This window comes from Marinomonas vaga, from assembly GCF_055388305.1.
Genome location: NZ_AP043903.1, coordinates 2,824,557 through 2,882,227, shown reverse-complemented (window position 1 = coordinate 2,882,227; position 57,671 = coordinate 2,824,557). Strand labels below are relative to the sequence as shown.

At 46.4% G+C, this 57,671-nt stretch carries 54 protein-coding genes (2 of these 54 cut by a window edge); 21 read left to right on the top strand and 33 right to left on the bottom strand.

Annotation, left to right across the window (positions count from 1 at the left end):
• Positions 1-243, bottom strand: the 5' portion of a protein-coding gene (locus tag ACZ5DR_RS13525; protein ID WP_377367069.1) for a YajG family lipoprotein. Its footprint begins 189 nt before the window's first position; 243 of the gene's 432 nt are visible here — the first part of the coding sequence; it begins with the start codon at positions 241-243; its stop codon lies beyond the left edge, outside the window.
• 226 nt (positions 244-469) lie between these two features.
• Here ACZ5DR_RS13525 and ACZ5DR_RS13520 point away from each other — a divergent pair, with 226 nt between their 5' ends.
• Both ACZ5DR_RS13520 and trbK read left to right on the top strand, forming a co-directional pair.
• Complete coding sequence (locus ACZ5DR_RS13520; protein WP_377367067.1) at positions 470-1,204, top strand: dienelactone hydrolase family protein; 735 nt, start codon at positions 470-472, stop codon at positions 1,202-1,204.
• Between the two features lie 342 nt (positions 1,205-1,546).
• Positions 1,547-1,930: an entry exclusion lipoprotein TrbK gene (gene trbK, locus ACZ5DR_RS13515; protein WP_377367065.1), complete on the top strand. Its 384-nt coding sequence runs from the start codon at positions 1,547-1,549 to the stop codon at positions 1,928-1,930.
• 99 nt (positions 1,931-2,029) lie between these two features.
• On the opposite strand, the gene ACZ5DR_RS13510 is transcribed toward trbK, so the two are convergent.
• Positions 2,030-2,893, bottom strand: a complete 864-nt coding sequence (locus ACZ5DR_RS13510) for an isocitrate lyase/PEP mutase family protein (protein ID WP_377367063.1) — start codon at positions 2,891-2,893, stop codon at positions 2,030-2,032.
• Between the two features lie 326 nt (positions 2,894-3,219).
• On the opposite strand from ACZ5DR_RS13510, the gene ACZ5DR_RS13505 reads away from it, so the two are divergent.
• A complete protein-coding gene (locus ACZ5DR_RS13505) occupies positions 3,220-3,468 on the top strand; it encodes a hypothetical protein (RefSeq protein WP_377367061.1) in 249 nt (82 codons plus the stop codon).
• 59 nt (positions 3,469-3,527) lie between these two features.
• Here the strand turns inward: ACZ5DR_RS13505 and ACZ5DR_RS13500 are convergent, their stop codons facing one another.
• Positions 3,528-3,821 carry an STAS domain-containing protein gene (locus tag ACZ5DR_RS13500; protein WP_377367059.1) on the bottom strand — a complete coding sequence of 98 codons (294 nt, stop codon included), beginning with the start codon at positions 3,819-3,821 and terminating at the stop codon, positions 3,528-3,530.
• A gap of 386 nt (positions 3,822-4,207) precedes the next feature.
• Here ACZ5DR_RS13500 and ACZ5DR_RS13495 point away from each other — a divergent pair, with 386 nt between their 5' ends.
• The 6 genes from ACZ5DR_RS13495 to ACZ5DR_RS13470 all read left to right on the top strand — a co-directional run bounded on the left by ACZ5DR_RS13495 (position 4,208) and on the right by ACZ5DR_RS13470 (position 11,768).
• A complete protein-coding gene (locus ACZ5DR_RS13495) occupies positions 4,208-6,022 on the top strand; it encodes a CHASE domain-containing protein (RefSeq protein ID WP_377367057.1) in 1,815 nt (604 codons plus the stop codon).
• 26 nt (positions 6,023-6,048) lie between these two features.
• Complete coding sequence (locus ACZ5DR_RS13490) at positions 6,049-7,749, top strand: two-component system response regulator (protein ID WP_377367055.1); 1,701 nt, start codon at positions 6,049-6,051, stop codon at positions 7,747-7,749.
• A 125-nt stretch (positions 7,750-7,874) separates the two neighbouring features.
• Positions 7,875-8,210, top strand: a complete 336-nt coding sequence (locus tag ACZ5DR_RS13485) for a hypothetical protein (protein WP_377367053.1) — start codon at positions 7,875-7,877, stop codon at positions 8,208-8,210.
• Positions 8,211-8,466: 256 nt separating this feature from the next.
• Positions 8,467-9,525 carry a tRNA dihydrouridine(20/20a) synthase DusA gene (dusA, locus tag ACZ5DR_RS13480; RefSeq protein ID WP_377367051.1) on the top strand — a complete coding sequence of 353 codons (1,059 nt, stop codon included), beginning with the start codon at positions 8,467-8,469 and terminating at the stop codon, positions 9,523-9,525.
• Positions 9,515-10,465 (top strand): transaldolase, encoded by a 951-nt coding sequence (gene tal / locus ACZ5DR_RS13475; RefSeq protein ID WP_377367049.1) that lies wholly within the window; start codon positions 9,515-9,517, stop codon positions 10,463-10,465. The genes dusA and tal overlap by 11 nt, the downstream gene beginning before the upstream one ends.
• Before the next feature lie 202 nt (positions 10,466-10,667).
• The gene (locus ACZ5DR_RS13470; protein ID WP_377367047.1) at positions 10,668-11,768 is read left to right on the top strand and encodes a PQQ-dependent sugar dehydrogenase; all 1,101 of its coding nucleotides are present in this window, start codon (positions 10,668-10,670) and stop codon (positions 11,766-11,768) included.
• A 42-nt stretch (positions 11,769-11,810) separates the two neighbouring features.
• Here ACZ5DR_RS13470 and ACZ5DR_RS13465 read toward each other — a convergent pair whose 3' ends face one another.
• Genes ACZ5DR_RS13465 through hrpA form a run of 4 tightly spaced genes read right to left on the bottom strand, consistent with a single transcriptional unit; the run spans position 11,811 to position 19,979 of the window.
• On the bottom strand, positions 11,811-14,135 hold the full coding sequence (locus tag ACZ5DR_RS13465; RefSeq protein WP_377367046.1) for a putative bifunctional diguanylate cyclase/phosphodiesterase: 2,325 nt from the start codon (positions 14,133-14,135) through the stop codon (positions 11,811-11,813).
• Positions 14,122-15,168, bottom strand: a complete 1,047-nt coding sequence (locus tag ACZ5DR_RS13460; RefSeq protein WP_377367043.1) for an ABC transporter substrate-binding protein — start codon at positions 15,166-15,168, stop codon at positions 14,122-14,124. The genes ACZ5DR_RS13465 and ACZ5DR_RS13460 overlap by 14 nt, the downstream gene beginning before the upstream one ends.
• Before the next feature lie 43 nt (positions 15,169-15,211).
• Positions 15,212-16,060 (bottom strand): MlaA family lipoprotein, encoded by an 849-nt coding sequence (locus tag ACZ5DR_RS13455; protein ID WP_377367041.1) that lies wholly within the window; start codon positions 16,058-16,060, stop codon positions 15,212-15,214.
• Between the two features lie 10 nt (positions 16,061-16,070).
• The gene (hrpA, locus tag ACZ5DR_RS13450) at positions 16,071-19,979 is read right to left on the bottom strand and encodes an ATP-dependent RNA helicase HrpA (protein WP_377367040.1); all 3,909 of its coding nucleotides are present in this window, start codon (positions 19,977-19,979) and stop codon (positions 16,071-16,073) included.
• 245 nt (positions 19,980-20,224) lie between these two features.
• On the opposite strand from hrpA, the gene cysK reads away from it, so the two are divergent.
• Entirely contained in the window at positions 20,225-21,190 is a 966-nt protein-coding gene (cysK, locus tag ACZ5DR_RS13445) for a cysteine synthase A (RefSeq protein WP_377367038.1), read from the top strand.
• Positions 21,191-21,276: 86 nt separating this feature from the next.
• Here cysK and ACZ5DR_RS13440 read toward each other — a convergent pair whose 3' ends face one another.
• The 10 genes from ACZ5DR_RS13440 to ACZ5DR_RS13395 all read right to left on the bottom strand — a co-directional run bounded on the left by ACZ5DR_RS13440 (position 21,277) and on the right by ACZ5DR_RS13395 (position 31,034).
• Positions 21,277-22,068 (bottom strand): class II glutamine amidotransferase, encoded by a 792-nt coding sequence (locus tag ACZ5DR_RS13440; RefSeq protein ID WP_377367036.1) that lies wholly within the window; start codon positions 22,066-22,068, stop codon positions 21,277-21,279.
• Positions 22,061-23,935, bottom strand: a complete 1,875-nt coding sequence (locus ACZ5DR_RS13435; RefSeq protein WP_377367034.1) for a vWA domain-containing protein — start codon at positions 23,933-23,935, stop codon at positions 22,061-22,063. Before ACZ5DR_RS13435 ends, ACZ5DR_RS13440 begins: the two co-directional genes overlap by 8 nt.
• Positions 23,936-23,992: 57 nt before the next feature.
• Positions 23,993-24,430 (bottom strand): YcgN family cysteine cluster protein, encoded by a 438-nt coding sequence (locus tag ACZ5DR_RS13430; protein WP_464543668.1) that lies wholly within the window; start codon positions 24,428-24,430, stop codon positions 23,993-23,995.
• A 43-nt stretch (positions 24,431-24,473) separates the two neighbouring features.
• Positions 24,474-24,764 carry a YcgL domain-containing protein gene (locus ACZ5DR_RS13425; RefSeq protein ID WP_377367030.1) on the bottom strand — a complete coding sequence of 97 codons (291 nt, stop codon included), beginning with the start codon at positions 24,762-24,764 and terminating at the stop codon, positions 24,474-24,476.
• A 26-nt stretch (positions 24,765-24,790) separates the two neighbouring features.
• A complete protein-coding gene (gene rnd, locus ACZ5DR_RS13420; protein WP_377367028.1) occupies positions 24,791-25,930 on the bottom strand; it encodes a ribonuclease D in 1,140 nt (379 codons plus the stop codon).
• Between the two features lies 1 nt (position 25,931).
• Entirely contained in the window at positions 25,932-26,525 is a 594-nt protein-coding gene (gene recR, locus ACZ5DR_RS13415) for a recombination mediator RecR (protein ID WP_377367026.1), read from the bottom strand.
• Positions 26,526-26,535: 10 nt separating this feature from the next.
• Entirely contained in the window at positions 26,536-26,862 is a 327-nt protein-coding gene (locus tag ACZ5DR_RS13410; RefSeq protein ID WP_377367024.1) for a YbaB/EbfC family nucleoid-associated protein, read from the bottom strand.
• A 19-nt stretch (positions 26,863-26,881) separates the two neighbouring features.
• On the bottom strand, positions 26,882-29,071 hold the full coding sequence (gene dnaX, locus ACZ5DR_RS13405) for a DNA polymerase III subunit gamma/tau (protein WP_377367022.1): 2,190 nt from the start codon (positions 29,069-29,071) through the stop codon (positions 26,882-26,884).
• A gap of 229 nt (positions 29,072-29,300) precedes the next feature.
• Complete coding sequence (gene trhO / locus ACZ5DR_RS13400) at positions 29,301-30,290, bottom strand: oxygen-dependent tRNA uridine(34) hydroxylase TrhO (RefSeq protein ID WP_377367020.1); 990 nt, start codon at positions 30,288-30,290, stop codon at positions 29,301-29,303.
• A gap of 90 nt (positions 30,291-30,380) precedes the next feature.
• A complete protein-coding gene (locus ACZ5DR_RS13395; RefSeq protein WP_377367018.1) occupies positions 30,381-31,034 on the bottom strand; it encodes a 2OG-Fe(II) oxygenase in 654 nt (217 codons plus the stop codon).
• Between the two features lie 89 nt (positions 31,035-31,123).
• On the opposite strand from ACZ5DR_RS13395, the gene ACZ5DR_RS13390 reads away from it, so the two are divergent.
• Positions 31,124-32,866, top strand: coding sequence for a DNA repair helicase RadD (locus ACZ5DR_RS13390; protein ID WP_377367016.1), 1,743 nt, complete (start codon positions 31,124-31,126; stop codon positions 32,864-32,866).
• Positions 32,867-32,872: 6 nt separating this feature from the next.
• Here the strand turns inward: ACZ5DR_RS13390 and ACZ5DR_RS13385 are convergent, their stop codons facing one another.
• Both ACZ5DR_RS13385 and ACZ5DR_RS13380 read right to left on the bottom strand, forming a co-directional pair.
• Positions 32,873-33,457, bottom strand: coding sequence for a TetR/AcrR family transcriptional regulator (locus tag ACZ5DR_RS13385; protein ID WP_377367014.1), 585 nt, complete (start codon positions 33,455-33,457; stop codon positions 32,873-32,875).
• 74 nt (positions 33,458-33,531) lie between these two features.
• Complete coding sequence (locus ACZ5DR_RS13380; protein ID WP_377367012.1) at positions 33,532-34,290, bottom strand: DUF1499 domain-containing protein; 759 nt, start codon at positions 34,288-34,290, stop codon at positions 33,532-33,534.
• Between the two features lie 197 nt (positions 34,291-34,487).
• Between ACZ5DR_RS13380 and ACZ5DR_RS13375 the strand changes: the two genes are divergently transcribed.
• Together ACZ5DR_RS13375 and ACZ5DR_RS13370 are read left to right on the top strand one after the other, a co-directional pair.
• Positions 34,488-35,195, top strand: a complete 708-nt coding sequence (locus ACZ5DR_RS13375) for a tRNA-uridine aminocarboxypropyltransferase (RefSeq protein WP_377367010.1) — start codon at positions 34,488-34,490, stop codon at positions 35,193-35,195.
• 131 nt (positions 35,196-35,326) lie between these two features.
• Positions 35,327-35,602: a hypothetical protein gene (locus tag ACZ5DR_RS13370; protein ID WP_377367008.1), complete on the top strand. Its 276-nt coding sequence runs from the start codon at positions 35,327-35,329 to the stop codon at positions 35,600-35,602.
• Positions 35,603-35,609: 7 nt separating this feature from the next.
• Here the strand turns inward: ACZ5DR_RS13370 and ACZ5DR_RS13365 are convergent, their stop codons facing one another.
• Entirely contained in the window at positions 35,610-36,080 is a 471-nt protein-coding gene (locus ACZ5DR_RS13365; protein WP_377367006.1) for a DUF2947 family protein, read from the bottom strand.
• Between the two features lie 139 nt (positions 36,081-36,219).
• Here ACZ5DR_RS13365 and ACZ5DR_RS13360 point away from each other — a divergent pair, with 139 nt between their 5' ends.
• Positions 36,220-36,468, top strand: a complete 249-nt coding sequence (locus ACZ5DR_RS13360; protein WP_377367004.1) for a hypothetical protein — start codon at positions 36,220-36,222, stop codon at positions 36,466-36,468.
• Between the two features lie 154 nt (positions 36,469-36,622).
• The gene (locus tag ACZ5DR_RS13355; RefSeq protein WP_377367002.1) at positions 36,623-37,270 is read left to right on the top strand and encodes an HAD family hydrolase; all 648 of its coding nucleotides are present in this window, start codon (positions 36,623-36,625) and stop codon (positions 37,268-37,270) included.
• Here ACZ5DR_RS13355 and ACZ5DR_RS13350 read toward each other — a convergent pair.
• Positions 37,253-38,284 (bottom strand): nucleoid-associated protein, encoded by a 1,032-nt coding sequence (locus ACZ5DR_RS13350; protein WP_377367000.1) that lies wholly within the window; start codon positions 38,282-38,284, stop codon positions 37,253-37,255. The genes ACZ5DR_RS13355 and ACZ5DR_RS13350 overlap by 18 nt on opposite strands.
• Before the next feature lie 78 nt (positions 38,285-38,362).
• Here ACZ5DR_RS13350 and ACZ5DR_RS13345 point away from each other — a divergent pair, with 78 nt between their 5' ends.
• The 3 genes from ACZ5DR_RS13345 to ACZ5DR_RS13335 all read left to right on the top strand — a co-directional run bounded on the left by ACZ5DR_RS13345 (position 38,363) and on the right by ACZ5DR_RS13335 (position 39,944).
• A complete protein-coding gene (locus ACZ5DR_RS13345; RefSeq protein ID WP_377366999.1) occupies positions 38,363-38,686 on the top strand; it encodes a hypothetical protein in 324 nt (107 codons plus the stop codon).
• Between the two features lie 87 nt (positions 38,687-38,773).
• Positions 38,774-39,196, top strand: coding sequence for a VOC family protein (locus ACZ5DR_RS13340; protein WP_464543661.1), 423 nt, complete (start codon positions 38,774-38,776; stop codon positions 39,194-39,196).
• 154 nt (positions 39,197-39,350) lie between these two features.
• Positions 39,351-39,944, top strand: coding sequence for an OmpA family protein (locus tag ACZ5DR_RS13335; RefSeq protein ID WP_377366997.1), 594 nt, complete (start codon positions 39,351-39,353; stop codon positions 39,942-39,944).
• 77 nt (positions 39,945-40,021) lie between these two features.
• On the opposite strand, the gene ACZ5DR_RS13330 is transcribed toward ACZ5DR_RS13335, so the two are convergent.
• From ACZ5DR_RS13330 to ACZ5DR_RS13320, 3 genes are all read right to left on the bottom strand, one after another.
• Positions 40,022-41,329, bottom strand: coding sequence for a uracil-xanthine permease family protein (locus ACZ5DR_RS13330; RefSeq protein ID WP_377366995.1), 1,308 nt, complete (start codon positions 41,327-41,329; stop codon positions 40,022-40,024).
• 20 nt (positions 41,330-41,349) lie between these two features.
• Positions 41,350-41,976, bottom strand: a complete 627-nt coding sequence (gene upp, locus ACZ5DR_RS13325) for a uracil phosphoribosyltransferase (protein ID WP_377366993.1) — start codon at positions 41,974-41,976, stop codon at positions 41,350-41,352.
• Between the two features lie 106 nt (positions 41,977-42,082).
• The gene (locus ACZ5DR_RS13320; RefSeq protein WP_377366991.1) at positions 42,083-42,817 is read right to left on the bottom strand and encodes a GntR family transcriptional regulator; all 735 of its coding nucleotides are present in this window, start codon (positions 42,815-42,817) and stop codon (positions 42,083-42,085) included.
• Positions 42,818-42,987: 170 nt separating this feature from the next.
• On the opposite strand from ACZ5DR_RS13320, the gene ACZ5DR_RS13315 reads away from it, so the two are divergent.
• Together ACZ5DR_RS13315 and ACZ5DR_RS13310 are read left to right on the top strand one after the other, a co-directional pair.
• The gene (locus ACZ5DR_RS13315; protein ID WP_377366989.1) at positions 42,988-43,809 is read left to right on the top strand and encodes an amidohydrolase family protein; all 822 of its coding nucleotides are present in this window, start codon (positions 42,988-42,990) and stop codon (positions 43,807-43,809) included.
• 33 nt (positions 43,810-43,842) lie between these two features.
• Positions 43,843-45,144, top strand: coding sequence for an SLC13 family permease (locus ACZ5DR_RS13310; RefSeq protein ID WP_377366987.1), 1,302 nt, complete (start codon positions 43,843-43,845; stop codon positions 45,142-45,144).
• 130 nt (positions 45,145-45,274) lie between these two features.
• Here ACZ5DR_RS13310 and ACZ5DR_RS13305 read toward each other — a convergent pair whose 3' ends face one another.
• A complete protein-coding gene (locus tag ACZ5DR_RS13305) occupies positions 45,275-46,792 on the bottom strand; it encodes a BCCT family transporter (protein WP_377366985.1) in 1,518 nt (505 codons plus the stop codon).
• Between the two features lie 28 nt (positions 46,793-46,820).
• Entirely contained in the window at positions 46,821-48,815 is a 1,995-nt protein-coding gene (locus ACZ5DR_RS13300; RefSeq protein WP_377366983.1) for a CocE/NonD family hydrolase, read from the bottom strand.
• A 112-nt stretch (positions 48,816-48,927) separates the two neighbouring features.
• On the opposite strand from ACZ5DR_RS13300, the gene ACZ5DR_RS13295 reads away from it, so the two are divergent.
• Positions 48,928-49,857 (top strand): LysR substrate-binding domain-containing protein, encoded by a 930-nt coding sequence (locus tag ACZ5DR_RS13295; protein WP_377366982.1) that lies wholly within the window; start codon positions 48,928-48,930, stop codon positions 49,855-49,857.
• Here the strand turns inward: ACZ5DR_RS13295 and ACZ5DR_RS13290 are convergent.
• The 7 genes from ACZ5DR_RS13290 to ACZ5DR_RS13260 all read right to left on the bottom strand — a co-directional run.
• Complete coding sequence (locus ACZ5DR_RS13290; RefSeq protein ID WP_377366980.1) at positions 49,854-51,464, bottom strand: FGGY-family carbohydrate kinase; 1,611 nt, start codon at positions 51,462-51,464, stop codon at positions 49,854-49,856. The two genes, ACZ5DR_RS13295 and ACZ5DR_RS13290, sit on opposite strands and share 4 nt — an antisense overlap.
• 13 nt (positions 51,465-51,477) lie before the next feature.
• Positions 51,478-52,212, bottom strand: coding sequence for an SDR family oxidoreductase (locus ACZ5DR_RS13285; protein WP_377366978.1), 735 nt, complete (start codon positions 52,210-52,212; stop codon positions 51,478-51,480).
• A gap of 21 nt (positions 52,213-52,233) precedes the next feature.
• Entirely contained in the window at positions 52,234-53,496 is a 1,263-nt protein-coding gene (locus ACZ5DR_RS13280) for a sugar ABC transporter permease (RefSeq protein WP_377366976.1), read from the bottom strand.
• 3 nt (positions 53,497-53,499) lie between these two features.
• Entirely contained in the window at positions 53,500-54,312 is an 813-nt protein-coding gene (locus ACZ5DR_RS13275) for an ATP-binding cassette domain-containing protein (protein ID WP_377366974.1), read from the bottom strand.
• 92 nt (positions 54,313-54,404) lie between these two features.
• Positions 54,405-55,454: an ABC transporter substrate-binding protein gene (locus ACZ5DR_RS13270; RefSeq protein WP_377366973.1), complete on the bottom strand. Its 1,050-nt coding sequence runs from the start codon at positions 55,452-55,454 to the stop codon at positions 54,405-54,407.
• 195 nt (positions 55,455-55,649) lie between these two features.
• Positions 55,650-56,666 carry a LacI family DNA-binding transcriptional regulator gene (locus ACZ5DR_RS13265; protein WP_377366971.1) on the bottom strand — a complete coding sequence of 339 codons (1,017 nt, stop codon included), beginning with the start codon at positions 56,664-56,666 and terminating at the stop codon, positions 55,650-55,652.
• Between the two features lie 217 nt (positions 56,667-56,883).
• On the bottom strand, positions 56,884-57,671 hold the end of the coding sequence (locus ACZ5DR_RS13260; RefSeq protein ID WP_377366969.1) for an EAL domain-containing protein. It continues 1,240 nt past the right edge of the window; the window shows 788 of its 2,028 coding nt (coding positions 1,241-2,028); its start codon lies off the right edge, out of view; it ends in the stop codon at positions 56,884-56,886.

Below are 57,671 nucleotides of genomic sequence, written 5' to 3'. Positions count from 1 at the left end.
CGCCTCTTCTACTAACTCTTCTGTGGCAGCATCCACGCGACCCTGTTGTGAAAAGCCACGACTACTGGAAGCGGTGACCGTTGCGATCACTTCATAATCACGCTTAGGCGCTTCGGAATACACAGTGACCTCAGTGGGATCAACCGCAGGACGCTCAGTCCCAGTCACCACATGTGAGCTGGAAGCACAGGCAGACAATATAAAAGCCGCACCGATACCACTTAAAATTTTTAGCTTATTCATATAGTTACCTCCGATTAGCTTGTCATTAGTTATAGTTGAATTGAATTTTAACAACAACGCTAGCCCCTGATAGTTCACATATTTCCCTATTCTTAACACGCTTAGGCCACCTCAACCCTGTTGATTTAACGACAAGTGTTTTCTCTTTAACGTATATACCGGATAATCATTCACCTAATAGAAACACTATAAAAAATCGCCTAATTAAGCCTACTCAAGGAGTCTTATGATCATCCAACAAAACGTTGTCGAGCTGACCACCCCAACTGGCCCTATGCGCTGCCAAGTCTATCGACCTCAGGCAGACGGCGAGTTCCCTTGCGTAATCTTCTATTCAGAGATATTTCAGATCACAGCACCGATTGAGCGCACAGCAAAAATCTTGGCTGGTCATGGGTTTGTGACCGTGGTGCCAGAAGTTTTCCATGAATTGAACCCTATCGGTACCGTATTAGCCTACGATGACGCAGGCAAAGACAAAGGCAACGAAGACAAATTCACCAAGCCCCTAGAACACCATGACAGTGATACAGTTGCCATGATTGAGTTCTTTGAACAACAGAGCTACTGCTCTGGCACATTTGGCGCTATGGGAGTATGCATTGGCGGCCACTTGGCCTATCGCGCAGCGTTGAACCCACGAATTTTGTCTTCCTTCTGCCTATACGCAACAGACATTCACTCCAATACCTTACCTTGCGATGAAGGCAACGACTCCTTTAGCCGAACTCAAGATATTCAAGGTGAGATCACTATGATTTGGGGCAAACAAGACCCCCACGTCCCTACAGAGGGTCGCCAAAAGATCTATCAAAAACTGATCGATACGGAGCGAAACTTCACATGGCATGAATTTAACGCCCAACATGCTTTTATGCGTGATGAAGGAGACCGATTTGATCCCGAACTGGTTTTAGAATGTTATAAAATGGCCGTCGATCAATTTAGACGCACCCTATAAACTGCAAAGCTACTATTTAAAAAAGCCCTGTTAAACAGGGCTTTTTTAGTTATAAAACCAGACTCTAAGCCTTGCTAAGCCTACATCTTTACATTTCCAATTACTCTACTGACAATTCTGGATGAATTTCTGAAAAAAAAATGTTTACAGAAAACTGAATTGATCATTTTAACTCGAACCTTAACAATTACTCCCAAGCTTAAGGACACAGCAAAAGCCCATAAACTTAAATTAAATCTAAATTGGAAACGGGTTATTTAAGTTAATAAAATGCGCTGATTTATTAATGGATTAATTTTAAGTACTAAAAATTCACTTATGACAATTTAAAAGGGAAGCGACATGAACACTATCAAACCAAAATACCTTGTAGGCTTAATGATGGTTGCCGCATTTACGACTGCATGTAGTGAAAAGATGCCTCAAGTAAATGATCAAAACTGTACGCAAACTTCAATTAATCAAATTGAAGATAGTGAAACCCGTGACAAGTTTTCTGATGAGTGTTTTGACTACCGCATGGAGCAAGGCAAGGAAAAAGCCTCTAACCTAATGGAACAAGGCGCGGATAAAGCAGAGGAAATGTACGACGACGGTGTTGACGCAGCAGAAGACATGTACGACTCCGCAGCAGACACAGCAGAAGACATGTATGACGATACTGCTGACGCCATGGAAGACGGCGCAGATGCAGCAGAAGACGAAATGGATTCAGCAACAAACTAAGCGCTGCTCTTTTCTACAGTTCCCCGCTTGTAGAAACAAATAAGCCGGCAATCAATGCCGGCTTATTTATGTTTAATTTTTAAATCTGTATTTAATAGATTATTCTTTCACTTCCATAAAGCGACGCGCCCATTCACGACTTTCATCAAGGGTTGAATAACGCTCAGACAACTCAGACGCATTTAGTTTACCTTCCGCAATATTACGTTGCTCACGTAAACAATCATATGTGGCTTTAATCGCAGCAAAATAAGCCGCATGACCATTTACAACAATACGAACACCATTTTTGGCTAAGCGCTCTTTATCTGCTAATTCTGGATTACCGTATGCCACTAACATAAGAGGCACCGTGACATGCTTAGAAATGGCTTCTAAATGATCGAAGTCTTTCACGCCCACCATACAGATACCATCTGCACCTGCCGCTTGGTAAGCCAAAGCACGCTCAATCGTCTGTTCCGTAGTCAACTGCCCTGCGTTAGTACGTGCGATGATTGCCATGGTCGGATCTATACGAGCCTCTAAAGCTGCTTCGATTTTGCCAACAGCCTCGTCTAGAGGAATCAAGTCGGTCGACTTGTGTCCAAACTTAGCGGGCAACAAGGTATCCTCGATGGTTAACGCTGCCACACCAGCACGTTCTAACTCAGTAATGGTGCGCATCACATTCAAGGCGTTGCCGTAACCATGGTCAGCATCCGCAATAATAGGCAGACGCGCCACACGACCAATACGAGTGGCCTGCTCTACAAATTCACTCAGGGTGATTAACGCAAAATCTGGCGCCGCCAAGACCTGCAAAGAAGCCACTGAGCCACCCAGAATCCCCACTTCAAACCCTAGGTCCTCTGCGATACGAGCTGACATCGGATCAAATGTCGATGCGGTGTAATAACACTGATCACTGTCTAACAGTGCGCGAAAGTCCTTACGAAGGTCATGTTGGGAAGGGGTAGCCATTCCAATACTCCTGACGAAAATCTAAGCATCTGCATTGAATTAACAGATGAAAAGCAAAGTTTATGAATGACGTTATTTTATCTAACTTAACCACGAAGCGTCACCTAAATGCCGTGAACCAAAGCTCCAAAAGCCCTTTTTCGCCGCTTATGTTGAAAATTAACCACATCAATAGTGGTTATCCATTTGGTCAGGATTTTCTAAATGCTTCCATTCTGTCAATAACTTGTATAGGGTAACAACCCCGTTGCCAAACGTGACGTGTGACAAAGCTTATAAGAGGCTTTTCTCTTATATTCCAATTATCACAGCTTGAGGAGTTCATCATGAGAAAGACAGAAACACTACTCGGAAAGTATTGCGATCCGGTCACCCATGCTGAGTTTCTGGTGGTTGAAGTAACTAAAACAACATCAGAACAAGAAGGAGCGTCCGGCCAACGCCGTTTTACTACTCGCTCATCCTACCAAACATTCGACGGTCAGCCCCTGCAATTAGTCAGCGGTCTGAATAAAGATAAGTTCATGATGCACACAAATAACCGTGTATTAGAACGCATTCGCTCTAAGCACTAGTAAGATCGTTTTATAAAGGCCATCAATCAGGGCATTACTGCCCTGATTGATCTTGGTTTCTATCTATTGGGTGCTGCTTCAATATAATGTTGATACATATTTGCTGAGCGGAAAATATCTTCACAATAAGAAGACGGCTCTCGCACCACAATCTTTCCTTTTCCTAGCGCGTCCATTCGTTTGTGCAAATAAGCGATCATCCCTAATGCAGCTGAATCCAGGTAACTAACACGATTACACACCAATTCGACCTTCCCTGAGTCGGCTATGACTTGCGCACACTGCTCTTCGAACCAAGTGTACGAGTCAAAGGTGAACTTTTCTGGTAACGGAATCATCACCGAATTGATCATCTCACAGACTCCACATCATTGGGGCACTAGGCCCACCACTAATGACACACAAATGAACGTTCAAAAAACGAACAACTACCATTTTTAACATTTCGCAACATTTAGCAAGAGGCTTTACCTTTAAAAAGCTCATTGTTTATGGCTTTTCACACCATCTATCAACTGGAATCAAGTCGGCAGCATAAAAGTATATATTACTGTATTACGACTCATTTTTAACATTGGATTACATCCCGTTACATTCAGATGCTAAAGCCATTCATTTCGGCGCCGACAATCCAATCTGCTAAAGACATTTTTTATCGCGTTATGTCTATCGGAAATCTTGAGTAATACCTGAGGGAACTCTATATTTTATTGATATTAAGAGAATAATTGGGATTCTTATGAATGCTTTTGATCAAGATGTAGATAAAGAACTCAGCTCCCCTAAAGGGTTACATTGGTATCACTGGGTAGTCATTTTTTTATCATTGATGCTAACGTTTGGTGCTTATTACATCTCTGAAAAGCAAGTCCAGCTCAAGATGGAAAGTCAGTTTGAATTCCAATCACAGCAAATAATAGAGCTAGTGAAAGAGCGCATGGTGCGTTACGAAGAAGCTTTACGAGCTGGCACCGCTGCATTAAAAATGCTGCCCACCTCTGCGACGAGAGACGACTGGAGAAAGTTTGAACAGAACCTTGAAATTGATGAGCGTTTTCCAGGCATCAACGGTATTGGTGTCATTCACTATGTTCCACCCGACAAACTTTCTACCTATCTTGCATGGCAAAGAGAAACCATGCCGGAATATCGGACCCACCCAGAACATAGTGTTAATGAATATTGGCCGATTACTTACATTGAACCTCAAGATACCAACTTAAAAGCAGTTGGGTTAGATATGGCCCATGAGAACAACCGATATACTGCAGCGAAAAAGGCAAGAGATACGGGAGAAGCCAGTATCACCGCCCCCATCACATTAGTTCAAGATGATCAAAGAACGCCTGGCTTTCTATTTTATGTGCCATGGTACGACACAAGGCGCTACCCTGAATATGGTTCGGATGATAATGATTTCATGGGGCTTGTGTACGCCCCCTTCATTATGAATAAGTTAATGGATGGTACATTGGAAAATGCGAATCGTCTCATTAACTTCAGCATTCATGATAAGGAAACATTGCTTTATACAGAGCTAAATTCTAACTCTAATGACTTAGATGCCGACCCACTATTTACCCGCACTGAAACCCTTGAACTTTATGGTCGACCATGGCGTTTTAACCTGCAGACCACAACAGTATTCCGTGAACAACAAAGTCATACCCAACCTTATACAATTCTTGTTGGGGGATTGATTATTGATTCATTGTTATTGGCAATCTTCCTTATTTTGGCTCGCTCAAATCGCAATGCAGTGGCATATGCTAATCGCGTGACTGACAGGCTTAAGCAACGTAACGACGAGCTGGAGTTTATGAGTGATTCGCTAAAAGAGAAAAATCAGAACTTAGAAGAAGCTAACGCAGAGCTGGATCAGTTTGCCTTTGTAGCATCCCATGATTTGAAAGCGCCTTTGAGAGGCATCCAACAACTTGCCACCTGGGTAGAAGAAGACAGTGGCGAACTCCTACCTGAAGATACAAAGGGTCATCTTACATTGATGAAGAGTCGAATAGCGCGTTTAGAGCGCTTATTGGATGATTTATTAGCCTACTCTAGAGTTGGTAGAAAAGATGGAGAGCAAGAGATAATTAAGCCTAAGGATTTAACACTCGATGTTTTCAATCTGCTAAATCATGAAGGCAAATTCGAGCTGTCTGGGGACATGGATAATAGAGAGATTAAAATTTTCTCTACACCGTTCGAGCTGGTGATGCGTAATTTAATTAGCAACTCAATGAAACATCACGACAAAGAAACAGGACATATTAAGGTATCCATATCCGTTGACTCAAACTGGGCCTCAGTTGAAGTATCCGATGATGGCCCTGGTATCCCAGAAGAGCATCAAGAGAAAGTGTTTGAGCTTTTCCATACATTGAAGCCACGGGATAAAGTTGAAGGGAGTGGATTAGGACTTTCTCTAATTAAGAAAGTACTAGAAAGGTTTGGGTGTGATTACAAAATGCAGAAGAATGATAAGGGTGGCCTTAGCTTCTTCTTTACTTGGCCTGTCGAGTTAGTGAAGATGGACGATGTAGACAAGTAGAAATGCCTTTGTAGCTTTGGAGAAGCATGGATATTCTTATTATTGATGATGATGCTGTCGATCGGATGTCAGCCATTAGAACATTAAAAAATGCGGGGCTGAATACTGGAGAGATAGATCAGGCGGACACTGGGACAGAAGGCATTCAGAAAGCACTGTCTAAGCATTATGACGCCATTCTACTGGATTATCAGATTCCCCCATCCAACGGGATTGAAGTATTAAGAGAAATCCGAGGCAGTCTCGGCAACTCCACAGCCATTATTATGTTAAGTCATAGTAATGATGAGGCTTTGGCACTTTCATGTATTGAAGCGGGTGCACAAGACTTCATCATGAAAAGCGAAGTGTCAGTTACTCGCCTGAAACGATCAATATTGATTGCGTCTGAACGTAATACCCTCGAAAAACAGGTGGAAAAAAGCAACAACCAATTACGAGAACTCGCTGAACGCGACACACTGACAGGTCTACGAAATAGGCATGTATTCGACACCACCTTGAGCAGTGAACTTGAAAGAGCAAAGCGTAATAACAGCCAGCTCGCTTTGCTGTTCTTAGATGTCGACAATTTTAAACGTATTAACGATGTTCTGGGCCATCAAGCGGGTGATGAGTTTCTGAAAGATGTTGCTAAACGTTTAGAAGGCATCATTCGCAGTAGTGATACCTTATGCCGATTAGGCGGTGATGAATTTGCCATTTTAGTAAGTGACCTGGAGCAATTAGAAAAAATACGAGCATTGTCCGATAGAATAATTGACGCGATGAAGCCTCCTATCACCCTAGTGGGACGATCTCTTTCAATAACGGTCAGTGTAGGGATTGCTTCCTACCCCCATTGTGCCGATACTGCAGTGGAACTAATGAAGTGTGCCGATGTTGCTATGTACCGCTCAAAAGAGCTAGGCAAAAATCAGGTGCAATATTACTCCCACGATTTTCACTCCAAAATGCAAAAACGCATTGAGCTTGAGAATGAACTCAAGTTGGCAATTGACCAAGACGAATTTAAGTTATTTTATCAACCTCAAGTTGATGCCAAGACTGAAAGTTTAGTAGGAGTGGAAGCTCTTATTCGCTGGGAGCATAAGCAGCGTGGATTGCTTCTTCCTGATGATTTTATTCCCCTCGCGGAAGAGTCCCATTTAATTGTAGACATTGGTCGCTGGGTCATTAATAAAGCCTGTGAGCAATTCAGCTACTGGAGCAAATTACCGCAAGCAGAAAATGTGACTTTCACCATCGCAGTGAACCTTTCTGCGAAACAGCTCAAAGATAATGGCTTGGCGAAGTATCTCGCTGACTGTATGGCAGCCTATGGACTGGCAGGAAAGTATATTGAATTGGAGCTTACCGAAAGCAGCCTAGAAGATAGCTTTGAAGCCATTGAAATGCTCCATGAATTATCTAAAACTGGGGTCAGACTCGCACTAGATGATTTTGGGATGGGTTATTCTTCCTTATCTCAACTTAAAAAATTCCCATTTGAAATCTTAAAGATCGATAAGTACTTTGTTCAAGACCCTGGAGAAATAGACTCTGGTTTACTGGCTGCTATTTGTGCCTTTGCCCACTCCCTTGGTTATGAAACCGTTGCAGAAGGAATAGAAACTCAAGAACAGAAAGAAGCATGCAAGGCCCTAAACGTTGATCGCTTACAAGGCTTCCTGTTCGCAAAGCCCATGCCAGCTGAAGAACTGAAAAACAACTGGCTAACCCATTAATCACCACTCGCAAAATGCGCAGTGAACATTTATGCGCACTGCATACCGTCAGTATTTCTGCCCTAACACTTTTTGTAAATTTATTGAAAACTTAAATACCTTTACAAAGTTTACGGTCCTCCCCAATGACTAATAGCGACTCGAAGCGAGCAACGTCTATTAGGGATATCAACGCAAAGTTCTCTACTGAGAACATTGATGGATCAGCAGAACGAGACCAACATCTGGTGTCGTGTGGCGTTTCAGACAACCACAATGAACTTGAATACATCTACGACACCTACCTTAAGCCTAGGATTGCCCTAGGGCTCTTTACTCATCAAGAAGCGTTAGACGCCCTTAGTAAGGGTTGTTTTGATCTTTCGGAATTTAGGGAGCGCAGGGCTTTCTATGAGTTTATTGAGTGTGAGCTTAATACCGGTATTTTCGATACGCCCCTTGTTACTGACTCAAGCAAGTGATGGTGTAATTGATAGAAATACAGTACGCATATTCATTGCGTACTGCGTTATAACAATGCCATTCCCCCCCCTGTAATTTTATGACATTTTTAGCATAGATATATCACAATCCTGTAATTTTATGACATAATCAGATCAGAAATTTAGCAATAGGTTGTGTATCATATGGCGGTATTAGAAGTGCCGATTCTAAAAGATAAAACTTAGCACGGCGGCACCAAAGACCCACTTAAACGACCATTTTTTGATCATATAAATGCAAAAAGAAAACACAGAGAAACCAGGCTCAAAGCCTTTAACATCAAGGGATTCCGTAGATAGACGCTTTAGCGTAGCGCCCATGATGGATTGGACCACTTCGGATTACCGCGTTTTTGCACGCTGTATCACGCAAGACACGCTGCTTTACACCGAGATGGTTACAACAGGTGCCCTATTACAGGGAAATGATCCTGAACGATTTTTACGTTATGCAGAGTGTGAGCACCCTATTGCTCTGCAATTAGGTGGCGCGGATGCTAAGGCCTTAGCTCAATGTGCTAAGTTGGCTGAGCAATACGGTTACGATGAAGTGAATTTGAACGCTGGCTGCCCTAGTGACCGAGTTCAAAACAGTCTGATTGGTGCCATTCTGATGGCTCATCCAGATAAAGTGGTGGCGGCCATGAAGGCCATGCAAGACGCCACGTCATTGCCCGTAACCATCAAACACCGCATTGGTTTAGACGACCAGCAAGAATACGGTGTCGTTAGAGATTTTGTCGGCTTGGTGGCCGATGCCGGTGTCGAGACCTTTATCGTACATGCTCGCAACGCCATCCTTGAGGGCTTAAGCCCTAAAGAAAACAGAGAGATTCCACCTCTAAAGTATGACTATGTGTACCAATTGAAGAAAGATTTCCCAGACCTTGAAATCATTATCAACGGTGGCATTAAAACGATAGAGGAAACAGAAAATCATTTGCGTCATGTTGATGGCGTAATGATGGGTCGAGAAGCGTACAACAACCCATGGGTCATGAATGATGTGGATCAGCGGATTTTTGGCCGCTCCCCATCGAACCTTGATCGTTTTGATGCCCTGCAAAAGTTTCTGCCTTATGTGGAGAAGCAATTAGCACAAGGCGAACGATTGATGCATATGACCCGTCATATACTTGGTATTTTTCAGGGAATGCCAGGGGGAAAACAATTTAGACGCTACCTTTCAGAAAATGGTCATCGAACAGACGCTAAAATTGATGTGTTAATCGAAGCCATCGAATTGGTAAAACAACAGCTAGATAAAGCAAAGGACAGAACCAATGAGCAATAAGTTATCTCAATTAAAAGAGTTCACTACGATTGTTGCCGACACGGGTGATATCACAGCAATCAAAGAATACCGTCCAGAAGACGCGACCACTAACCCTTCTTTGATGCTAAAAGCTGCTCAAATTCCTGAATACGCACCTTTCATCGATCAAGCCATTGCTTGGGCGAAAGAGCAAAGCGACGATAAAGCACAGCAAATCATCGACGCTGGCGACAAGCTAGCCGTCATCGTAGGCACTGAAATTCTTAAATACGTACCAGGTCGTATCTCTACTGAAGTAGATGCTCGCTTGTCTTACGATAAAGAGGCAACGGTTGAAAAAGCACGTCGCCTTATCAAACTATACGAAGACGCAGGCATTTCTAAAGATCGCGTATTGATCAAAGCCGCTTCTACTTGGGAAGGCATTAAGGCAGCAGAAGAGCTAGAAAAAGAAGGCATCAACTGTAACCTGACCTTGTTGTTCTCTTTTGCTCAAGCGCAAGCTTGTGCTGAAGCGGGTGTTTACCTGATCTCTCCATTCGTGGGTCGTATTCTTGACTGGTACAAGAAATCTACTGGCGAAGACTACACTGCCGAAACAGACCCAGGCGTTGTGTCTGTCACGGAAATCTACGACTACTACAAACAGCACGGTTACAACACTGTTGTTATGGGTGCGAGCTTCCGTAACATTGGTGAAATCGAACAACTTGCAGGTTGCGACCGCCTAACCATCAGCCCAGCCCTACTTGAAGAGCTGAAAAAAGACGAAGGCAAGCTTGAGCGCAAACTGGTGCCAACGACAGAAGTCACTCCAGCAGGTGATCCGATCACTGAACAAGCGTTCCGTTGGGCTCTTAACGAAGATGCAATGGCTACAGAGAAGCTAGCGGAAGGTATCCGTAACTTCGCAGTGGATCAACGCAAACTAGAAGCAATGCTTGAAGCAAAACTTTAAACACCTGCTCTGTCATTCAAAAACGCGGCCCTGTTGCCGCGTTTTTTTATGCGTATAAATGTGTGAATTCGCATCTTATCTGATGCTTTTATCACCAGTTGGCAAGATTTTGGCAATCATTATGGAACGACTGTTGCTGCCCGATTGTTTGCACGAATGTCACTTATACTAAAAGCTCATCCATAACGTAGGTAATTTTTTCATGCTTCAACCACTTCAACGCTTCAGCGCATTTGTCTTAATGGCATTTTGTGCGATGAGTTATGCAAAGGAAGCAGACACTACATTTCAAGTGGAAGAAATCACAACCTTTAGCGGCATCCCTTGGGGTATGACCCAACTGGATGCAGACAACTTACTCGTCACCATTAAGAGCGGTGAGCTTTATCGGGTGAACATTACGTCTGGTGAACGCTCCTTAATCAACGGCTTACCTGATATTGCAGTATTTGGCCAAGGGGGACTATTGGACGTGTCCTTGTCCCCTGATTATGCTGAGACTGGCTGGGTCTACTTTACTTACTCTCACCCGACAAAAGAAGGTGCCACTACCGCCCTAGCAAGAGCGAAGATGAGTGAGAACACTTTAACCGATTGGCAAGATCTACTGATTTCAGACGCCAGCTCTCACCGGGGACAACATTTTGGTAGCCGTATTGCCTTCGACAACGATGGCCATGTCTTTTTCTCCATTGGTGACCGCGGTGATCGAGCCAACGCGCAGGACTTAACCAACCATGCCGGTAAGATTCTACGCTTAGACTTAGATGGATCTGTCCCTGGAGATAACCCCTATGTACGCCGTGGTAATGTGCGACCTGAGATTTGGAGTTACGGCCACCGAAACCCTCAAGGTTTGTTCTTTGACTCAAGGACAAAACGCTTATGGTCTAATGAACACGGACCAAGAGGTGGCGATGAGATCAATTTGATTCGTGTGGGTGCCAATTATGGCTGGCCTATCTCGTCTTACGGCAAGGAATATTACGCACCGATCCAAGTGGGTGAAGAGGGCCCCATGGATGGCGTAGAAGAGCCGAAAAAAGTATTCATTCCTTCTATTGCGCCTAGCGCACTGCTCATTTACCAAGGGGAAATGTTTGACGATTGGAATGGTGATTTCTTATCTACTGCACTTGCTCTGCGCCATTTAAACAATGTGCGTTTAAAAAGTGGCCAAGTGTATGAAACACGCTTCTTAGAATACTTAAATGAGCGCATGCGAGATGTGATTCAAGCCCAAGACGGCGCATTAATCATCAGCACAGACTCCGGTAAATTACTGCGCGTCACACCTAAATAATTCTTTAAATTATGAAGGCCACAATCGCCCATCGAAATCAGACTAGCTTTCGATGGGCGCATACTCTTTGTGCCAGCGCTTCAGCTCGGACAAGGTCATTGGTTGAGCAATGGAATAGCCTTGGAAATAATCACACCCAGCTTTACGCAGTACTTCCAGTTTCTCATGATCTTCCACACCTTCTGCTGTTACCTTGATAGACTGAAGATGACACAGCTCTACCGTTGGCTCCAGCAACTGGAGGTAATCACTATTGGTCAGACGTTGAACCAATTCTTTATCAAATTTAACTTTGTCGACAGGGTAATCAATCATCTGTAACAGGGGCGTGTATCCAATGCCGAAATCATCAATGGATATACCAAAACCAGCGTCTCTTAACTCACCTAATACGGCTAAAACTTGCTGCACAGCAAAGTAGCCAAAGGTTTCCGTGATCTCAAGCTCCACCGCACTGTCATCAACACCGTATTCCTCTTTTAGGCTAATGAGGTTGCCTGCAAAGTCCGCCTGCCCTAGCTCTGCTGCTGAGATATTAATGGCAATCACGATATCATTGCCTAAGAAAGCCCTGAGTTTAGCAATATGCTCAAAGGCATTTCGGAATACCCAAGCGTCAATTTTAGAATAGGACCCTGTTTGCTCTGCAATTGGGACAAATTCATCTGGCATCACCTGCCCCAACTCTGGCGATAACCAACGTAATAAAACTTCCAACCCTTTTATTTTGCCCTGTTGATCCACAAAAGGCATAAACACCAAAGAGAATTCGGTATCGCAATCAACAAATTTCAACGCATCTTCGATACGCTTGCCGCGTCGAGCTTCCCTAGCAATAGAATGAGAATAGGTGGCATAACGGCTCTTACCAGAACGTTTCGCGTGATACATAGCCATGTCTGCATTCGCTATGAGCTCGCGCAAATCTTCCCCATCTCGTGGATAACTGGCAATCCCAACACTGGCTGATACAGGGGTTAGGTAACGGTCCGTCTTAAACCCACCTTCAAACAAGGCAACTAAGCTTTGTGCCAAATGATCTCGATCTTCTAAATTATCATGGGCCAGAACAATGGCGAACTCATCCCCAGCTAAGCGTGAGACCAATGAGCCTAAGTTGCGATATTTATCTTCTTGTAGCAGCTTTTGAAAGGCGTTTGCAGCATAGCGAAGCAAGTCATCTCCAGCCTCGTGGCCCAGCCGGTCATTCACAAACTTAAAATTATCTAGGTCAATATAGATCAAAGACACATGGGTATGCTGATTCCAAGCTCTTACCAAGGCACGTTTGGCAAATTCTTGGAATCGAGTTCGATTTGGTAACTTAGTCAAAGCATCGGTTACAGCTAAAGTACGGGACTCCCGCAAATTGGCATTAAGCTGCTCATATAAGTCATAAAACTTAACCCCCAGTCGACTGACTTCATCCTTGCCTATAGGGCGCTGGATATTGGTTTGCTTTTCAGAGGTCACCAGATCAAGCTGATCATCTAAGCTCTCGATTGGACGAATAATGAAGCGTTTTATCAAAAACAGTAATACGCCACCGATAGAAATCCCGAACCCCAAGGACACCGCCAACAACCAATCCACTAATAAGGATTCCGTGTGGGAGAGGTATGCCTCGGTTAAGCTGACATCCAAATACATATTTGGCATCAGCTCCACTGACCGCTGCAGAGCCCCCTCTGGAACTTGATAGCCTTCTGGACGGTTCACGATCTTAGGCTGAGTGCCATAGATCTCGGACAGCACTCGTAACTCCTGATCAAAGCCTTCAGTGTATGCAGTGACGACTATGGCGATACTTTCCCCTACCCCTGCTCGAAGCGGTTTGGCAAAGGTGCTGGAGTCTAATACTCGCCCATGGATGTACGCATGATTCCCATGTTTCAAAAACATAAGCTTGTTGGATACCATGTCGTTCTTTAAAAGTAGAGCTCGAGTGAAGTCCGTTAAATAATTGGGGGTGGTAGAAAAAGGATTATCACTACGTTCGTAGTGATAGATAGAATTGCCACGTTGATCAAATACCGTCACCATCAGGCGAAGGGACTGGTCACCCAGCACGTCGTCAATCAGACGATCTAAACGCTGGGTAACAATGTATTCTCGAATGTCTTTACCCGCATACCGAGTAAAATCGACTAAGGCCTCACCTTCTAATAGCAAAGAGGCGAGGTCTGAAGTGACTTCCGTATCCTGCTCAAACTGTGCTTGAGCATGCTGAAGCTTTAAATCCAGTTTATTTTGTTCAACTTCGGTTAACGTATAAGTTTGAACCTTGTATATCCCAATCGCAGCGGATACAACACCAACAATCAATATAGGTAAAACCAGAAGGACTAGTCGCTTAGTTAGAGTCATAGTATCGAATCAATGCGTCCTTTATGCGAATTCGTTTGAGCATGTCGTCTCCAGCGAGAGGCGCGAATAACTTTGCTTTTTCTAGCGTCTCATCTTGTAAGTATACATTACGATTACTTTGAAAATCCTCATTTTGTAGCGCCACTGCATCAATAAAGGGTGTCGCCACACCTAAAGCTTCAGTATTTAGAGCTGTTATGTCTTCGCGGGATAAGAAATCGATAAAATCCTGCGCTTCACTTTTTTTCCCGGAGGATGCAACAATAGCCAGACAATCCATCCAAACGATGGCACCTTCCTCAGGGATCACATAGGTCCAACTGTCTATTCCTTGTATTTCATTTAGGCCTTCATGATCGCCACTGTACATAGGTGCGGCCCACACTTCATCAGATTCTGGATTTTCCACTACATAGGAATAAATGTAGTCGTAGGTCACCACAAAGCTAGATTGCTGCTTCAATAACGTGAAGGCCTCTCGCAAGCTCGGTTCGTCACTGGCACTAATGGGGTACTCTAATGCCGCTAATGCAGAGGTAATCAATTCGTCCGCCTGGCCTAGCATGCTGATATGCCCCCTGAGATTGTTCTTAGGAAACATCAGGTCGCCCCAACTATTGATAGGACTGGAGAGCTTATCGGTACGGTAGCCAATACCATAGGTCCCCCATGCATAGGCTCGACCGTAGACACCACAGGACTCTTGCCAATATTGGGGCTTGTAGGATGGTTCTACTGGATAAATGTATCCCGCTTGTCCTAATACATTGATGCTGGTTTGATCAACGATCACTAAATCGAAATTGCTTTTTGACGAACTAGACAGCACAAGATTGCGCTGTGCTTCATCGTCATAGTAAGTTTGCTTGATAGGAATACCCGTCTCACGTTCCCATTGCTCAATCACCTGCTCATCTAGAAAGTCCTCCCAAATGAGCAGATTAAGCGGGCGCTTAGACGAAGTAGCATGAGCGTGACTCGCCTGTATAAAAAGGCATAACAACAGACTCATACAAGAAATTGCTTTAGGCATGAAATACCCTCTTAGGTGCGCAACATCTTTTTACGGCTGTTGCTTAATACGTTTCCCCCCAAGAGCCTTCGCTGTCCCATGAATCATCATCTCCCCAAGAGTCTTCTTCCCCCCAGCTAGAATCCGATCCCCACGAATCATCAGTATTGTCGTCCCATGAACCCTGTTCCGAAGCACCTTGCATCGGATCCAAGTTACCTTGGTTCCCCAACTCTCGACCACGGTTATCTTTTACAGCACCTTCACGGCTCTGAATATATACATCTCGTAAAAAAGAGTAACGATCTCCAAATATCATACGCTCAGCGGACAGATATTTAGCTCGAAGTTGAACAATATTGACGCCCCTAGCAATCCATTCCTCATCGTTGGATAAGTCGTACATATCCAAGCCATCGTATAGAGAATAGTCCACTACCATACCACTAGCATCACGCACAGTAGATGAGCCAAAAAATGGAAGAACTAAATAAGGCCCAGAATCCACTCCCCAGTAACCCAGGGTTTGACCAAAATCCTCTTCGTAGCGCTTCAAGCCTAATTCAGAGGCCACATCAAAAATTCCAAACCAACCAGCGGTTGTATTAATAACAAATCGCCAGAAGGAAGAAGCTGTTTCATCGACTTTACCCTGAAGCAAGTTATTCGCCATGTTCGGGATTTCCCCGAGATTAGAAAAGAAGTTGCTAACCCCTTTTTGAACTGGGGTGGGCGTCACCGCTTGATAACCTTCCGCAGCAGGTTTTAGGGCGTAGCGATCTAGGGTGTCATTAAATTCAAACACCGCGCGATTGAAACCTTCCCAAGGGTCTTCAGGAGTCTCTGCCACCACAAATGCGGATGCAAATAGGACCACAAGACCGACGAGATATTGTTTTATTACTGAACTCATCGTACGCGCCTCATACTAACTTTTTAACGTCTTGCCACTGTTTCGACAATCGTTTTTCAGAAATAGGCTCCAAGGTGCCCACGGTTTGAGCAAATAAAGAAATACGATACTCCTCAAGCAACCAGCGGTATTTGGTCAAATTGGGATCGTATATGCCTTTTTCATCGTGGGCCTTTTTTTGGCGTGTGTATTGTTCCCATAACACTTCCAACTGTCCTACTAATACGCCTTCTTTGTTCAAATGGTTCTGAAAACGTTCTAATCTCACCTCAACTCCTTTGAAGTATCGCGGCAATTGCCCTAGCCAAAACAGCGGTGTCGCACCTACAAAACCTGGGTAAACGAGATTTTCAAGCTGCTGCTTGATGTCGCCGTAGACTTTCGTCCAAGGCAACGGGATAGCCCCCTTCATTCGCTTAGCCACCTTCTGATAAGCACTCAACACACTGTGAAGTTGCAACGCCATATCATTACCCATTGAGACGAGCTGACCACGGTTTTGCTGCAAACAGGCATCAAACGCCTGTTTTGTCCGTGGCAGCGGCTTCTCATCCAAAAACACTTTTTCGACCACCGCATCAAGTAAATCGTTCAACAAGACTTCCTTTTTACCAATGGGGGCAAACAACAACATCGACTCCCTAAGTTTAGGAAGATTTTTCTCCAGATAGCGCATATCTTTTTGTAACGATAATTTAAGTAGCGCAATAACACCTTTTCGGTGGGCATCTAGAGCCGTATTCGGATCATCAAACATTTTTAGAGAAACAGTGTCATTCTCTGCTACCAATGCTGGGAATGCTGTCACCTGAATGCCTGCCTGCTTAATCTCTTGGCGCTCTGGCACATCCGTATCAGGCCAAGCGGTCAGGGCCGTTTGTTCGTGTTTTTGAGTACCGAACTTAGCAAAGCTTTGCTCAACCATTTTCGCAAAACGGCTCTGTAACTCTGACAAGTCTTTACCTGATCCCAATATCTTGCCACGTTCGTCCACCACATCAATGTTCAGGGTTAAATGCCCTTCAAGCTTCTCTGCAGACCACTCTGTTAGCGGAATATCAATTAAAGTCTCCCGCTTAATCTGCAAAGACAATTGTTCTAGCAGATCACCCTTATCCTTAGAAAGATTTGGGTAAATGCGATCCACAAATTGTGGAATCGGTACAAAACGACGGCGTAATGCCTTGGGCAATGCTCGAATAAGTGATTCACACCGCTCTTTCACATACCCCGGCACAGCCCAACCTAACTCGTCTAAGCTGAGCTGACGCAACAAGCCGACAGGAACCTTAAGCGTTGCACCGTCTTTGCTTTGCCCTGGTGCGAACTCATAATCAATCGGTAGTGCCACCCCATTTAATGAGTAGTTATCAGGAAAAGCATACTCATCAACGTTTACATCTTGATTAATTAAATCATCCCGAGTCATTTTCAGCAGATCAGGATTCTTTTTGGCAAAGAATTCTAAGGATTTCTGATTACGCACATCCTCTGGTAACCGCTGGTGGTAGAACTGGTAAACGGCCTCATCGTCCACCAAAATGTCTCGAGTACGAAGTTTAGCTTCTTGGGTTTCAACGGTCTTTATCAGCTCTTGATTGTCACGGTAAAACGCCACCTTTGACCGCAAGCCCCCTTCCACCAAACCTTGGCGAATGAAGACCTCGCGCGCGTCCTCAGGATGCACATGACCATAATCTACACGGCGTTTGGCCACCAAGATCAATCCATACAGTGACACCTGCTCATAAGCGACTACGCGCCCCTGATTACGCTCAAAATGGGGATCGAAATACTGACGTTTAACAAAAGGGGCAGCGTAATCTTCTACCCACTGAGGATCAATCTTAGCCACAATACGAGCGTAAAGCTTGCTGGTTTCGACTAATTCCGCTGCCATGACCCATTGAGGAGGCTTTTTAAACAACATGGAACCAGGGAAAATAGCCAACTTGCGGGAACGGCATCCTAGCATTTCTTTTGACTCATCCATCTTATTCGCCACTTGAGTAAACAAGCCTGCTAGTAACGCACGGTGTATGGAATCATATTGGCGCTCCTCATGGTTCACCTCTTTAAAACCGAGTTGCTTACACGCAATTAAAATTTGACGGTGTATATCACGCCACTCACGCATGCGCATAAAGTTTAAAAATTGCTTGCGGCAGTACTGACGCAATTGATTTTGAGACAGCTCTTGTCGCTGACCTTCGTAGCGCTCCCACAAATTCAAAAGCACCATGAAATCGGACTGCTCATCCTTATCCACCGCGTGGCATTGATCCGATTGAGTCTTTTTATCTTGAGGGCGCTCCCTTGGATCTTGTACCGACAAAGCACTGACAATGATGGCCACGTCTTTTAAAACATGATAATCGTTCGCGGCAATCAACATGCGCCCAAGCTTAGGATCAATAGGCAGTTTGGCCAACTGTCGACCAATCTGAGTCAGCCTATCTTTCTTAATGGCTCCCAGCTCGTTTAGGGCACGATAACCATCGTTGATCATGCGCTGCTCAGGCATTTCCACAAAGGGGAATTTTTCTACAGCGCCCAGACGCAAATTCGCCATTTGCAAGATTACCGAGGCCAAATTGGTACGAAAAATCTCAGGATCGGTAAACTCAGGACGACGGCTGAAATCGTCTTCATCATAGAGACGAACACAGATACCATCTGCCACACGGCCACATCGCCCTGCCCTTTGATTGGCACTGGCTTGGCTGATTTTTTCAATAGGAAGCTGCTGGACTTTTGAGCGTACACTGTAGCGACTAATACGCGCCAAGCCAGGATCAATCACATAACGAATACCCGGTACGGTCAGAGACGTCTCCGCTACGTTAGTGGACAGAACAATACGTCGTCCCCCATGGGATTTGAAAATACGCTGTTGCTCGCTACTGCTAAGGCGGGCATAAAGGGGCAGAACTTCCACATTACGTAATTGCTCTCGGCGAAGTAACTCTGCAGTTTCACGAATTTCACGCTCACCGGGCAAAAACACCAAAATATCACCAGCGCCCCGGTAGCCAGATTGTTTCTCTTCAGCAATGAGCATAGTCACTGCATCCAAGATCCCTTGCTCCATGGATTGATCTTCGTCCAGCTCATCCACATCCGCTTTGCTTAACAGGGGCTGATAGCGCACTTCTACCGGATAAGTTCGACCAGAGACTTCAATGATTGGTGCATTATTGAAGTGGCGAGAGAAACGTTCCACATCAATGGTGGCGGAAGTAACGATTACTTTTAAATCAGGGCGGCTAGACAATACCCGCTTCAAATAACCAAGTAAGAAATCGATGTTAAGACTGCGCTCGTGGGCCTCATCAATGATGATGGTGTCGTACTTTTGCAGGTATTTATCCTGTTGAATTTCCGCTAGAAGAATACCGTCTGTCATCAGTTTAATCAGCGTTTCTTCTTGGCTTTCATCGGTAAAACGAACCTGAAAGCCCACCGCTTCACCCAACTTAACCTTGAGCTCTTCACTAATACGATCAGCGACACTGCGTGCTGCAATGCGTCGAGGTTGAGTATGACCTATCTGACCCGCAATTCCTCGTCCAGCTTGTAGACACATTTTGGGTAATTGGGTGGTTTTACCCGAGCCAGTTTCACCAGCTATGATCACCACTTGGTTATCACGAATGGCCTCGATGATTTCTTCACTGCGGTTAGACACAGGCAAAGCTTCGTCATAGGTAATCTCAGGAACACGGGCCAATCTGGCCTCATAGAGCGCCTTGGAACGCTCAATTTGATCCGCCAATTCAGCCTCAAGCCTATCGGTAGGCTGGGACTGTTTACGTCGATTTTCAATCGTTTCTAGCTTTCGGGTGATTGCGTGACGATCGCGGGTCATGAGCGTAGGTTGATCGGTGTTGAGCAATGGATTGTCCTGATGTTTTGCCATGATTTATTCTTCGTCTTAATCAAGTAGAGCACCTGATTAAGCCTTATCTAACTAACTAATTTATTTAATTATTCTACCATCAAAATGGAGACATCCGTGAGTGTGTATAGGATTATCCCAATTCCTATCGATTCATCTAACCTTATAGTTTGAAATTCTTACCCCTTGCCCTTACATCGGTTTATAGTGGTTTGAAAATCCCTAATCTAGGGCAACCGTTCATACATAAACAGGAAGGATGTGTAATGTCTGAGAAAGTATACAACGACAACTCATTGACCATCGGTAACACACCGTTGGTTCGCCTAAACAGAATTGGTAATGGCAACATCTGGGCAAAAGTAGAAGCACGCAACCCTGCTTTCTCAGTTAAATGTCGTATCGGTGCCAACATGGTTTGGGATGCGGAAAAACGTGGCGTCCTCAGCGAAGGCAAATCCATAGTCGAGCCTTCTAGCGGTAATACAGGGATTGCCCTATGTTTTGTGGCGGCAGCCCGTGGCTACCCAATCACAATCACCATGCCTTCAAGTATGAGTCTTGAGCGTCGCCAAGTCATGAAAGCGCTTGGGGCAAACATTGTTTTGACTGAGCCTGCAAAAGGAATGAAAGGCGCCATCGAGAAAGCCAAAGAAATTGCCGAAGATCCAAACTTTGTCTTGCTGCAACAGTTTGAAAACCCAGCTAACCCAGAAATTCATGAGCAAACCACTGGCCCAGAAATCTGGAAAGACACGGACGGCGAAATTGATGCATTCGTTGCTGGGGTGGGCACAGGTGGCACCATCACAGGTGTTAGCCGTTACATTAAAAACACCCAAGGCAAAGCCATTACCAGCGTAGCCGTGGAGCCAACCGCTTCCCCTGTGATCACACAAACTATTAATGGCGAAACACCGACACCAGCGCCTCATAAAATTCAGGGTATTGGTGCTGGCTTTGTGCCTGGCAACCTGGATTTATCAGTGGTTGACCGAGTGGAACAAGTTAGCAACGAAGATGCCATTGCCATGGCAAAACGCCTAATGCGTGAAGAAGGTATTCTTTGTGGTATCTCATGTGGTGCCGCTGTGGTTGCCGCAGAGCGCTTAAGCCAAGAAGCAGATTTTGCTGACAAAAAGATTGTGGTCGTGCTACCTGATTCTGGGGAGCGTTACCTGTCTACCGCCCTATTCGAAGGGGAATTCAGTGACAACGAGCTGGTTCAGTAATTAACACTCTACACTCTGCTCAAGCTTACTTTCCATATAAAAAGCCGATTCCCAGAGTCGGCTTTTTTAGCTTGGTAATTTTTCTATTAACTATCAGGGCTTGGCTTGATTTGCTGAATCAACTCTCCTGCCTCAAACACACACAGCTCACCTGCATGCATCTGCTGCCAAGTTTCATCATGGGTCAATGGTTGCGTCGCTATTACAGTCACCACATCTTTGTCCGTGGTCACTTCCTTAAAGTCCACCGTAATGTCTTCATCGGCCAATGTGGCAGGTTTAAAGGGAGCACGACGAGTGATCCAGTGAAGCTTAGTAGTGCAGTAGCAAAATAAATATTGCCCATTGGACAACATCATATTAAAGACGCCCTTTTCCCGTAAACGGTCACAGAGCTCGGATAAGGTGTTCGTTAGGTCCTCGACCTTTGGCATAGTATCGCCAAATTTCGCCAGCAACTGCTCTACTATCCAACAGAAAGCACGCTCCGAATCCGTTGTACCAAGGGGGTAATGGCTCAATATTGCTAGGTCTTGGGGTGTGTCCAATTGGCCATTGTGCGCATAGGTCCAGGTTTTATCCCATAGTAAACGGCTAAATGGATGAGTGTTGGGTAAGCACACATGACCCACATTCGCTTGTCGAATATGACTGATCACAATATGACACTTCAAAGAAGTATTACTCATGACTTCTGCCATATCCGAGTCAGAACTAGGACGAGGATCATGGATCGACCAAACACTGTCGTCCCGATACATGGCCATCCCCCAGCCATCTTTGTGGGGCCCTGTTCGACCACCACGCGCCCTCAGGCCAGAAAAACTAAAACATATGTCCGTAGGGACATTGGCACTCATGCCTAATAACTCACACATCGATTTCGTCTATTGCCTGCTGTTTACGCTTATTACGGATACGGCGGAAAACTAGATAGCCTCCCACTAACACTAATATGACAGCGCCATTTAAAACGCCGTATAAAATCCAATCCTGCTTATTTAGAATCGCTTCATTCTCTGCGGCCAACTCTTCCTCAGGGGTAAGCTCTGGCGCCTCTTGCGCCACCTCTTCATCTGCTGGAGCGGGCTCTTCGATTTGATCTGGTTCAACCACAGAGAACTGTGGCGTCACAACAACCGGCATCAAATCACGATTAACAGCCGCCACAGCAGCGAGTTCAGGACTGTTGTCAGCATTACCTCGACTAACTGAAACAGGCTCTGCCCCTTGACGACTCAGAGTCCAATTTTCCGACTCATAGTCAAATCTAACACCGGTACGAGTAATCCCTACTAAACGAACATAGGCAGACACCACATTACTAGGAGGCACAGGGTAAATCTTCTGCCAATAACCTTCTCCGATTAGCGGCATTTCAACTGTCTCTTCTGACCCATCACTAAAGCTCAGCACAAGTCGAGCATTACTGCGTAATGGGTTCAGGCGCATATTGGTAGGCTTCGCAGAAAACAAAACCAAATTGTCACTCTGACGCTCCACCTCAACACTAATAGGGGCTGTCACGGCAAAGTACTGACTTAATTTACGTACAAAGGTCTTTCCATCTACCTCTGAGATGAGCTCGTAGTTGCCTTCGCTGGTGAGCTGCTCTACTTTGTTTTTGAATTGATTATTCGCAATCGGTAGAGCGGTGTTTAGGATTTGCTTTTCTGTCTCGCCACTGAGTAATTGCAGTCGTTGAGTCACGTCAACTAAGTTAAGAAACTCTTGGTCATCAATCAATTGCCCGTCTTGAAACAGCCCCACCGTGGAATAAATGGGTTCATTGACAAACAACACTGGGGCAACCTTCGTCGCTTGGGCACTCAACTTTGTGATGACGCGCACATTGCTTCGTTCTAAGTCTACGTTTTCTACTTCCCAAGTACCCACTTTAGGCTTGGTAACAGTGACTAGGGTATAGTGAGTATCTTCAACAGATGAAACATTGGCCGCCGACATAGGTAACAAAGTGCCGCCTGGTTGACGAATGACGGGAGAAACTCCCTCTTGGTGGAAGACCAGTAAAGTGGCCTCTTCAATGGCATCATCAATGAAGAATTGATTGCCTTCAAAGGGCACTTCTTCCGATGGTGACGCTTGAGAGAAGATACGATCAAAGGTATCCAGTAGGTCTTCGGGGGTAGCGACTTCTGTATGGGTAGCATCCGTTAGGTTTGAAACGGACTGCAATAATTCCTTGTCGGTATAGCCTGTCATGGACACCGTATGCAGATGGACACCTTTCTCAGCCAGCCCTGCGGCCAACTCACTGGTAATGCGTTCACGGGAAGCCTCATTAACGGCCTCATCCAAGCTGATATCAACCATACCATCGGTTACAAGGATCCAGTGGCGATTAATATCACCTTGCAACTGGGGAAGGTCTGGTGTTTGGGACAGCAATCGAACGATAGATTCTAAATCGGTTTTCAAATCCCCCGGCACATAGCTATTTATTGCTTCTTGAAGGTCAGCTTTAGTGCTTGGGTTAACCATCGCCTCTGGAAACAATACTCGTGGCCGCTCACCAAATAGCCAAACGCCTAGTGACGCACTTTCTTCCGGAGCTAGATCAGAAATGAGTTTGAGGGATTCAGCAGTAAGTTTGTCAGGATCACTGATTAACATGCTACCTGACGCATCAACAATCAGGCGAAATTGGGTATCCGCTTTCGCTAGGGGCGCCATTAACAGCAGCAATAAGACAATGTACGATACGATACTTTTTCTGATTACCACGTTTGGCTCCCTAACGACTTTATAAAGGTTACGCGCCGGTTTGATATAGAACAGGCACTAATATGGCTCGTATTTTTCGGGCATCCCATGCACCCACTTGATAATATGTTCTTGCCAGTCCTCATCGTCAACGGTGTTTTCGTTAACAGCGTAGTGACTGACATTGAGACCCTGACGCTGCATCTCACGATCACTGCCCACTACTAGGGGATGCCAATTGGGCAAATCTCCAGTCAAATGCAGCAGTCGATAACTGCAAGTATCCGGCAGCCAATCGAATTCTGGCACGTCTTCCGGCTTCAAGGACAAGCAACCAGCGACTTTTTCAAGGCGCTGTTCGTACACTTTACAACGACATGCGCCAATATCTAGCTGATGACATGAAAGATTAGTGTAGAAGATTTCGTTAGTGTCTTCGTCTTCCAGTTTTTGCAGACAACACTTACCGCAGCCATCACAAAGAGACTCCCATTCTGACTGGGACATCTCAGCCATGGGCGTGGTCTTCCAAAACGGCTCATAACGTTTCGCGATCATATTAGTAACGGGCTTCCGTAGGTGCTTTGTAGATATCTAGCAGGTACTCCTCACGAGCTGGCGGCATCTGTAAATAAAAGCCCTTCTCTTGGATGGCGTCCATAATATCTTTGGCATTCGCACGTGCCAGCTTCTTTTCGGGCGTAAGCAACATAGTCATCACAGGAACCGCCTTACCAAAGCGCTCCATTAGAGCTTCAGGTACGTCCTTTACCCCTTTTTGCTTTTCCACATAAAGGTACATCTCATCTTTTTTAGATGACCGAAAAATTTGGATAATCATTTGACTCATAAGGTATTACTCAATAGTAAAAGATCTCAGTTCGCAAACTGAGCCAATAGGGGCGCAACAACCTTGTCTTTACGCCAGCCATTAAAAGCTGGATTAGACCAGTCCATTGGAGAACCTTCATAAATATGGCGCATAAGTGGGTCCAATAGTCGTCGTTTCAAGACAACTTCTGGGGCCACATCTAACTCTTGCGCGAGTGTTTTAAGGTATCCACGCATTGCCTTAGACAAGTCTCCTGCATCAGAAGGAAGAGGCGCTGGCAATGGGTTTTGATATTCATCGGCACTGAGCTGATTGACGATCTCGACCTTCTCAATCACAGTATCGGAGTATAGACGCACTTGCTTGGGAGAAATATCTTCCATCTTCCCCACAGCCTTGGTGTTTTCCGGCATAAACTTGGCGATGGCCCAAAGGGTACGGTCTTTTAGCACTTGCCCTTTAGGGATGTTATCTGCACGGGCACGCTCATCACGCCATAAAAATAACAGTCGCAATAAGGTTAGGCTCTTAGGGCTTAAACGCCAAGCAGCCTTAATCCCTTCCCAGTTTTGTTCAGGGTCATTATTTTGGCGATACTGCCACTTTAAGCTCTCCGCATCTTCCATCACCCAGTCTAACATCCCCTTTTCAGATAGGGCCTGCTTTTGCATCGGATAAATCTGAGCCAGAAACGTAACATCTAACGCTGCATAACGCTTTTGCGCTTCGGTTAACGGGCGCAGTGTCCAGTCTGAACGGGTTTCATCTTTCGCCACATCGATATCTAAATAGGCTTTTACTAACTTCACATAGCTGACAGACCACTGCCCACTAGCAAAGGCTTCACCTATTTGTGTGTCATAAAAGGGTGTAGGAAGCACGCCAAGCAAATTATCGAACACATCAAGGTCTTCTGAGCACGCATGGAACACCTTCATGACGTCTTCATTGACCAATAGATCACGCAATGGCGACCAATCAGAAATGGTTTGCGGATCAATCAGGACGGCTTTCTGCCCTTCAGAGATCTGAATCAACCCGGTTACTGGGTAAAAAGTGGTACGTCGAACAAATTCTGTGTCTACCGCGATAAATGGCAGGGTTTGCCAGTACGCACACCACTCTTGCAACGCACTATCGGTTTCGACCCAAATAATCTCAGGGGTTTCCATTTGTTTATCCATGTTAGAGTTTTTTGCGGCCTTCAAGCGCGAGCGCCAAAGTATTGCCATCGACGTATTCGAGCTCGCCCCCCATAGGGACACCTTGGGCAATACGACTGACATCAATACCTTTCGGTTTCAAAATCTGGGCAATATAGTGACAGGTGGCTTCACCTTCAACAGTACTGTTGGTGGCAATGATAACCTCCTCAACACCTTGATGGTCACTCAAGGCGTCTAGGCGATCTAGCCCCAGTTCATCCGGACCAATACCATCAATAGGAGATAAGTGCCCCATGAGCACAAAGTAAAGACCATCAAATTGTTTCGTGCTTTCGATAGCAATAACGTCCGCAGGGGTTTCCACAATACACAGTCGTTTATTGTTACGCCCCTCGTCTGCACAAATATGGCAGAGGGTATCTTCAGTCAAGGTTCGACATTGGCTACAACGGCCAACTTTATCCAGAGCATGACGTAATGCTTCGGCCAAACGATCCGCCCCTTGAGAATCACGCTCTAATAAATAGAGCGCCATTTTCTGGGCAGACTTAGGCCCTACACCGGGCAAACAGCGTAGGGATTCGATCAGTTCTTTAATCAATGGGCTGAACAAACGTCAACTCCTAGAATGGCATTTTGAAACCAGGAGGAATCGGCATACCCGCAGTTGCCTCAGACATTTTGTCTTTTGAAGTCGCCTCAATATTACGGACCGCATCATTCATTGCCGCTGCGATCAAGTCTTCTAGCATTTCTTTATCGTCTTCAAATAAAGAGTCATCGATAGAGACACGCTTCACATCATGACGCCCGGTCATGGTGATTTTCACAAGACCAGCACCCGCTTGACCTTCCACTTCCATATTGGCGATTTCTTCTTGGGCTTTTTGCATGTTTTCTTGCATTTTCTGCGCTTGGCGCATCATGTTACCCATTCCACCTTTTAACATAATCTTCTCCAATAAAGGTTTAAGCTTTAACTTTTACAGTATCGTATAACACTTGCCCACCCAATGACTCGGCTAATGCCTTCACCACTGGATGTGCGTTTAAATGGTCAATGGCGGACTGAAGTGCCTCAGCACGTTTGCTGGCCGCAAACTCTTCCGCTGTGACACCATCTACTTCCGCCACCGTATCTATGATCAAGGGCACAGTAGTTGAAAAGAACTCTGACAACTGTGACTGAATTTGTTCATATCGCGTTTGGTTGAGCATGTGCCCGTATTCCAGTGGCACCTGCAACTTAATACCATGCTCGGAGGCATCAACCAACGACGAGTTCATAGCAATATTTTGGACCAATCCGGTTAATTTCAACCTTGGAGCCACTAACCACCAAAGATTCATCGTCATATCTTTAAAGTGAGCAATATCTGGCAGGGGCATCCCTAGCGCTGGCTGAGTCACTGTATCAGCCACCGTCCGAGCGGCCATGGATAAGCTGGACTCATCCACCTCTTCAGGCTCATCATCCACCACAGCCTCAACCAGATGCGCAGCAGTACTAAAAGGATCTTCCGTCTCAGCAATAGCCCTTTCTTCTGCTTCTTCATCAGACTCTTCGTCATCAGAACCATTGTCTTGGGACAACATTTGCGACAAGCGTTCACTTGGGTCAATCCCTGGAGCTCTATCAGAAACAGGCGCCGGTGACTCAGGCTCAGGCTCAGGCTCAGATACGGATTCTGGCTCAGCAACCGCTGGTTCGACAACACTCTCTACTAATGCTTCTTCATGGAAATCAGGTGCAGCTGGCGCGTCTTCCCATGGTGGTCGTTCGCTTTCCGGCAGTGGTTCAGACACACTAGCAACAGGCTGAGCAAGCTCAGGCTCTTGCTCCAAAACAGCCGTTGGCTCTGGGCTAGCCACCAGTTCAGGTTTTTCTGCCAAAGGGGGTTCTGGAGTGAATGATTCAGCCTGGAATGATTCTGCCGTCGGTTGAGCTTCCCCAACGTCTTCGGCACCATAGGGTGTCTCAGAGGTTTCTTTCCCTTGAGGGACTACGGATTCAGCTGTTTTTTTTTCTTCCGTTGGCGCAGGTGGCGCATCATAACTTACGGTCATTTTACCTGCAGGACGGAATGCAATTAAACGCAACATCAGCATTTCAAAACCCGCCTTTGGGGAGTGTGATAAAGGTAAATCACGACGCCCTACCAGCAAGCTCTGGTACATCACTTGAATTTCTTCTGCTGAGACGGTTTGAGCAAGCTGTTTCACTCGCTCCAAGTCACCTATCTGATCCACCAAGACACCTGGCGCTTGCTGCTCGACAGCCACCCGGTGCAGAGTATCCAGCAAGGCACCACAAATAGAGTGAAAGTCTGGCTGGTAATCCGCTAGAGCGTCCACTTTTGCCAAGGTCTCAACAGCATTTTTAGCCGCCACAGATTCTAGTAGAGATAAAATTTGGCTCTGGTTCACCAGCCCTAGCATAGCAGTAACGCTGGACTCAGAAATTTGACCGTCACCAAATGCAATCGCTTGGTCTGTCAAACTCAGGGCATCACGCATACTACCGTTCGCCGCTTGCCCTATTTGCCACAAGGCGGGTTGATCATAGGTTACTTGCTCTGCACCAAGGACCGTTTGCAGGTAGTCAACCACTCTCTGAGCGGACATATTCTTTAGATTGAACTGCAAACAGCGGGACAGAATGGTGACAGGTAGTTTCTGCGGGTCTGTGGTGGCCAACAAAAACTTAACGTGTTCAGGGGGCTCTTCTAATGTTTTCAATAGAGCGTTAAACGAGTGCGTGGAGAGCATGTGCACTTCGTCTATAAGGTAGACCTTGAAACGGCCTCGAGTCGGAGCATATTGAACGTTTTCCAATAGCTCACGGGTATCCTCTACCTTAGTACGGGAAGCCGCATCCACTTCAATCAGATCAACAAATCGCCCTTCCGCTATTTCACGGCAACTGTCACAGGTGCCGCAAGGCTCAGGGGAGATGCCATTAGTCTCACAGTTCAAACATTTGGCAAAGATACGAGCAATGGTGGTCTTACCTACCCCTCGGGTACCGGTAAACAAATAGGCATGGTGCAAACGCTGTTGACGTAGGGCGTTGACCAGCGCCTGCAAGACGTGGTCTTGTCCAGCCATTTCAAGGAAGGTTTGAGGTCGCCATTTTCTTGCGAGTACTTGATAGCTCATGCAGTCTGATCTGGTGAATGATTGAAAGCCGCTTGTGCAGCATTGAATTTTCACGCCGTACCTAAGTACAACGATCTTATGTCGTAATTAACTGAATTCTAAGCTTTTTGAGCAAGAAAAGAAACGCAGCTTTGGCATTTGATTCAATTAGCAAGCCTGCTAACCAAGACCATAAACACAGACAAAAAAGCCAGCACTTAGCTGGCTTTTGGTAAGCATTTAAGTAAATTTAGTCTTTTTTGCCGACAGAACGTTGACGCTCACGCTCAAGCTCTTTTTCGCGACGGTGTTTCTCAACGGCATCCAACACTTCAGCGCCAATATGGGCTTCACCACGCTCTTTCGCTAGCTGCACCTGACGCTCACGCTCTACAAAACGACGACGCTGCTCATCGGTGTACTTATCAAAACAGTGTGGACAGCTTACGCCCTGCTCAAAGCGCTCGTCTTGTTTCTCTTCTTCCGTAATCGGCATACGACACGCATGACACTGGTCATATTCGCCCTTTTCCAATTTATGGTTTACGGACACGCGATTATCAAAAACGAAACACTCACCTTTCCACATGGTTTCTTCTTCAGGCACTTCCTCTAGATACTTAAGGATACCCCCTTCAAGGTGATACACCTCTTCGAAACCTTGCTCTTTTAGGTAAGCTGTAGATTTTTCACAGCGGATCCCCCCCGTACAGAACATGGCGACTTTCTTGTTCTTTTGAGGATCAAGATTCTCTTTTACGTACTGAGGAAATTCACGGAACGTATCGGTTTTAGGGTTTACGGCGTTTTCAAAGGTACCGATTTGGAACTCATAGTCGTTACGTGTATCAACCAACACCACGTCCGGATCAGAAATCAAAGCGTTCCAGTCTTTTGGTTTAACATAGGTACCCACCACTTTACGTGGATCTATGCCCTCAACCCCCATGGTGACGATTTCTTTTTTCAGTTTTACTTTTGTGCGGTAAAACGGCATGTCGTCATCGTATGATTCTTTGTAACCAATATTGTCCAAACCAGGTTGCTCAGCTAACCAAGCCAACATGGTATCGATTCCCTCACGGCTTCCGGCCACCGTACCATTGATGCCCTCTTTCGCCAGCAACAAGGTTCCACGAATACCATTCTCTTCTAGCATAATACGCAGCGGCTCTCGCAAGGCTTCGTATTGATCTAGCTGAACAAATTTATACAGGGCACACACAACAACTTTTGACACGTCTTTCTCCTAATGCTTTCTGGAACGTAAAACCAGAGCCGTTAAAAATGGGGCGCGAATTATAGTGAAAACCACTTAAAAATGCGAATACTATTGGCTTGGATCAATTTGATTTTGGATAGTATTGTTAACCCGAAACCAGCCAGCAATACTGTGTCGAGTTCGCTTCGCTGGCAGCACCTCATGGGGAAACTCTTCACTCAAAAACACCGCTAAACGACCTTTCATAGGAGCAAAGCGCCCCAGCTCACGACAATGATCATGTTCATCAAATAACACCAATTCACCACCATCGCTTTCTTGCCACGCTTCATTCAAATATAGAACGGTAGACAGCACACGGTTACTCTTACCCTTGAACGCATCCAAATGCTTTTCATAAAACGCCCCTTCCTCGTAGCGGGCAAAATGCGCCTCATAATCCCAAAGCCCCAAAATAAGGCGACGATTAAACTCAATTCGCAGGGCCCCCATTGCATCCAAAAAGGCGCTACGGGCTGGGTTTATCGGGTCAATCCAACGAATGTAATCACGGCGACGATCAAGGGCCACTTGAAAATCAGAAGAGCGCCCCACGCCTGCACGATGCATATAGGTGTTATCTAAGTCCGATACATCAGCCATCAAGGCATCCACCATGGCGGGCGAGAAAAAGCCATCTGTGACGCTCCACCCTTTTTGTAGAATGTCCGATACCACTTGATCGAAAGGTGTCTGGGACGTAAAAGGGATGATCGCACTCATTAACGGAACCTTAGTTAGATTGTAAATCGCTGGATGATACTGTAGCGTGCGTCGCCGCACACCCTTTATTGGCAAACAATGACCTAACAATGTACCAATTACGTGACTATCAGCAAGAAGCCGTAGACGCCACACTGCGTCATTTTCGCAAAACTGACGACTCGGCCGTGATCGTATTGCCCACCGGTGCAGGCAAAAGCCTAGTCATCGCCGAGCTGTGCCGCCTTGCCAAACATAAGGTCGTCTGCCTTACACACGTTAAAGAACTGGTTGAACAAAATCATCAGAAACTCACCGCCCTAGGTGTTGATGCGGGCATTTATTCTGCTGGCTTAGGCCGTAAAGACCTAACCAGCAAAATCACCTTCGCCAGCATACAGAGCTTGGCTCGATCCCTCGAAAAACACACAGAGCCATTGTCTTTGCTCATCATCGACGAATGTCATCGAATACCCAAGGAAGACCAAGGCCAATACCATGCGGCCATTGCACACTTTAGGGCACTTAACCCCCATATTAAAATACTAGGGCTCACAGCCACGCCATATCGTTTAGACAGCGGCTGGATCTACCACAAGCACTATTGGGGTTTTTACCGAGAGGTGGACCAGCCTTTCTTTGAACAATGCATTTATGAACTGCCGTTACGCAGACTCGTTAAGTCCGGGTACTTAACGGAGCCCAAAGTATTTGACGCAGCCGTTGCACACTATGATTTTAATCGCCTTCAATCCCAAGCAGAGGACTCAGAAGACCACCAAGAGCAGCAACTAAACGAGCTGGTTAAAAAGCATCCACGGGTGACACAAGCGATCTGTGAGCAGATCATTGAGGTCTCCACAGAGCGCCAAGGGGTGATGATTTTTGCCAGCACCGTTGACCATGCAAAGGAAATATTGGGCTATTTACCTGAGGATGAAGCTGACATAGTGACAGCAGAAACCCCTAGCATAAAACGCAGCCAAATCATTCAGAGCTTCAAACAACAAACCACAAAGTACTTGGTCAATGTTTCCGTTCTCACCACCGGATTTGACGCCCCACATGTAGACGTCATCGCCCTGCTGCGCCCAACGGAATCCATCAGCTTATTCCAACAAATGGTAGGCCGAGGGCTCAGACTATCCCCCAATAAAAACGACTGCCTTGTATTGGATTACACCAATAGCGGTTACGACATCTTTCAACCTGAGATCGGCAGCAAAAAGCCCAACAACCAAAGCCAGCTGGTCCAAGTGGAATGCCCCCAATGCGAGCATCAAAACCTCTTTTGGGGACGAAAAGCGGCGGATGGCAGCCTAATTGAACATTATGGAAGACGTTGTCAGGGAGTTGTCGAAACACTGCATGGAGACGAGCAATGTGACTATCGCTTTGTATTCAAGCGCTGCCCCCATTGTAATGAAGAAAACGACATCGCTGCACGTCACTGCCAACACTGCTCAGAACGACTCATTGACCCAGATGAAATACTCAAAAAGGCGCTCAATTTAAAAGGCCACAAGGTCCAAAGATGCCAAGCAATCAGTGTAAACGTAACAAAAAACCGAATCACGGTGATCTACCATGATGAAAATGGAGAAGAATTAAAACAGCACTTTAATTTTGATTTCCCAAAGCACCGCAATCAGTTTAATAATGAGTTCGCCCGGCGCCTTGCCCAAGGCACACAGCAAGTGACCTTTCATAAAGCTGAAGATGTAACGCCTTTTATTCCCTATCTACCCGCCCCGGATTTTGTCATTGCAGAGCAGGAGAAAAACAAGCATTGGAAAGTAAGCCAACTGCTTTTTGATTATCAAGGTCCCTACAGAAAGGCCAATGAGTTGTGAGAGTCATTACTTGCGAGCGGCGTTTTGATAAGACACTTTAAATGGCAAGTTCAACCTATCAAGGCGCTCTAAAGCTGCTTTGGATGCAAAACTTCCCGTGGGCAGGCACTCCATAAACACCAGCCAAAAATTAGCCACCATGTTTTCAGCAAAAATCATCCCCGTATCACGATCTATATTGACCGCCTCAAACCGGCTTAACAATGCCTCTGTCACAGAGGCCATCTGCTGTTTATGAAAGCCACCCGTTGAAACGCTGTCCAACATGATCAATCGGGTAAATTCGTCATACTTGCCGTAAAAGGTAAATAAGGTAACTGCGATTTGAGACAGGTAATCAGTGGGGGAAGACGTAGGCTGCTGCTGCCCAATACCAGCACTCAGAGCCTCATCCATCTCGTCAAAGAAAATCTCTTTGACCAGATCTAATTTATCGGGAAAGTGGACAAAAAAAGTCCCTACAGCAACACTGGCTAAACGACTGATTTCACGAGTGGTGGTCGCTTCCACCCCTTGCTCCAAAAAGGCCGTTCGCGCGACTCGCTTAATGTTTGCACGGGTGCTGGCTTTTTGCTGTGTTCGACGGTTCACTGAGTCCACTCCTAGACAAGACCTATGAAGTGTATCGAAAACACCAGCAGGATTGAATCAATAATCTCGCCGGATCAATTACGCAAGGTGACACGCATGGGCTCTGGACTTAAACGGGAGGCTAATTCGCCGAGGAATTGCTTGATACGTTCCGCGTTTTCACCATGATCTGACTTGCCCATACGAGAACAGGAGCGCATATCAATTCGCACATCATCCTCTCCCCTAGTAATACGTAATACTACATCATTACGTAGGCCGAAAATCGGGGTACGCGCTGTGGCTTCGATCACACCTGAACCTGGGTACTGAGCCACTAAATCCCAACCTTTCTCACGAGTCAGCGCCAAAGCTTCGATATAGGCTTGCTTGAAGTCCACATTGACAATAAGCGGCTTCACATCTGGATAATATTCCTTCTGGATATCAGCCCACTCATCCTTGTACACCAAGTCATGCTCGGAAGCCTTACGAATAAAGGTCATATTGATGAAGATCGGAGGGTTTTCTGTATCTGTGGTGATGTCGTAGAGATCAGGAAGCTGTGATTTTTGAATGAATACCGCCACCCACATGGCACTGTAAACAAACGAAATGATACCAACCAAGATGAAAAATCGACGACTGGCCGGATTGCACTCTTTGCGGCAAACCGCCATGGAGACAAGCGTTAATACAGTTAGAGCAAGAGCCGCGTAAACGGTTTTTCTTAGCATTGTGAAAGCGGTAACGGGCTCTATAAAGCCAACTCGAACACCTGCAATCGCAACAAAGGCTACACAGCCGACGAGCATCAGCAAAATATATAGCACAGGCGAAATGTAACGACTCATAATTTACTCATAACATACATCAATGAGACAAACCTTAGCGTGCCAGACTGACACTAGATAGAGTGTCATGAAACGTTCTGCTTTGATTCCACCAAATTTGCATATTCTCGCCAGTTTGTTTCTGAATTGTAATAGCCAAGCACCTTCAACAAAGGCAAAATACCCTTTTAATTACATACAAAACACGTCATACCACCATGCCAGAGCAACCTTTTAAGCACCCGCAACATTGTGTCGACCTACTCCGTGAAGAGGCTAAACAAGCCAGCCAGAGAGCTTTTGTTGCTCGCGGCTCAAACACCACTCGATGCCCGTCCTGCCTAATGGCTGCTTTCGCTTGCTTTTGTAACCAGCGTGTAACCAGCCAAAGCAACACCCTATTCACCCTGCTTTATCATTACACTGAGATTCATAAACCTACCAATAGCGGTCGGCTCATTGCAGACCTCTTCCCCAACCAGACCAACGCCCACATATGGTCACGCACAGAGCCGAGTCAGGCGCTACTAGATCAGATAGAAGCACACAAAAAAAATACCATTATTCTTTACCCCGCCACTGAGCAAAGACTTAGCAAGGATCGCCATTTAGAGTCATTAGCAGAACTTGGTGAGCCAAGACATGTGATCGTACTCGATGCCACTTGGCGGCTAGCCAGCAAAATGCTCCATCAAAGCCGCTGGCTTGATGACATTCCCACCTTTGCCATCAATGAAGATGTGCAGCGCACCTTTATGGTCAGACAAGCCAAACATGAACAACAATTCGCCACAGCGGAGGTCGTCGCAATGCTACTTGCTGAAACAGGAGAGCAACAGCAAAGCCAACAACTGGCGGATTATTACCAAGTTTTTAATACACGCAGCGTCATGAGCCGACAGCGAAACCAGCCCCAAAAACCATAAGAGATACGTAACCTTACGGAGCCGTGACACAAGCTCAACATTAATTGACTGCAAAAACTCAGCATTGACCTAAACTCAAATGACAATCAAAAAATTGCCAGCTCGGTGGCTGGCAATCTATGGGTCTCACTATGCTGACAAATTATCTAACGTTTTACGGACAGCTCATAGCTGCCGCGTTCATGCCTGGCTGGTATCAAAAGGAGTTTATCGACACCAAGCATGCAACACATCACGCCCACTATCGTCGTACAACCGAAAAATACAGAGGCCGTAGAAAAATAGTACGAACATTGTGGACAGGGACTGGCATCTTAGTGCTTGCATTCCCTACTCCTCCCATCATGGTAGGCGCATTACTTTTTAGTACCTGCTTGTCGTTTGCCATTTTAGATGAGACAGAGTAACCCTTGGTTAACGCACCAATAGGGATAAACGCCCATTCTCTTTAAATTGAAGGGCTTGTTTTTTCTTGCGCCCAATGAGGACACCGTCACTGTCTAAAAACAAGAACGCCTTCCAGTTGCGACAAAACACACTCCAGGTGGTTTCTAAAACTAGATCAGAGTGGCAGCAAAAATAGATACGGGTATCGTCTCCCCATTGACCGCAAAACTCTAGGGCTTCTTCGGGCATTTCAGGAACATCCGACTCCCAACGCTTTTCCCAATCCACATCCGCCTGAACATTTGTTTTCAGCCATACCTCTTTATCAAATAAATCTGGGTAGAGATAAGTATCCGACACATAGTCTCGCCAGATGTTCGCGCCTGCCGTTTCCGTTAGCAACTGGATACTTGCTCGATCATCTGCCGATACAAAAGGCTCCTCGCGCAAAAACACCCAGTCTTTGCCACTGGCAGATAAAGGTCGATATTGGGACATACACTTCCTAAAGATGAAAAAAAATAACCTATTTAGTGAAAAACCATCGTTTGTGACCCTAGATCAAAACGAATATCCTGTAATTGTTGTAATAAAACAACATTTTTAAATTTGAAATAACCTAACTTAGGAGATCAACATGAACTCACCTGAACAATACGCAGCCTTATCGAATGCTCGTTACTCTGGTACAACTCGTCGCACTATGGACTCTCAAGAGCAATACGAAGCATTGCTTTCTAGCTGGGGATTTGACTCCAAAAAGACTGCCAAGCCGAACCCACTTAAGCCTGTTGCGATGCACGTTTACAAGCTTTTGAAGAAAACCATCAAAACATCATTCGATACAGTAACGGCTACAGCTCCGGTTGCAAAATCTCAATTGTAATCGGTCTGAGATAGCCCACCTGAATATCCATTAACACAATCATTATTTCTTACTTCATTGCTGGGGAGAAAAACAACAACACCCCCTCCCTTTCCTCTTCCATCCTCGTTACACTGTAATTCAATTACAAAAAACCATGTTCGATGGAGACGAAATGCCTTACCAATACGATGCCATTTTATTCGATTGTGATGGAGTCATAGTCGATACAGAAACCCTATCTTCTAGCATTCTCAAACGCCGCCTAAAAGAACTGGGGCTTGAGCTAGACGACCATACAATGCACACACAGTTTGCGGGCTTCACCACCCAAGACAATCTTACCCTTGCCGCAGAGATGCTTGGCCGACCACTCCCCGATGACTTTCTCACCAACTATCGCAAAGAGTTCGACGACACAGTTAAAGCCACCCTTGAGCCCATTGAAGGTGTGCGCGAGTTACTCGCCGCGATTAAATGCCCAATCGCCATGGCAACCAACGCCCAGCGCAGAGAGATGGAGATCAAGCTAGACATTATTGGTCTTAAAGAACGCTTTGCCACACGTTTTGCGGTGGATGACGTTAATCAGGGCAAACCAGCGCCGGACTTATACCTTAAAGCTGCCCAAGCACTAGGGGTCGCCCCCAACCGCTGTATTGTGATTGAAGATTCCATCGCAGGAATTCAAGCCGGCAAAGCATCTGGCGCAACAGTCTTAGCTTACAGCGCAGTGCTGGATCGTGACGCCCAGTTAAAAGCAGGCGCCACAGATACTTTCGCTTCAATGAACGAACTGATGTCCCTACTTGGACTCCATTGACATCAACTGCTTCAAAAGACTTCTAGGCAGATCTTTTATGGTCAACGCCCCAGTGTCCGGATCAAATTCAATCGAGTCGCCTAGCAGCTCAGTATCAAAGCTTAATGTTAGGGAACGGTTAGAGCCGGATGCTCGGGTTAGCTTCTTTAAAGCAGCCTTTTCAACAAAAATCTCTTTCTCAACCTGAAAGGCATCCGATTCTGCAATTTCTAAAAACTTAGAGGCTTGCTCTGGCGAGAAACGTGACTCAATTTGTCGGGCAATATCACCCAATTCAAGAGGCTCACGCTCCTCTGCCTTTTCCATACACTGTTCGGCGACCGCCTTTTTAAACTCGTTAGCGGTTTTAGAAGGCATGGATTGAGACTGACAAAACGCAGAGGCCGCCTCTACCAGTTTACGTGTTTCTTTTGCTGCCACTTTTGGCTCATCACAACCAATAAACTGTGTGAAATATTCGCTTTCCCATTTAGGCGCCTTACCAAAACGGAACGCAATATAACGGGTATCGTCTCGATCATGGTAAGCAGAAAGATTAACCCGCATAGCCATGTGTAATTTATCTGTTTCCAGCTGATTCACCTGAGCAAAACTCAAGTCTTCGCCCAGGGTGATACCAGACTTACGCTTCAACAGAACAATAAATAGGAAGTGGGATCCACCCAATTCATAGTGGTTAAACCAAAGCAAACCACCTTCTGCTTCAGATACAGGCTCTAGAAAGCGTACATACTCCGCAGCACACGCCTTACTAAAAGCAGAAAAATCATCAAAGGCCTCACCGGAAAAATGCTTATGAAGCAAAGCCGGAAGCTTACTTCCTTCTTCGCTGCCTTCCGGATTACTAAATTGCCCAGTATTCATACCGGAGCGATTAAACAGATGCGTTACTTTCGCCGCTAACTGCTCCGCTTCATCGTCGATTGGGTTTTCGTCTGGGCGCGCAACTAACAGCGCTTTCGACTCCCCTTCCTTCTTTTGCACTTCATGGACGATCAAATTGACAATAGACACTAGCGACCTCTTGGGATTAGTATGGATGGTTTGTGACATTTATACGACTGTCTCAAACGAGGTATCAGACGTAACCCTATGACAAAATCAACGAAATCTAAGGCACAAACCCGAAAAGAGATAGAATCCCAAATCGAAAACTTCATTCGCAAAAAAGGCGAAATCGAACAAGTCGAAATGGGTAAATCTGGCTTACAAGATGGCAAGTATAACACGAGCCACATAGGGTTTATCGAGCCTAAAAAAGACAGAACACCACTAAATCATGTGGTGGCAGCCATTCAGCAAAGAAAAGCGGATAAAAAAGCCCCTACCCCGGCTATCAACAAGCCACGCCAACCAAAAAAGAAAGTGATTTACGACGATTTTGGTGAGCCCATTCGTTACGTATGGGAAGATTAAGGAAAGTCCTCGTAACTCAGTGAAACTCTTTTGCGACTACTTACGTGTTTATCTACCATAGAGGCGAAATTAGCTATGGAGAGAGCAATGAGCATTCGTTATTTACACGCTATGATTCGCACCGCCAACCCTGAAGCCAGTCACGAGTTTTACACCAAAGGCTTAGGTTTAGTGCAAACTCGCCGATATGACAGTGAGAAAGGCCAGTTCTCATTGATCTATTACGCCTCAGAACAAGGTGCGCCAGAAGTAGAGCTGACCCATAACTGGGACGACCGCACTTACTCTGGTGGCGACCAATTTGGCCACTTGGCATTTGAAGTGGATGATATCTATGGTGTTTGTGAAAACCTCCAATCAATGGGAGTCACTATTTTACGCCCACCACGGGATGGCCACATGGCCTTTATTAAAGATCCAAATGGCATTTCAATTGAGTTGTTACAAAAAGGCGACTCATTAGAGGCCCAAGAACCTTGGGCATCCATGGAAAATGTAGGAAGTTGGTAAGGAATTAACATTTCGTAACAAAAAGACGCCCCCATTGTTCGAACGCTACAAAACCTAACTGGTATATAGCGCGAGGGCGTCTTTTAATATAAATGGATAAACAACGGCTGGTTAAATGATGATATTGACGTTAACTAAAAAAGGATTAATTACTTTGACAGCGCTGGCAGGGATTTCCTCTCAAGCGTTTTCTGGTGCCCTTTACAATACGGATATGTCTCAGCAGTTGTCAGATTCAGACAAGGATGGTGTTATTAACGCTAGGGATTTGTGTCCTAATACTCAAGTCGGCGCAATGGTAGATAACGATGGCTGTTCAGAGCAAAGCTCTAAGCTGTTATCACTGGACCTTAAAATTCTGTTTGACTCTGGCAAAGCAGAGGTAAAACCACGCTATTTCAGTGAAGTTAAGAAGCTTGCTGACTTTCTTAAAGCTAACCCAGATTCGTCGGTAGTAGTTGAAGGTCACACTGATGACGTGGGCAACGATGATTACAATTTGAACCTATCTCAACAGCGCGCGGATTCCATTGCAGATGTTCTCGTTAACCGATTTGGGATTAAAAGCAGCCGCGTAAAAGGCATCGGTTACGGCGAAAGCAAACCTGTAGCGTCTAATGACACAGCGATAGGAAGAGAGGCTAACCGCCGCGTGGTTGGTGAAGTCTTTGCTCGACAAACTGCCGATGTGAAACGCTGGAACATCTACAGTGTCGACTCAGATCGCAGCCTGTTTTCAGGGCGCTAATTCGATTCTCTAAAATCACCCAAAAAAAAACGCCAGATTCTATCTGGCGTTTTTTTACCTAATACTCAGTCAAAAAGTCACTTGCCTTGATGAAGCATGTCGTCCACCACTTCTTGCTCTTCGTGTAAATCATTTACCATGTCAGCCTTTGGCAAGATCAGGTTCAAGAAAATAGCCACAACACCACACAAGCTTACGCCTTGTAAGTGGAAACCATTGGCACCAATCACCATACCACCAATACCAAACACCAAAGTAACAGCAACAATAACAAGGTTACGTTGAGCGCTCAGATCCACTCGTGCTTTGATCATAATATTCATGCCCACTCCTGCAATGGAGCCGAACAACAGAATCATGATACCACCCATAACTGGCGTGGGAATGGTTTGCAAAAATGCACCAAACTTAGCGATAAAGGCCAATGCTACGGCAAATACCGCCGCCCAAGTCATCACCACAGGATTGAATACTTTTGTCAGTACTACAGCACCGGTCACTTCAGAGTATGTGGTGTTTGGCGGCCCACCGAACAATGACGCAGCAGAAGTAGCCAAACCATCACCCAACAGGGTGCGATGCAGACCAGGCTTTTGCACATAATCTTTCCCCGTAACACTGCTAATCGCCAACACATCTCCGACGTGCTCGATAGCTGGTGCAATCGCTACAGGCACCATGAATAAAATCGCCGCCCAATGGAACTCTGGCATAATGAACCCTGGTGGAGAGATCCATCCACTGTTCGTAATAGCACTGTGATCTACCATCCCCATCACTTCCGCAATCAGGTAGCCCACTGCCACACCAGAAATAATAGGTACTAGGCGAAACACACCTTTAGCGTAAGTCGCTACCAACAAGGTCGTCAGCAAAGCTGGCATGGACACCAATAGCGCATCCGTGTAGGAAAACAGCTCAGCAGAGCCATCGCCCGTTTTGCCTAATGCCATATTGACGGCAACGGGTGCCAACCCCAGACCAATCACCATGATGATCGGCCCTGTCACCACAGGAGGAAGCAAGCGATGCAGAAAGCCAGGTCCACGTAATGCCACTAAAATAGACAATGCTACGTATACCAAGCCTGCACAGAATAACGCCCCCATGGTGGCTGCTTGCCCCCAAGTTTCTACTGCAAAAATAATCGGGGCAATAAATGCAAAAGAAGACCCTAAAAATACGGGTATGGAGCGTTTAGTACATAATTGAAAGATCAAAGTACCTAGACCTGCAGTAAACAGGGCAACGCTTGGATCTAGGCCAGTGATCAAAGGCACTAACACTAGGGAGCCAAATGCCACAAACAGCATCTGTGCACCCGCTAAAATCACTTTCCATCCAGAAAGCGTATTTTCTTGCGAAATCGTCTGTTGAGTATTCATAGTTTAATGAGTCTTATGAGTTATTTTGTACCGAAGATTTTGTCACCTGCATCGCCCAATCCCGGCACGATGTAGCCCTGCTCGTTAAGATGGCTATCAATAGACGCGGTATAAATGTCCACATCTGGGTGTGCTTCTTGGACTTTTTTAATGCCTTCAGGCGCCGCAACCAACACCAATGCGCGTATTGTTGTACAACCATGCTTTTTAAGCAGGTCGATGGTTGCAATCATCGAGCCACCTGTGGCCAACATAGGATCAACGACAAGAGACATACGTTGGTCAATATCGCTCGCAAGTTTGTCAAAGTAGCTCACAGGCTCAAATGTCTCTTCGTCCCGATACAGGCCCACAACACTGATTTTCGCGCTTGGGATTAGCTCTAAAACCCCATCAAGCATGCCAAGACCTGCACGCAAAATAGGCACAACAGTGATCTTTTTGCCTCGTATGCGTTCACAAGTGACAGAACCACACCAGCCATCCTGTTGATATTCTTCAAGTTCTAAATCTTTGGTGGCCTCATAAGTAAGTAGATTGCCTACTTCCGAAGCTAATAGACGAAAGCCACGCGTACTCATTTTTTGATTACGCATTAAGCCTAGTTTGTGGCGAACTAATGGATGACGGATTTCATAAACACTCATGGCGGGCCCCTATTCTAGCTCTGTTCCTGACTAAATGGTTATTTTCGCACAGATACTGTAAAGAGGCGACGCCAGATGGCCTAATTTTTGCTAACTAAATCAATAATTATGAGATTTCTACCTGATATCGGAAGGTTTCTGCCGAGCCTTTCGAGATGCGGTATTCTAGTGGGGATTTATCGTAGCCATAGGCGACTCGCTCGATCACAGCAACGGGAGACGTTGCCCTGATTTCCAATGCCCGGGCCACATCCACACCCGCAGTTTCAATCGTCAATGTTTCCGTCGCGGAAGCCACCAACTGGCCACACTCTTTCTCATAGAATGGATAAAGCAGATTTTCAAAAGACTCTGTTGGCATCTGTTCCAAGCTTTTAAAAAGCTGTCTTGGTAACCAAATTTCTTCAGCAAGCACCACACGACTGTCCAACACCCGAGTGCGTCGTAAGTGAATCGCTAACTCCCCCACTTTCAGATTCAGAGCAGCCGCAGCGGCTTCGGGTAGCGGTAGTACATTATTAGATTGAACACGCCCCTCCGGTACTCGCTGATTATCCAAAGAAGTCTGTCTAAAAAAGCGAAACAAGGAGTCATTGAAGTTCGGACGCTTTACAAAGGTCCCCCGCCCCTGACTACGATACAGCAGCCCATCAACCACTAGGGTATCCACAGCTTTACGAATGGTGCCAATGGCCACGTCATAGCGTTTGGTAAGCTCCGCTTCGGTAGGAATTGTCGTATCAGGCAACCAGACGCCTTCACGAATATTATCCATAATCTCATCCCTAACTTGCTGATAAAGCGGCAAACGCTCATCTCTTCCTTTTTTAAACTGCGCCATGTGCGTTCCTCTTTTTGTCATCTGGCTATTCTAAAGCGGCTTTCTGTAAGCGTCTATGCAAGGAATTGACGAAGATCTAATTGATACATATACTCATCAATACATATAAACATATATATGAATATATGTTGCTGACATGATAACCATAAGTACATAGGCAACGACTGCAAATGAAAGACTCAAGTGGTAATCCAATTACTGGCGTGGATACGCACGCACACATCTTTTCAACTGACCTTCCGCTTACCCGAGAGCGCCGCTATGCGCCTAGCTACAACGCCACAGTTGATGAATACCTAGGACATTTAGAAGCTCACAACCTTTCCCACGGGGTGCTCGTTCAGCCGAGTTTTCTGGGCACAGATAACGACTACATCGCAGCTGCTATCGCAAAACATCCGACAAAACTTCGTGGTATTGCCGTGGTGGACCCTGCTATCAGTGATGATGAACTGGATGCTCTAAACGAAGCCGGCATGGTAGGTATCCGTCTTAATCTGATCCAAAAGCCTTTAGAGGATTATGCGTCGCCATCTTGGCAGTCCTTCTTCAAAAAAGTGGCCGCGCGCAATTGGAGTGTTGAGATTCAGCGAGAGATTGACGACCTAGCAGATTTTCTACCAAGCATTCTTGAGTCCGGCGTTGAAGTGGTTGTCGATCACTTTGCCAAAACCAAACAAATCATCGATCCAAGTATTGCCAGCCACGAGCGGTTTTTAAATCTATTGAGCCAAGCGCCCGTTTGGACAAAAATCTCCGCCGCCTACCGATGCAATGCCAACTTGGAGAACTCAATTATGTCTTTAAATGCACTGCGCAGTGCTTACGGTCACTCAGAGCGTTTGCTTTGGGGGAGCGATTGGCCGCACACACAATTTGAAGACCGCACTGGCTATCAAGATCAATACGAATTTATGACTCGTTTATTGGCGGATAGCGAAGAAAGGGACACGATTTTAATTCTTAACCCCAAGCAATTGTTCAACTTTTAAAGCATCCTTAACAACAATAAAAAGGAAAAAACTATGATGAGTTTACTCGTGGTAGGCGCTATTTTGCTGTCTATTATCTTGGGTTACAAAACCCGCATTAACATCGGCCTGTTTGCGATTGCCTTTGCATACTTGATTGGTTGTTTTGGCTTAGGTCTAAGCCCTAACGACGTCATTAAGATGTGGCCCCTGAAGATTTTCTTTATCATCTTTGCTGTGTCACTGTTTTACAGCTTCGCGATCATTAATGGCACCTTAGAGAAACTAGCGGAACAACTGATGTATCGCTGTCGTCGAGTGCCTCACTTGATGCCTTATGCCATTTTCTTAACAACCACTTTTATCTCTGCATTAGGTGCAGGTTACTACACCGTACTGGCCTTCATGGCTCCGATTACCCTTCTGCTATGCCAGCGCACAGGAATGAGCACTGTATTAGGCGCCATGTCAGTGGGTTACGGTGCACTGACAGGTGCGAACTTTATGGCGAGCCAGAGTGGCATTATCTTCCGCAGCATCATGGTCAATGCGGGGATTACCGAAAACCAAGCCTTCATCAACTCCATCAGTATTTTCGTAAGTACCGCTATCATCCCGCTGGTGGTGATCTCGATCTTTGTTTTCTTTACGGGTCACCGTAAGAGCATGTCCGCTAGCACAGATCAAATTGAAGCTCCGGCTCCCCTTAACAAAGAACAGCGCCAAACCTTATGGTTAACCCTAATCATGATGCTATTGGTATTAGCCGCTCCGATTGCGAATTTATTGTTCCCAGACAACGGCACAGTGTCTTTCATTAACAGCAAAATGAACATTGGCCTAATCGCCAGCGTCTTCTCCGTGATTGCTTTGTTAATGAAGTTAGGGGATGAGCGTAAAGCCATTGCCAGTGTACCTTGGCCAACACTGATCATGATTTGTGGTGTAGGCATGTTGATCTCTGTTGCCATTAAAGCCGGCACTATTGATGCCCTAGCATCGTGGATGGGCAGCTCTATCCCAAGCGTGCTTGTTCCTGTTGTGATTGGCGTTGTGGCGGCATTTATGTCCTTGTTTGCTAGTACTTTAGGGGTGGTCACACCTGCTCTATTCCCTATCGTACCCTCTCTTGCACAAAACCTAGCACTTGATCCTATGATGCTGTTCATCTGCATCGTGGTCGGCGCACAAGCCACCGCTATTTCACCTTTCTCTTCTGGCGGCAGCTTGATCTTAGGTGCATGCCCTAACGAAGAGACCCGAGCTAAGTTATTCCCACAGTTGCTGTTCCGCGCTGCCCCATTAGGCTTTGCCGCCGCATTACTGTTCAACCTGTTAATTACCTTTGTCTTGTAACCCCCTCAAGTTGCAAAGGTCTTTTAATACACAAACGGCGCTCTAAGAGCGCTGTTTTTATTCGAATCAAAAAAAGCTCAGTCCCTAGGGACTGAGCTTTTTTAGCAACTTACTGCAACTGATCAAGACCTTACTTTTGCAGGATTTGCGGGTTTTTAAGCCACTTAATCAACGTAAAACTACAGCATAAAATAATCACCGTAGCTGGCAGTCCGCCCAAGTTAGACAAGGATTTAACCCCTGCCACACCGACAGTACTCACCATGATCCAAGCCACTAAGCCAATAATCGTCCCCCAAAGGACTTTAATTGGCATGCCCGCACCCTCTTGAGAATCCGCATTGAAGTTCTTCACACACAGGTCGCCAATCGCATCTGTACTGGAGTCTGCTGCCGTCACATAAGAAATAAAGGCGATGAATACCAAGATCAGAGACGTGATGCCTCCCAATGGCAGCTCCCCAAAGATATGGTAAAGCAGTTGTTCAATCCCCCCTTCGTTCAGTACGGCGTACAAACCACCTTCACTGTTCTGATCCATGAAAATGGCCGCACCGGAGAAGACCGAGATCCATAGCAAAACAAACAAGCTAGGGAACAAAACATTCACCTGAATAAACTCGCGTACCGTGTAGCCCCGAGCAATCTTACCTAGGAACATAGCCGTAATCGGCGCCCAAGCAAACCAAACAGCCCAGTAGAACACGCTCCACCATTGTGGCCATGGATCACCAGCGGCTTGCCCCGTAAACAGGCTCAAACGGAAGAAGTTCTGCAAGAATGCTCCCAAACCTTCCACACCAATGCCCAGCATGTACAAGGTCGGACCAAAAACAAGAGTGAACACAAATAGGCCAATCAACAGCCAGAAGTTCACCATCGACAGACGTGCGATACCTTTGATTAAACCACTGGCCGCAGACAAGACAAAGGTCGCGACTATGATGGCAATGATCACACCCAAAGTGATTGGGCCACGCTCAATCGGTAGATATTGGCTCGCACCACCCACTAAGGTCAGAGCACCTGTCCCGAGAGAAGACGCCATACCAACCACTAATGAGTACAATGCTAAGGCGTCAATCACGCTTCCCATACGCCCTTCCACATACTTACCAAACACCGGACGTAAGGAGCTACTGATGGAGTACGGTAGTTTTAGGTTGTGAAATGCCAGGGCGAAGATCAGCGCAGGCACGGCATAGATAGAATATGGCGTAGGACCCCAGTGCAAAAACATGGCAGAAAAAGCAAACAACACAGCATTCGGTGAATTTGGCTCAATGCCTAAACTCTCTGGTGGCGAATACAAATGATACAAAGGCTCCGCTGTTGTCCAAAACAACACCCCTACCGCCAACGTCGTACACAGTACAATCATGAACCAGCGAGATTTTTTCAGCTTAGGTTGTGCCTTCTCACCCCCGATCCGAATATCACCCAATTTTGAGAAATAGGTAATCAAGATCAGTACCAATAAATAAAAGCTGCCTAAACTAAACAACCAAGAGAAATGCTCCAATACAAAGCCATTAGCAATGCCCGTGTATTCTGTAAACAGCTCTAGATCCACCAAACTGAACAGCAAAGCGCCAACCAAAATAATGAAGGTTGGAAAAAAGACCAAAGGTCTTAATGAATTCAACATGAGACTATATCCTCGTACAGATAATCGATTAAACACCCGTTCGTTTGATGGTTTCGTCAAACGCCTTGCTGAAAATCAGCTCCCCCTCATGGAAGGCCTTCCAAGTGGCTGAGACATAAAAGTGCCCGTGATCACAGCGCATGTGATACGTGCCTTTTAGACCAGTCCACCAGCCATCTCGTCCCATTGTGAGATCAAACTCAAGGGTGGATTCCGCACTCAAAGGGTCATCCGGATGAATGGTTTGCCATTGGCTCATGGCCATATCAATCACGCTGTCACATGAGTTGTAATATTGGCGACCAAAATCATCATGGGTTTCCAGCGTGACACGGCCCGTTTTGTAATCGTGATGAACCACTCGTTCACTGTTACCTGAGCGCAAGGTTTCACCATCGATGGCAACCGGCTTGTCATAGGCTGGGGGCTCGATTTCTGTGATTAGGTTGTCACGATGAGGCACGTCAATGTGGCTCATGGAAGACTCTAAAGTAATGGTGGCACGATCTGGAGCAGGCCAAATCAGCGGCCAACACGCGGTTGAGACCGAGATACGCAGGCGATGTCCTGCAGGTACCTTGTAGGCCACGTGGTTAATCGGCACCTGTACATTATACAGCTCACCAGGAGTCAAAGGCTCGACAAACTCATGACTGTTACGATGAGTCAAATTCAAGACCCCTACGCTGATGCGAGTCACAGCTCCATCAGGGTGAACATCACACACACGTACCGCAAGGTTGGCGGTTGGCTTATCGCTACGTATCGCAAGATTTGCCATGACCTGACCCGCAATGGCCAAATCTTCTTCTAAAGGCAAGGTATCAAAGCATAAAGACCCCGCATCATCTGCACGCTGGTCTGCAGGTTGCTCCATCGCCAGACGAATGCCCACACACAGACGTCCACCATTTAGCCCCACCGTCTGTGGAGAACAAATTTGCTGGGCAAATGAATGAGAGTCAGGCGTCTCTGACAATTGTCCCTTAGATGGGTACAAGGTTTTATGAAGAGTATTAGGAGACGGCCACTCAGGCTCGGAAATCCACTGGCCAGGGCGCTCTTCATAATCCGTTTGTGGACGAGCGCTGTCTTGCATGTAATAGGTCAGTTTTGGCTCGTTTTCGATACCATTCTCGATGTCTTTAAGCCAACGATCCCACCAGCGTACGGACTCTTTTACATAGTCCATCTTAGGATTTGGATAGGCAATGTTAGGGTACTTATGGGCCCAAGGACCGACCAGCCCCTTAGTGGGAACCTCTAGGTTTTCAAGCAATCGGAACACGGTGTCACGGTAGTTATCCGCCCAACCACTGGTCGCGTACACCGGCACTTTAATGGCGCTGTAATCTTCACATACAGAACCATGCTTCCAGTAATCGTTACGCACTTGCTCGGTCAACCAAGGCTTAGCGAGAAATGGCATTTGCTGTAAACGCTCCAGCCATTGCTCCTTCCAGCCTTCGCCCACCAGCTTAGCATCTGGCGCGCGACCTTGAGCATAAGCCCAAAAGAAAGATGCCCAATCCAAGTTGTCATTAAGCAAGCAACCGCCCATGTAATGCACATCGGTCCCATAACGATCATCGGTAGAACATTGGGTAATGATGGCTTTTAGGGCTGGCGGATTCAGAGCAGCGACTTGGAGGGAGTTAAAACCGCCCCAAGAAATACCGACCATTCCCACACTGCCAGTACACCAAGCCTGCTCCGCTAACCAAGCGATGATGTCAAAGCCATCTTGCAGCTCTTGCTCAGTGTACTCGTCAGTAGTTTGTCCTTCTGACTCGCCACAACCACGAAGGTCCACACGGATGCAGGCATAGCCATGGGTAGCAGTCTGCGCCATGGTGATCTCATCGCGCACCAAAGTGCCATCATTTTTTCGGTAAGGAAGGAATTCTAAAATTGCTGGGACGGGGTACTCGTCCGCATCGCTTGGCATCCAAGCGCGGTACGCAAGCTGAGTACCATCGGGTAATGGCAGCATTGCGTGATGTATGTGTTTTATAGTTTGCATAAGGTCCTTTCGTTTTACTTGTATCGCTTATTTATATTAGGAAGGGCGAATTGTAAGTAAAACGCTATTTTGTTAGGGTATCCTGAACTAAAAGTTCAGGATAGCGTCTATCATGCCGATCAATAACCGAACGATTCCCTCCCTTAGCAGCTTGATCGTTTTTGAAGCATCCGCCCGTTTAGGCACCCTAACCAGTGCTGCGGATGAACTGTGTGTCTCCCCTACCGCCGTCAGTAAACAAATCAAACAATTGGAAGCCTTCCTAAACACACAATTATTTATTCGTAAAAAAACAGGTCTAGAACTGACCAAAAAAGGAACAAACTACCTCAAAGTAGTAAGCAGCACTCTGGAGCTGTTGGCAGAAGAATCCCATAAAATGGATGACACGGTTACGCCTCTTCCCCTGAACCTTGAAATCGGCGCTTGTTTTAGCCATTACTGGCTGATTCCACACCTTGACGACTTTCGGGAAAAATACCCAGACATCCTACTGAACATCAGCATTAACAACGAACGAAACATGAGTGAAGTAAACAGTGACCGCTACGATGTGGCCTTTTATTACACTTCCAATAGCACCCCCAGTGAGGACAATTTCTTACTGTTTGAAGAGCGCATGCTGTTAGTGTGTAGCCCAAGCTTCTTGGCGAAACATTCCGAAATAAACATTCTGGATAACCTCTGGAAGCAGCCGCTACTTGGCTTAAAAGACGCACCGGACTTTTGGGAAAACTGGCGCACTTGGGCACAGTATTCAGGAGTCGAATACCAGCCTCCAAAGAACGAGATCCAGATGGAAGACCAAATTACTGTGGTTCATGCCGCACAAAACGGCCTAGGGATCGCCCTGGCGTGGGATTGGCACGTAGCAGACTTGATTGCTGAGGGCCATCTAGTGGCCCTCACTCAGCCCGTTACCTGCCAACGTAACGGCTTCTTTCTTACTCGTACCAAAAACGCCAATCAATACAGCTCAGAATGCTTTATTAACTGGGTCGTTGATCGAGTCAAAGCAGAACAAACGGCAAAGGGTGACTAAATCCCCCGAGCCACGTTTTGCAGTGTTTCAAACGCCGCGAATTTAGCCTGATGAAGCGCTTTAAACGCGGGATTTGGCAGGTAAGTGCCTTTAAACGAAGACATGGAAGCCATCGCCTGAGTTAAGTCACTAAACGCCCCCGATGCCATGGCACCCAACATGGCTGAGCCTAGCAATACGGGCTCTGGGCACGCAGGAGCCACTACGGTTACCCCGGTGGCATCAGCCAGTAGCTGGCGAATCAATGGGTCTTGCCCTGCGCCACCACTGATGGCGATTTTATTGATCACCAAGCCTTCTCGGCCTTGGGCTTCAATGATTTGTCTTAGCCCATAAGCGATACCACAAATCCCCGCCACGTAAAGCTGCAACAGACTGTCTACGGATTTATCCATATTCAATCCAGCAATGATGCCTCGGGCATTGGGGTCCGCATGTGGAGCTCGATTTCCCAAAAACTCAGGCACTACCACAAGACGCCCAACACAATCTGCCGCATGGCTAAGATCCCTATGACGGCCTTTCACATTAGCGGATAACCACGCCGAAACACTTTGGCCTGCGTTCTTAGCCAGTGCTTTGACTTCCCCATAGGCAGGATGCATGGCGACCAACTGGTCAATGGCTGCTCCCGCAGCGGATTGCCCCGCTTCATTGAGCCATAATCCGGGGATCATGGCGGAATAATAAGGCCCCCATACCCCATGGACGAGTGTCGCCTCTTTGGAGGAGGTCAAGGTACATGCGGAGGTGCCAAACACATAAGACATGGTACCAATGGGTTCGGCAACGCCACTTTCCGTCACCGCCCCCACCGAGCCAACCGCTCCCGCATGCGCGTCAATCAACCCAGCCGCGACAGGTGTTCCTTCTTGCAACCCAAGCTGCTCCGCTGCCATACGGGATAATCCAGCACCGATTCCGGTTCCTGGCGGTACGATACGCGTGCCAATTTTTTGATAGCTCCCCTCAACCAAATCTCCAAGGCCGATTTGCTTGAAATAACTGTCGTCCCAACGTTCTTCATGGGCCATATACGTCCACTTGCACACCACGGTACAAATGGAGCGGTCCAAAGCATCCGTGGCTTTCCAAGTTAAGAAATCCGTCAAGTCAAAGAAGTACTTAGCCTTTTGATAAGTCTGAGGTAAGTGTTGTTTGAGCCACAACAGTTTTGGCGTCTCCATCTCAGGAGAGATCACTCCGCCCACATACTCCAACACCCTATGCTGGGTGCTATTGATAAATTGAGCTTGCTCAACGGCGCGTTGATCCATCCAAACAATGATATTGCGATGGTCCTCGCCATGCTCTCCCACCGAGATTGGCTGATTGTCAGGGCCAATGACCACCAAAGAACAGGTGGCATCAAAGCTCAAACCCAATACTTGATGGCTATCAACACAGGCTTGATCCATAGCCGCCCGCACCACATAGCACACAGACTCCCAAATATTGTCAGAAGACTGCTCGTAGCGAGCAGCCCCACTGCTGTACAAATCAATGTCGAGTTTTTGCGTTGCCAGCAACTCCCCAGCAAGGTTAAACACCCCTGCCCGCGCGGACCCTGTGCCAACGTCGACGCCAATTACATACTGCTCTGTCATGACTCGCCCCTACCTACAGATCCACGCTATTTGGTAATAACACCAAATCTCGAATAGTAACCCCTGCTGGCTGCTTCAACATAAACGCTACCGAGCTTGCCACCACTTCCGGCTGCATTAAGCTGCCATTTGCCAAGGCGTCTTCCAACTTCTCTTTTGGCCAATCATCCAACAAGGAAGTCACAACCGGCCCTGGTGCAATCGCCCCGACTCGCACTGAGTGAGGAATCAGCTGGCGACGCAAGGTGTGAACAAACGCCTGAATAGCATGCTTAGATGCCGTGTAAATTGGCTCCCACACCACAGGCACCAAGCCTGCAATGGAGCTGGTAACGATAATGTCCCCAGATTTTTGCTCAATCAAATGCGGTAATACGGCACGCACGGAGCGAAACACCGAGTTAATATTCAGGTTTAACATAGTGTCCCACTGGTTCGGGTTTCCTTCTGCGAACACGCCCCCCACATAGGCACCAGCGTTCGCATGGAAACCATCTAAGCGGCCGCCCGTCAGGGACAATATGTCTGCCAATAGGTGATCCACCGCCTCGTTGTCTAGCAAGTCTTTTTCTATACAGAAGCGATGCTCTGAACCCAATTCAGCGGAAGCTTGCTCTAATAATGCTTTAGAGCGATCGATTAACACCACCTGAGCCCCTTCGCTTACGAGCTCCTTTGCACAGGCGAAGCCAATTCCGGACGCAGCCCCTGTGATGGCATACACTTTTCCGTTTAATGAAGTTGTCATGATTGTATTCCTTAAAACTGATTACGCTTTGCCATGGGATTGGCGACTTTGACGCGCCATGCTGTCGATGATCACGGCAATCGCCAACACGGCACCGGTAATCATGTAGCGGTGTGACGAAGAAAGATTCAAAAGGGTCAAACCATTGGCAATGGATTGAATCACAATAATGCCAAGCAATGCAGACCAAGCAGAGCCACGGCCACCAAACAAACTGGTGCCACCGATAACTGCCGCAGCAATAGCGTTTAAGTTCACATCCCCTGTCCCAGCTTGCTGACTAGCAGACGCTAGGCGCGCCGCGGCTAGCATGCCTCCAAGTGTGGCTAAGGTAGAACATAGAATGAACGCGCTCAGGTAAATACGCTCCACCTTGATGCCCACCCGGCGTGCGGCCTCTACATTGCCGCCCACAGCAAACATGTAACGTCCCCACTTAGTGCGAGTTAGGGCATAATTCAATGCAATTACCAAGAGTAAGAACAGGCCAAACATCCAAGGCACACCACGGGACTGGTTCAAATACAGTACAATCAGCTCAAGCGCTACCGTCATAATGATGGCTTTGACTAGGATGGAATTAAGAGTTTTAGCCGATAGACGCATGGCAATGCGCTTGTTACGGATTTGCACCCCACGTAAAACAAAGACCGCTCCAGGCAAGATGGCCAAACTATGGGACAGCCAAGCAGGCATAATCAGCAACTGACCAAAATCCACTAGAGCTGACGAATACGGCAAGTTAATCGAACCGGTAGAGCCCAATAGGAATAATTGAAAGCCCAACAAAGCCAGCAAACCTGCCAAGGTAGCCACAAAACTTGGCATACCAAAGCGAGTACGCAGATACGCGTAGGCCATCCCCACGCAAGCACCAAAACTTAGGCTTAAAGCCATGGCCAATGGCAGCGCCAAACCTTGTTTTACCCAGAGTACGCCCAACAATGCAGAGCCAACACCGCTGAGGGAACCCACAGACAAGTCGATCTCTCCTAGCATGAGCACACATACAATGCCCAAGGCGATAATGCCCACAGTGGCGCTATCAAACAGCAAGTTCACCAGGTTGTTGGCGGACAAAAATACCGGATTGATCGCCGTGAAAATGGTCCAAATGATGATCAGACCGACCACAACAGGCAATGATCCTAGGTCTCCGGACTTTACTCGATCCACAAAAGAACGAATCACATCCCCTAGGCTACTATCATGGGTAACACGCTCATCACTACGATCCAACAAAGGAGCGTTGGCATCGATTTTATTGGTTGTTGAATTAGACATAACTTATACCTCACAGGCGCTGTCTGCGCTTTTGAGTCGTTGTTCGCGACGTGTCACTGAGTTATCCGATGCACCCGTGATGGCACCGATCAACTCTTCATTAGATGAGTCAGGGGTGAATACGCCATTATTTTTGCCAAGACGCAGTACCACGACACGATCAGCCACCGCACGCACGTCCTGCATATTGTGAGAGATAAGAATGACCCCTAGCCCTTTGGCTTTTACACGATCAATCAGATTTAACACTTCCGCGGTTTGCGCCACACCCAATGCCGCTGTGGGCTCATCCAACATGATGATTTTTGGGTTTGCTAACAAAGAGCGGGCAATCGCAACTGTTTGGCGTTGTCCGCCAGATAAGGAAGCCACCACATCACGGACGCTTGGGATGCGTGCCGCTAATTCGTTCAGTAACGTCCAAGAGCGCACTTCCATTTCCGTTTCGTCTAACGCAAACGGGCCAGACTCCTGACCGAGAAACAAGTTGGACACCACGTCTAGGTTTTCGCACAGGGCCAAGTCCTGAAACACGGTGGCAATCCCCAGATCAATGGCATCGGAAGGACCTTCCATTGACACGGGCTTACCTTCAAAGAAGATTTGCCCTGACGTAGGTCTATGGGCGCCGGCAATGGTTTTGATCAGCGTGGATTTGCCCGCGCCATTGTCACCAACCAGTGCCACCACTTCCCCTGGGTACACATCGAGATCGATATCGGTCAACGCCGACACCGCGCCAAACTGCTTACACACCTTTTGTAGGCTCAGCAAAGGGGTGCCTTTATTGGTATGGTTCTTTTGATTAACAGACATACTGATACTCTACTTTTTGAATGGGTTTGAATGGCCGCTCTTGTCAGAGCGACCTATGAACAACTGCTAAGATCTAGCGAATTTGCCCACTGTTAACGCCAAATGCCTAGCTCAATACAGCCGTCTTTATAGCGGCCAGTACAGATGTCTGCTGCGTTGGCGATGCCCGCATCAAAGATTTTCTCCTTGATGTTTTCGCGGGTAATCACGGCGGGAACAAACAGTTCAGAAGGCGTGTTGTAGAGTGTGGTTTTGCCCTTCGGCGTTTTACCATTCAGCATTTTTACTGCAACGTCTGCAGCGGCGGCAGCCACAATTTCAGAGGGTTTAGAGATGGTGTTGTACTGTTCACCAGAAATGATCAACTGCAATGCCGCTTGGGTTGCGTCGTTGCCAGTCACTGGTGGGATAGGGTTAACGCCAGCAGCCTTGAATGCGGCAATAGCGCCACCACCCGTACCATCGTTCGCAGCAACGACACCGATGATGTCATCATTAAAACGAGATACTTGACCCGCTGCCCAAGTCTGAGCTTTTTGTGGCACCCAGTCTGGTGTGTCGTACTCGGCTAGTGTGGTGTAACCACTGCTATCTAACGCTTCATCGATACCATCACGAATCAAACCTGCTGCCGCGTCTGTCGGGGAGCCATTGATCTGCAAGATGCCCCCTTTATCCATTGGCACACCTTCTTTCTTCAGGTGCTCAACCAAGTTTGCTGCAATAGCTTTACCAATGCCTTTGTTATCAAAAGACACATAGTAATCTGCTGGAACGGCTGGGATAGGACGGTCATAGGCGATCACTTTTACACCCTGACTTTGGGCAATACGCACTAAGGATGCGGCAGCACTAGAGTCCACAGGGTCAAGTACGATCACTTTTGCCCCTTGTGTGATCACAGAGTTGAATTGCTGTTGCTGTAGGGTCACATCGCCATTGGCGTTTTGATAGATCACCTTACAATCCTGACACATGCTATCCATGGCCGCTTTAAAGCCTGGGAAATCATGTTCTTCGTAGCGAGTGGACGCTTGGTCCGGCATCAAAAATGCCACAGTAGATTGAGCAAACGCATTACTGCTTAATACGCAGGCTGCTAAAGAAGTGAAACCAATTGTTTTTATTGCTTTAAGATTCATTTCTGTAACTCCAATTCGAATTATTTTGGGTAAAAGATCCCCCTTCCCGATCATCATCAAGAAAAAATAGTCTTTCTATTGGATTACTAAACGAAGCATTGTATGGTTAATACAACATTGTCCTCGCCAAAGTATAATGTTGGTTAATCAACGCTTGTTTAGTCGGTTCAGGGCGTTATCGATACTGCGTCGTGCTTACATTCCTCCTTTTAGGTTTTTAACTGACTTGCGTTTAACTAAATGCGCTTCGAGCACACTGCTCTGGGGCGCATGGTTAACTCCATCACTCTCTATTCGATCAATCAATCTTTGCCACGCTGTTTTAGCAATGTCATCAACTGGTTGTTGCATCACGGTTAAGCTCGCACTGCGGGCTGACATCCAAGCGTAATCATCGTGCGCCACCACAGAAATGTGATCACAAACACGTATGCCACGATCTGCCATGGCCGTTAACACGCTTAGAGTGGTGACGTTTGTTAGGCCAAAAATGGCTGTGGGAGGCTCATTGTTATCAAGCCAGTCACCAACGACCTTAGCCCCTTCATCAAGATCCGAGCCAAGAGCTAGGATTTCACAATGACCACCCAATTTTTGCACGGTATCAAAGCAACCTTGAGCACGATTTTGAATCGGCGGATGGTCAAGATTTGAGGCCGCAATCAACACCTTTTGATGGCCTTGATCCGCTAGGAATTGCCCAGCGTCTACACCAGATTGATAGTTGTCTATGGTCACCGTATCAAATGGGCAACCCTCCACAGAAACACGGTCCACCATGACCACTGGAGAGGTCTCTTTTAACGCGGCGATACTTGCTGGTAGCTCCCCTGAACAAGGAATGGCAATCATGCCAGCAGGCTGCCAACGTAGCAGCGCTTTGATCCGGGATTCTTCCACATCAAGACGATCGTGGGAGCTGGCAACAATCACATCATAGCCTTGGGAAAAAGCTAGGTTTTCAAGATTGGAAATAATTTTTGCGAAAAAGGTGTCCGTTAGGTTTGGCACCAGAACAGCCACAACATGATTACGTTGTGAACGAAGCTGAGACGCCGCGCGATTGGCTTGATAGCCTAATTGCTCAGCAGCGGCACGCACACGGTCTTTCAAATCGTCGTTCACTGGCTTACGGCCAGAAAACACGTTTGAAACCGTTGCTGTGGAGACACCTGCATGCTGCGCCACGTCTTTTATGGAAGGTTTTTTCATCGTTATTTGCTTCTATTTATTGTTCTGTAAAACGATTTACTAAGGCCATACTAGCAATCAGTAAAACGTTTTACAAGCACAAAGTTAAACGTTTTACTGATTGTCTTTTATTCCTCTGATTGGGTCAAACCCCTTCCCAAGCTATTTAGATACACCAATAAAAAAGCCTGCTCTAAAGCAGGCTTTTCCGGTCCAACGCTTTTCTAGTCAGGACACACTAGTGATGCTCCGAAAGAAATTGCTTAAGCGTCTCGATGGGTAAGGCTTTGGAATATAAGAACCCTTGAGCGAAATCACATCCCATGGCTCGCAGGATTTCCGCTTGTTCTGGATCTTCTATGCCCTCTGCCGTCACCGTCAGGTTGATGGACTTGGCAATGGCGATGATAGATTCCAGCATGACGCGCCCCCGGTTCGACTTAACTTCGTTGACAAAGGCTCGGTCGATTTTCAGGTTGTCTAAAGGCAATTTCATCAAATAACTTAATGCTGAGTACCCCGTACCAAAGTCATCTAAACAAATGCCGATGTTGTGAGTCTGTAGTATCTCGGCGTTTGCCTTGACCGCATCACCAATGGATAGCACAGCGTCTTCCGTCACTTCCACTTCGATCATTTTTGGTTTTAAGCCTCGATCATACAAACCGTACACAAGATGGTCGATCACTGAACGATGCACAAAGCTCTTGGCAGAAATGTTGATCGCCACAGGCGTCTCATGACTAAATAAGTCCTGATGGTCACTAAGAGTGTCTAATGTTTCACTGATAATGTATTTATCCAGCTCCAAATAAAGGTCTAGGTCATGAACAACCTTGATGATCTCTATCGGGCTAACAAACCCCAGTACATCGTCATACCATCGCATCAGCGCTTCAAAGCCGCAGACTTGGTTGGTTTTCAGATCAATCTTAGGCTGCAAATGCACTTTTAAATGGCCAAACTCCAAGGCTTTAACAAGTTTACGTTCGACACTTTTCGCGCGTTCATACCCTTGCTGAATCT

Excerpts from the sequence above, each read along its gene's own strand:
- ACZ5DR_RS13355 (WP_377367002.1), top strand. The coding sequence starts at position 36,623 with ATGCCTTACCAATACGATGCCATTTTATTCGATTGTGATGGAGTCATA.
- ACZ5DR_RS13305 (WP_377366985.1), bottom strand. The coding sequence starts at position 46,792 with ATGTTGAATTCATTAAGACCTTTGGTCTTTTTTCCAACCTTCATTATT.
- ACZ5DR_RS13460 (WP_377367043.1), bottom strand. The coding sequence starts at position 15,168 with ATGCCTAAAGCAATTTCTTGTATGAGTCTGTTGTTATGCCTTTTTATA.
- ACZ5DR_RS13345 (WP_377366999.1), top strand. The coding sequence starts at position 38,363 with ATGACAAAATCAACGAAATCTAAGGCACAAACCCGAAAAGAGATAGAA.
- ACZ5DR_RS13500 (WP_377367059.1), bottom strand. The coding sequence starts at position 3,821 with ATGATCAATTCGGTGATGATTCCGTTACCAGAAAAGTTCACCTTTGAC.
- trbK (WP_377367065.1), top strand. The coding sequence starts at position 1,547 with ATGAACACTATCAAACCAAAATACCTTGTAGGCTTAATGATGGTTGCC.
- ACZ5DR_RS13410 (WP_377367024.1), bottom strand. The coding sequence starts at position 26,862 with ATGTTAAAAGGTGGAATGGGTAACATGATGCGCCAAGCGCAGAAAATG.
- ACZ5DR_RS13395 (WP_377367018.1), bottom strand. The coding sequence starts at position 31,034 with ATGAGTGCGATCATCCCTTTTACGTCCCAGACACCTTTCGATCAAGTG.
- ACZ5DR_RS13495 (WP_377367057.1), top strand. The coding sequence starts at position 4,208 with ATGAATGCTTTTGATCAAGATGTAGATAAAGAACTCAGCTCCCCTAAA.
- dnaX (WP_377367022.1), bottom strand. The coding sequence starts at position 29,071 with ATGAGCTATCAAGTACTCGCAAGAAAATGGCGACCTCAAACCTTCCTT.
- ACZ5DR_RS13470 (WP_377367047.1), top strand. The coding sequence starts at position 10,668 with ATGCTTCAACCACTTCAACGCTTCAGCGCATTTGTCTTAATGGCATTT.
- ACZ5DR_RS13430 (WP_464543668.1), bottom strand. The coding sequence starts at position 24,430 with ATGGCTGAGATGTCCCAGTCAGAATGGGAGTCTCTTTGTGATGGCTGC.
- ACZ5DR_RS13300 (WP_377366983.1), bottom strand. The coding sequence starts at position 48,815 with ATGCAAACTATAAAACACATACATCACGCAATGCTGCCATTACCCGAT.
- ACZ5DR_RS13290 (WP_377366980.1), bottom strand. The coding sequence starts at position 51,464 with ATGACAGAGCAGTATGTAATTGGCGTCGACGTTGGCACAGGGTCCGCG.
- ACZ5DR_RS13275 (WP_377366974.1), bottom strand. The coding sequence starts at position 54,312 with ATGTCTGTTAATCAAAAGAACCATACCAATAAAGGCACCCCTTTGCTG.
- ACZ5DR_RS13520 (WP_377367067.1), top strand. The coding sequence starts at position 470 with ATGATCATCCAACAAAACGTTGTCGAGCTGACCACCCCAACTGGCCCT.
- ACZ5DR_RS13370 (WP_377367008.1), top strand. The coding sequence starts at position 35,327 with ATGCTGACAAATTATCTAACGTTTTACGGACAGCTCATAGCTGCCGCG.
- rnd (WP_377367028.1), bottom strand. The coding sequence starts at position 25,930 with ATGGATAAACAAATGGAAACCCCTGAGATTATTTGGGTCGAAACCGAT.
- ACZ5DR_RS13360 (WP_377367004.1), top strand. The coding sequence starts at position 36,220 with ATGAACTCACCTGAACAATACGCAGCCTTATCGAATGCTCGTTACTCT.
- upp (WP_377366993.1), bottom strand. The coding sequence starts at position 41,976 with ATGAGTGTTTATGAAATCCGTCATCCATTAGTTCGCCACAAACTAGGC.
- ACZ5DR_RS13265 (WP_377366971.1), bottom strand. The coding sequence starts at position 56,666 with ATGAAAAAACCTTCCATAAAAGACGTGGCGCAGCATGCAGGTGTCTCC.
- ACZ5DR_RS13310 (WP_377366987.1), top strand. The coding sequence starts at position 43,843 with ATGATGAGTTTACTCGTGGTAGGCGCTATTTTGCTGTCTATTATCTTG.
- ACZ5DR_RS13390 (WP_377367016.1), top strand. The coding sequence starts at position 31,124 with ATGTACCAATTACGTGACTATCAGCAAGAAGCCGTAGACGCCACACTG.
- cysK (WP_377367038.1), top strand. The coding sequence starts at position 20,225 with ATGTCTGAGAAAGTATACAACGACAACTCATTGACCATCGGTAACACA.
- ACZ5DR_RS13425 (WP_377367030.1), bottom strand. The coding sequence starts at position 24,764 with ATGAGTCAAATGATTATCCAAATTTTTCGGTCATCTAAAAAAGATGAG.
- dusA (WP_377367051.1), top strand. The coding sequence starts at position 8,467 with ATGCAAAAAGAAAACACAGAGAAACCAGGCTCAAAGCCTTTAACATCA.
- hrpA (WP_377367040.1), bottom strand. The coding sequence starts at position 19,979 with ATGGCAAAACATCAGGACAATCCATTGCTCAACACCGATCAACCTACG.
- ACZ5DR_RS13505 (WP_377367061.1), top strand. The coding sequence starts at position 3,220 with ATGAGAAAGACAGAAACACTACTCGGAAAGTATTGCGATCCGGTCACC.
- ACZ5DR_RS13270 (WP_377366973.1), bottom strand. The coding sequence starts at position 55,454 with ATGAATCTTAAAGCAATAAAAACAATTGGTTTCACTTCTTTAGCAGCC.
- tal (WP_377367049.1), top strand. The coding sequence starts at position 9,515 with ATGAGCAATAAGTTATCTCAATTAAAAGAGTTCACTACGATTGTTGCC.
- ACZ5DR_RS13465 (WP_377367046.1), bottom strand. The coding sequence starts at position 14,135 with ATGACTCTAACTAAGCGACTAGTCCTTCTGGTTTTACCTATATTGATT.
- ACZ5DR_RS13280 (WP_377366976.1), bottom strand. The coding sequence starts at position 53,496 with ATGTCTAATTCAACAACCAATAAAATCGATGCCAACGCTCCTTTGTTG.
- ACZ5DR_RS13485 (WP_377367053.1), top strand. The coding sequence starts at position 7,875 with ATGACTAATAGCGACTCGAAGCGAGCAACGTCTATTAGGGATATCAAC.
- ACZ5DR_RS13455 (WP_377367041.1), bottom strand. The coding sequence starts at position 16,060 with ATGAGTTCAGTAATAAAACAATATCTCGTCGGTCTTGTGGTCCTATTT.
- ACZ5DR_RS13330 (WP_377366995.1), bottom strand. The coding sequence starts at position 41,329 with ATGAATACTCAACAGACGATTTCGCAAGAAAATACGCTTTCTGGATGG.
- ACZ5DR_RS13285 (WP_377366978.1), bottom strand. The coding sequence starts at position 52,212 with ATGACAACTTCATTAAACGGAAAAGTGTATGCCATCACAGGGGCTGCG.
- ACZ5DR_RS13340 (WP_464543661.1), top strand. The coding sequence starts at position 38,774 with ATGAGCATTCGTTATTTACACGCTATGATTCGCACCGCCAACCCTGAA.
- ACZ5DR_RS13295 (WP_377366982.1), top strand. The coding sequence starts at position 48,928 with ATGCCGATCAATAACCGAACGATTCCCTCCCTTAGCAGCTTGATCGTT.
- ACZ5DR_RS13315 (WP_377366989.1), top strand. The coding sequence starts at position 42,988 with ATGAAAGACTCAAGTGGTAATCCAATTACTGGCGTGGATACGCACGCA.
- ACZ5DR_RS13365 (WP_377367006.1), bottom strand. The coding sequence starts at position 36,080 with ATGTCCCAATATCGACCTTTATCTGCCAGTGGCAAAGACTGGGTGTTT.
- ACZ5DR_RS13440 (WP_377367036.1), bottom strand. The coding sequence starts at position 22,068 with ATGTGTGAGTTATTAGGCATGAGTGCCAATGTCCCTACGGACATATGT.
- ACZ5DR_RS13320 (WP_377366991.1), bottom strand. The coding sequence starts at position 42,817 with ATGGCGCAGTTTAAAAAAGGAAGAGATGAGCGTTTGCCGCTTTATCAG.
- ACZ5DR_RS13490 (WP_377367055.1), top strand. The coding sequence starts at position 6,049 with ATGGATATTCTTATTATTGATGATGATGCTGTCGATCGGATGTCAGCC.
- ACZ5DR_RS13375 (WP_377367010.1), top strand. The coding sequence starts at position 34,488 with ATGCCAGAGCAACCTTTTAAGCACCCGCAACATTGTGTCGACCTACTC.
- ACZ5DR_RS13380 (WP_377367012.1), bottom strand. The coding sequence starts at position 34,290 with ATGAGTCGTTACATTTCGCCTGTGCTATATATTTTGCTGATGCTCGTC.
- ACZ5DR_RS13510 (WP_377367063.1), bottom strand. The coding sequence starts at position 2,893 with ATGGCTACCCCTTCCCAACATGACCTTCGTAAGGACTTTCGCGCACTG.